General features: G+C 62.8%; 55 protein-coding genes (2 of these 55 cut by a window edge). 32 read left to right on the top strand and 23 right to left on the bottom strand.

Features of this window, described 5'->3' with window-relative positions; translation table 11 throughout:
• Positions 1 to 932: the 3' portion of a D-2-hydroxyacid dehydrogenase gene (locus tag AB5Y89_RS16685; protein ID WP_039041095.1), read on the top strand. The gene continues 25 nt to the left of window position 1, outside the view; the window shows 932 of its 957 coding nt (coding positions 26-957); its start codon lies off the left edge, out of view; the stop codon is at positions 930 to 932.
• Positions 933 to 1020: 88 nt separating this feature from the next.
• On the opposite strand, the gene AB5Y89_RS16680 is transcribed toward AB5Y89_RS16685, so the two are convergent.
• Positions 1021 to 1494: a YMGG-like glycine zipper-containing protein gene (locus tag AB5Y89_RS16680; protein WP_039041096.1), complete on the bottom strand. Its 474-nt coding sequence runs from the start codon at positions 1492 to 1494 to the stop codon at positions 1021 to 1023.
• A 241-nt stretch (positions 1495 to 1735) separates the two neighbouring features.
• Positions 1736 to 3280 carry a diguanylate cyclase gene (locus AB5Y89_RS16675; protein WP_368224184.1) on the bottom strand — a complete coding sequence of 515 codons (1545 nt, stop codon included), beginning with the start codon at positions 3278 to 3280 and terminating at the stop codon, positions 1736 to 1738.
• A 290-nt stretch (positions 3281 to 3570) separates the two neighbouring features.
• Here AB5Y89_RS16675 and AB5Y89_RS16670 point away from each other — a divergent pair, with 290 nt between their 5' ends.
• Both AB5Y89_RS16670 and AB5Y89_RS16665 read left to right on the top strand, forming a co-directional pair.
• Positions 3571 to 4173: a nitroreductase family protein gene (locus tag AB5Y89_RS16670; RefSeq protein ID WP_010673779.1), complete on the top strand. Its 603-nt coding sequence runs from the start codon at positions 3571 to 3573 to the stop codon at positions 4171 to 4173.
• Positions 4174 to 4280: 107 nt separating this feature from the next.
• Entirely contained in the window at positions 4281 to 5741 is a 1461-nt protein-coding gene (locus AB5Y89_RS16665) for a GGDEF domain-containing protein (RefSeq protein ID WP_045525610.1), read from the top strand.
• 21 nt (positions 5742 to 5762) lie between these two features.
• Here AB5Y89_RS16665 and AB5Y89_RS16660 read toward each other — a convergent pair whose 3' ends face one another.
• Positions 5763 to 6434, bottom strand: coding sequence for an HAD-IA family hydrolase (locus AB5Y89_RS16660; RefSeq protein WP_270806838.1), 672 nt, complete (start codon positions 6432 to 6434; stop codon positions 5763 to 5765).
• Entirely contained in the window at positions 6431 to 6655 is a 225-nt protein-coding gene (locus AB5Y89_RS16655; RefSeq protein ID WP_010673776.1) for a hypothetical protein, read from the bottom strand. The genes AB5Y89_RS16660 and AB5Y89_RS16655 overlap by 4 nt, the downstream gene beginning before the upstream one ends.
• Before the next feature lie 114 nt (positions 6656 to 6769).
• On the opposite strand from AB5Y89_RS16655, the gene AB5Y89_RS16650 reads away from it, so the two are divergent.
• Positions 6770 to 7651 (top strand): LysR family transcriptional regulator, encoded by an 882-nt coding sequence (locus tag AB5Y89_RS16650; protein ID WP_039041099.1) that lies wholly within the window; start codon positions 6770 to 6772, stop codon positions 7649 to 7651.
• Between the two features lie 36 nt (positions 7652 to 7687).
• On the opposite strand, the gene AB5Y89_RS16645 is transcribed toward AB5Y89_RS16650, so the two are convergent.
• Together AB5Y89_RS16645 and AB5Y89_RS16640 are read right to left on the bottom strand one after the other, a co-directional pair.
• Complete coding sequence (locus tag AB5Y89_RS16645; protein WP_368224183.1) at positions 7688 to 8263, bottom strand: cysteine hydrolase family protein; 576 nt, start codon at positions 8261 to 8263, stop codon at positions 7688 to 7690.
• Between the two features lie 140 nt (positions 8264 to 8403).
• Entirely contained in the window at positions 8404 to 9567 is a 1164-nt protein-coding gene (locus AB5Y89_RS16640; protein WP_223931916.1) for an FAD-dependent monooxygenase, read from the bottom strand.
• Between the two features lie 224 nt (positions 9568 to 9791).
• On the opposite strand from AB5Y89_RS16640, the gene miaB reads away from it, so the two are divergent.
• From miaB to lnt, 5 genes are all read left to right on the top strand, one after another.
• Positions 9792 to 11225 carry a tRNA (N6-isopentenyl adenosine(37)-C2)-methylthiotransferase MiaB gene (gene miaB / locus AB5Y89_RS16635; RefSeq protein WP_010673772.1) on the top strand — a complete coding sequence of 478 codons (1434 nt, stop codon included), beginning with the start codon at positions 9792 to 9794 and terminating at the stop codon, positions 11223 to 11225.
• A gap of 50 nt (positions 11226 to 11275) precedes the next feature.
• Positions 11276 to 12334 carry a PhoH family protein gene (locus tag AB5Y89_RS16630; RefSeq protein ID WP_042865110.1) on the top strand — a complete coding sequence of 353 codons (1059 nt, stop codon included), beginning with the start codon at positions 11276 to 11278 and terminating at the stop codon, positions 12332 to 12334.
• Complete coding sequence (ybeY, locus tag AB5Y89_RS16625; RefSeq protein ID WP_042865109.1) at positions 12331 to 12795, top strand: rRNA maturation RNase YbeY; 465 nt, start codon at positions 12331 to 12333, stop codon at positions 12793 to 12795. Before AB5Y89_RS16630 ends, ybeY begins: the two co-directional genes overlap by 4 nt.
• 95 nt (positions 12796 to 12890) lie before the next feature.
• The gene (gene corC, locus AB5Y89_RS16620; protein ID WP_010673769.1) at positions 12891 to 13772 is read left to right on the top strand and encodes a CNNM family magnesium/cobalt transport protein CorC; all 882 of its coding nucleotides are present in this window, start codon (positions 12891 to 12893) and stop codon (positions 13770 to 13772) included.
• 180 nt (positions 13773 to 13952) lie between these two features.
• A complete protein-coding gene (gene lnt, locus AB5Y89_RS16615) occupies positions 13953 to 15482 on the top strand; it encodes an apolipoprotein N-acyltransferase (protein WP_160837071.1) in 1530 nt (509 codons plus the stop codon).
• Positions 15483 to 15567: 85 nt separating this feature from the next.
• Here lnt and AB5Y89_RS16610 read toward each other — a convergent pair whose 3' ends face one another.
• Complete coding sequence (locus AB5Y89_RS16610; protein ID WP_041215952.1) at positions 15568 to 16056, bottom strand: zinc ribbon-containing protein; 489 nt, start codon at positions 16054 to 16056, stop codon at positions 15568 to 15570.
• A 251-nt stretch (positions 16057 to 16307) separates the two neighbouring features.
• Here AB5Y89_RS16610 and leuS point away from each other — a divergent pair, with 251 nt between their 5' ends.
• From leuS to AB5Y89_RS16535, 15 genes are all read left to right on the top strand, one after another.
• Entirely contained in the window at positions 16308 to 18884 is a 2577-nt protein-coding gene (gene leuS / locus AB5Y89_RS16605; protein ID WP_368224182.1) for a leucine--tRNA ligase, read from the top strand.
• Between the two features lie 112 nt (positions 18885 to 18996).
• Positions 18997 to 19479: an LPS assembly lipoprotein LptE gene (gene lptE, locus AB5Y89_RS16600; protein ID WP_043153202.1), complete on the top strand. Its 483-nt coding sequence runs from the start codon at positions 18997 to 18999 to the stop codon at positions 19477 to 19479.
• Between the two features lie 27 nt (positions 19480 to 19506).
• Complete coding sequence (gene holA / locus AB5Y89_RS16595; protein WP_368224181.1) at positions 19507 to 20541, top strand: DNA polymerase III subunit delta; 1035 nt, start codon at positions 19507 to 19509, stop codon at positions 20539 to 20541.
• The gene (gene nadD, locus AB5Y89_RS16590; RefSeq protein ID WP_151027999.1) at positions 20535 to 21188 is read left to right on the top strand and encodes a nicotinate-nucleotide adenylyltransferase; all 654 of its coding nucleotides are present in this window, start codon (positions 20535 to 20537) and stop codon (positions 21186 to 21188) included. The genes holA and nadD overlap by 7 nt, the downstream gene beginning before the upstream one ends.
• 212 nt (positions 21189 to 21400) lie before the next feature.
• Positions 21401 to 21742 carry a ribosome silencing factor gene (gene rsfS / locus AB5Y89_RS16585; protein ID WP_010673762.1) on the top strand — a complete coding sequence of 114 codons (342 nt, stop codon included), beginning with the start codon at positions 21401 to 21403 and terminating at the stop codon, positions 21740 to 21742.
• Positions 21743 to 21763: 21 nt separating this feature from the next.
• Positions 21764 to 22231 carry a 23S rRNA (pseudouridine(1915)-N(3))-methyltransferase RlmH gene (rlmH, locus tag AB5Y89_RS16580; protein ID WP_261999826.1) on the top strand — a complete coding sequence of 156 codons (468 nt, stop codon included), beginning with the start codon at positions 21764 to 21766 and terminating at the stop codon, positions 22229 to 22231.
• Positions 22232 to 22295: 64 nt separating this feature from the next.
• Positions 22296 to 24209, top strand: a complete 1914-nt coding sequence (gene mrdA, locus AB5Y89_RS16575; protein WP_010673761.1) for a penicillin-binding protein 2 — start codon at positions 22296 to 22298, stop codon at positions 24207 to 24209.
• Positions 24206 to 25309 (top strand): rod shape-determining protein RodA, encoded by a 1104-nt coding sequence (rodA, locus tag AB5Y89_RS16570; protein WP_010673760.1) that lies wholly within the window; start codon positions 24206 to 24208, stop codon positions 25307 to 25309. Before mrdA ends, rodA begins: the two co-directional genes overlap by 4 nt.
• Positions 25309 to 26307 carry a lytic murein transglycosylase B gene (gene mltB / locus AB5Y89_RS16565; RefSeq protein ID WP_368224180.1) on the top strand — a complete coding sequence of 333 codons (999 nt, stop codon included), beginning with the start codon at positions 25309 to 25311 and terminating at the stop codon, positions 26305 to 26307. Before rodA ends, mltB begins: the two co-directional genes overlap by 1 nt.
• Entirely contained in the window at positions 26249 to 27172 is a 924-nt protein-coding gene (locus AB5Y89_RS16560) for a septal ring lytic transglycosylase RlpA family protein (protein ID WP_201887863.1), read from the top strand. Before mltB ends, AB5Y89_RS16560 begins: the two co-directional genes overlap by 59 nt.
• Positions 27173 to 27337: 165 nt before the next feature.
• Entirely contained in the window at positions 27338 to 28567 is a 1230-nt protein-coding gene (locus AB5Y89_RS16555; RefSeq protein ID WP_039041110.1) for a D-alanyl-D-alanine carboxypeptidase family protein, read from the top strand.
• Positions 28568 to 28846: 279 nt separating this feature from the next.
• Positions 28847 to 29110, top strand: coding sequence for a DUF493 family protein YbeD (gene ybeD / locus AB5Y89_RS16550; protein WP_010673756.1), 264 nt, complete (start codon positions 28847 to 28849; stop codon positions 29108 to 29110).
• A 93-nt stretch (positions 29111 to 29203) separates the two neighbouring features.
• A complete protein-coding gene (gene lipB / locus AB5Y89_RS16545; RefSeq protein WP_010673755.1) occupies positions 29204 to 29896 on the top strand; it encodes a lipoyl(octanoyl) transferase LipB in 693 nt (230 codons plus the stop codon).
• A gap of 85 nt (positions 29897 to 29981) precedes the next feature.
• Positions 29982 to 30947: a lipoyl synthase gene (gene lipA, locus AB5Y89_RS16540; protein ID WP_010673754.1), complete on the top strand. Its 966-nt coding sequence runs from the start codon at positions 29982 to 29984 to the stop codon at positions 30945 to 30947.
• A 145-nt stretch (positions 30948 to 31092) separates the two neighbouring features.
• Positions 31093 to 31581, top strand: coding sequence for a GNAT family N-acetyltransferase (locus tag AB5Y89_RS16535; RefSeq protein ID WP_010673753.1), 489 nt, complete (start codon positions 31093 to 31095; stop codon positions 31579 to 31581).
• Positions 31582 to 31614: 33 nt separating this feature from the next.
• On the opposite strand, the gene nqrE is transcribed toward AB5Y89_RS16535, so the two are convergent.
• The 6 genes from nqrE to AB5Y89_RS16505 all read right to left on the bottom strand — a co-directional run bounded on the left by nqrE (position 31615) and on the right by AB5Y89_RS16505 (position 37288).
• The gene (gene nqrE, locus AB5Y89_RS16530; RefSeq protein ID WP_151028002.1) at positions 31615 to 32214 is read right to left on the bottom strand and encodes an NADH:ubiquinone reductase (Na(+)-transporting) subunit E; all 600 of its coding nucleotides are present in this window, start codon (positions 32212 to 32214) and stop codon (positions 31615 to 31617) included.
• A 203-nt stretch (positions 32215 to 32417) separates the two neighbouring features.
• A complete protein-coding gene (locus AB5Y89_RS16525) occupies positions 32418 to 32711 on the bottom strand; it encodes a hypothetical protein (RefSeq protein WP_128297586.1) in 294 nt (97 codons plus the stop codon).
• A 300-nt stretch (positions 32712 to 33011) separates the two neighbouring features.
• Complete coding sequence (locus AB5Y89_RS16520; protein WP_151028003.1) at positions 33012 to 33515, bottom strand: GNAT family N-acetyltransferase; 504 nt, start codon at positions 33513 to 33515, stop codon at positions 33012 to 33014.
• A 39-nt stretch (positions 33516 to 33554) separates the two neighbouring features.
• Positions 33555 to 34736 carry a MerR family transcriptional regulator gene (locus tag AB5Y89_RS16515; protein WP_128296429.1) on the bottom strand — a complete coding sequence of 394 codons (1182 nt, stop codon included), beginning with the start codon at positions 34734 to 34736 and terminating at the stop codon, positions 33555 to 33557.
• A gap of 151 nt (positions 34737 to 34887) precedes the next feature.
• Positions 34888 to 36618, bottom strand: coding sequence for a single-stranded-DNA-specific exonuclease RecJ (recJ, locus tag AB5Y89_RS16510; RefSeq protein ID WP_368224179.1), 1731 nt, complete (start codon positions 36616 to 36618; stop codon positions 34888 to 34890).
• Entirely contained in the window at positions 36584 to 37288 is a 705-nt protein-coding gene (locus AB5Y89_RS16505; protein ID WP_039041117.1) for a disulfide isomerase DsbC N-terminal domain-containing protein, read from the bottom strand. Before AB5Y89_RS16505 ends, recJ begins: the two co-directional genes overlap by 35 nt.
• A 259-nt stretch (positions 37289 to 37547) precedes the next feature.
• Here AB5Y89_RS16505 and mscL point away from each other — a divergent pair, with 259 nt between their 5' ends.
• Positions 37548 to 37958, top strand: a complete 411-nt coding sequence (gene mscL / locus AB5Y89_RS16500) for a large-conductance mechanosensitive channel protein MscL (protein ID WP_010673746.1) — start codon at positions 37548 to 37550, stop codon at positions 37956 to 37958.
• 72 nt (positions 37959 to 38030) lie between these two features.
• Here mscL and xerD read toward each other — a convergent pair whose 3' ends face one another.
• Positions 38031 to 38930, bottom strand: a complete 900-nt coding sequence (gene xerD, locus AB5Y89_RS16495) for a site-specific tyrosine recombinase XerD (protein ID WP_042014490.1) — start codon at positions 38928 to 38930, stop codon at positions 38031 to 38033.
• A gap of 184 nt (positions 38931 to 39114) precedes the next feature.
• On the opposite strand from xerD, the gene fldB reads away from it, so the two are divergent.
• The 4 genes from fldB (at position 39115) to AB5Y89_RS16475 (ending at position 43296) form a co-directional block, all read left to right on the top strand.
• Positions 39115 to 39633 (top strand): flavodoxin FldB, encoded by a 519-nt coding sequence (gene fldB, locus AB5Y89_RS16490; RefSeq protein WP_041212516.1) that lies wholly within the window; start codon positions 39115 to 39117, stop codon positions 39631 to 39633.
• A gap of 402 nt (positions 39634 to 40035) precedes the next feature.
• A complete protein-coding gene (locus AB5Y89_RS16485) occupies positions 40036 to 41436 on the top strand; it encodes a TldD/PmbA family protein (RefSeq protein WP_041212515.1) in 1401 nt (466 codons plus the stop codon).
• Positions 41436 to 42776 carry a TldD/PmbA family protein gene (locus tag AB5Y89_RS16480; RefSeq protein WP_128296432.1) on the top strand — a complete coding sequence of 447 codons (1341 nt, stop codon included), beginning with the start codon at positions 41436 to 41438 and terminating at the stop codon, positions 42774 to 42776. Before AB5Y89_RS16485 ends, AB5Y89_RS16480 begins: the two co-directional genes overlap by 1 nt.
• 142 nt (positions 42777 to 42918) lie before the next feature.
• A complete protein-coding gene (locus AB5Y89_RS16475) occupies positions 42919 to 43296 on the top strand; it encodes a VOC family protein (protein WP_010673739.1) in 378 nt (125 codons plus the stop codon).
• A gap of 71 nt (positions 43297 to 43367) precedes the next feature.
• Here AB5Y89_RS16475 and AB5Y89_RS16470 read toward each other — a convergent pair whose 3' ends face one another.
• Positions 43368 to 44294 (bottom strand): L,D-transpeptidase family protein, encoded by a 927-nt coding sequence (locus AB5Y89_RS16470; protein ID WP_041212511.1) that lies wholly within the window; start codon positions 44292 to 44294, stop codon positions 43368 to 43370.
• 443 nt (positions 44295 to 44737) lie between these two features.
• On the opposite strand from AB5Y89_RS16470, the gene yegQ reads away from it, so the two are divergent.
• A complete protein-coding gene (gene yegQ / locus AB5Y89_RS16465; RefSeq protein WP_010675357.1) occupies positions 44738 to 46102 on the top strand; it encodes a tRNA 5-hydroxyuridine modification protein YegQ in 1365 nt (454 codons plus the stop codon).
• Between the two features lies 1 nt (position 46103).
• Entirely contained in the window at positions 46104 to 46352 is a 249-nt protein-coding gene (locus tag AB5Y89_RS16460) for a YfhL family 4Fe-4S dicluster ferredoxin (RefSeq protein WP_010675358.1), read from the top strand.
• A 104-nt stretch (positions 46353 to 46456) separates the two neighbouring features.
• Here the strand turns inward: AB5Y89_RS16460 and AB5Y89_RS16455 are convergent, their stop codons facing one another.
• Complete coding sequence (locus AB5Y89_RS16455) at positions 46457 to 46849, bottom strand: DUF1090 domain-containing protein (RefSeq protein WP_039041125.1); 393 nt, start codon at positions 46847 to 46849, stop codon at positions 46457 to 46459.
• A 160-nt stretch (positions 46850 to 47009) separates the two neighbouring features.
• Between AB5Y89_RS16455 and AB5Y89_RS16450 the strand changes: the two genes are divergently transcribed.
• Positions 47010 to 47363, top strand: a complete 354-nt coding sequence (locus AB5Y89_RS16450) for a DsrE/DsrF/TusD sulfur relay family protein (protein WP_010675361.1) — start codon at positions 47010 to 47012, stop codon at positions 47361 to 47363.
• Positions 47364 to 47366: 3 nt separating this feature from the next.
• On the opposite strand, the gene AB5Y89_RS16445 is transcribed toward AB5Y89_RS16450, so the two are convergent.
• The 7 genes from AB5Y89_RS16445 to nusA all read right to left on the bottom strand — a co-directional run.
• A complete protein-coding gene (locus AB5Y89_RS16445) occupies positions 47367 to 48578 on the bottom strand; it encodes an MDR family MFS transporter (RefSeq protein ID WP_368224178.1) in 1212 nt (403 codons plus the stop codon).
• 142 nt (positions 48579 to 48720) lie between these two features.
• Positions 48721 to 50859 (bottom strand): polyribonucleotide nucleotidyltransferase, encoded by a 2139-nt coding sequence (pnp, locus tag AB5Y89_RS16440; RefSeq protein WP_029314766.1) that lies wholly within the window; start codon positions 50857 to 50859, stop codon positions 48721 to 48723.
• 180 nt (positions 50860 to 51039) lie between these two features.
• Positions 51040 to 51309 carry a 30S ribosomal protein S15 gene (gene rpsO / locus AB5Y89_RS16435; RefSeq protein WP_010675364.1) on the bottom strand — a complete coding sequence of 90 codons (270 nt, stop codon included), beginning with the start codon at positions 51307 to 51309 and terminating at the stop codon, positions 51040 to 51042.
• 135 nt (positions 51310 to 51444) lie between these two features.
• The gene (truB, locus tag AB5Y89_RS16430; protein WP_041215670.1) at positions 51445 to 52395 is read right to left on the bottom strand and encodes a tRNA pseudouridine(55) synthase TruB; all 951 of its coding nucleotides are present in this window, start codon (positions 52393 to 52395) and stop codon (positions 51445 to 51447) included.
• A gap of 1 nt (position 52396) precedes the next feature.
• The gene (gene rbfA / locus AB5Y89_RS16425; RefSeq protein WP_010675366.1) at positions 52397 to 52831 is read right to left on the bottom strand and encodes a 30S ribosome-binding factor RbfA; all 435 of its coding nucleotides are present in this window, start codon (positions 52829 to 52831) and stop codon (positions 52397 to 52399) included.
• A gap of 55 nt (positions 52832 to 52886) precedes the next feature.
• The gene (infB, locus tag AB5Y89_RS16420) at positions 52887 to 55589 is read right to left on the bottom strand and encodes a translation initiation factor IF-2 (protein WP_043153231.1); all 2703 of its coding nucleotides are present in this window, start codon (positions 55587 to 55589) and stop codon (positions 52887 to 52889) included.
• Between the two features lie 20 nt (positions 55590 to 55609).
• A protein-coding gene (nusA, locus tag AB5Y89_RS16415) for a transcription termination factor NusA (protein ID WP_039040286.1) crosses the window boundary here: on the bottom strand, positions 55610 to 55820 show its final stretch. The gene runs 1292 nt beyond the window's last position; only the last 211 of its 1503 coding nucleotides appear in the window; the start codon falls outside the window, past its right edge — the gene reads right to left on this strand; its stop codon occupies positions 55610 to 55612.

Below are 55820 nucleotides of genomic sequence, written 5' to 3'. Positions count from 1 at the left end.
GCGACACCCTGGACACCGGCATCAATCTGCGCCGCCCCGATTTTCCCCATCACTGGCAAAGCTACCCGACCACGGCGCCGGATCAGGTGGTGGAGCGGCTCAAATGCGCCAGCATCGCCATCATCAACAAGGTGCGCATCGGGGCCGATGAACTGGCCCAGCTGCCCGAACTGCGCCTGATCGCCCTGGCCGCCACCGGCAGCGACAACCTGGATCTGGAGGCGTGCCGCGCCGCCAATGTCGCCGTGTGCAATATCCGCAACTACTCGGGCCCTTCCGTCCCCGAGCACGCCATGGCCCTGATGCTCGCCCTGTCGCGCAACCTGTTCGCCTGGCGCCAGTCCCTGCTGGAGGGGCGCTGGCAGCAAAGCGGACAGTTCTGCTTCTTCGACCACCCCATCACGGATCTGCATGGCAAGCGCCTCGGGATCATCGGCAAGGGCACCCTGGGACAGGCACTGGGACAGCGGGCCAGCGCCATCGGGATGGAGGTTTACTATGCCCAGAGCCAGGTCGGCTCCCCGGGGGATGACGACAGACTGCCCCTGGATGCCCTGCTGCAAAGTTCGGATGTGATCAGCCTGCACTGCCCGCTCACCCCCTACACCCGCCATCTCATCGGGGAGCGGGAGCTGGCCCTGATGAAACCGGGCGCCCTGCTCATCAACGTGGGCCGTGGCGGCCTGGTGGACGAGCAGGCGCTGCTCGAAGCCCTCGGCAACGGCCGTCTGGGGGGCGCCGGCTTCGATGTGGCGAGCGTCGAGCCGCCGCCTCCGGATCACCCCCTGATGCAGGCCCTGCGTTACCCCAATTTCATCCTGACTCCCCACGTGGCCTGGGCCAGCGAAGAGTCGATGCAGCGCCTCGCTGATCAGCTCATCGACAACATCAACGCCTTCTCCCTTGGCAGGCGCCAGCACCGGCTGGTGTAAGAGGCCGCTCGCCGCCCTCGCACGGGCCGGCAGCGGGATCAAAAAAAGGGGCCAAAGGCCCCTTTTTGTCGGTCAGCTTGCCGCGGCATCAGTCGTCATGCCATCTGTGCTTGCGGTGCTTTTTGTGTTTCTTGTGGTGCTTGTGATAGCGCCTGTCATCGTAATAGCGATCGCCGCGGCTCTCGTGACCATCCCCGGTCCTGGCTCCGATGGCAGAGCCACCGGCACCACCGATACCGGCGCCGATCAGCTGGCCCGTGCTGCCACCGACGCTCTTGCCGATGGCTGCCCCGCCCAGGGCACCGACGGCGCCGCCGAGCGCAGCTTCGTTCTTGTTGCCCCTATTGGCCGTGGCCGCACCACCGGCCGCGCCCCCCAGGGCGGCCCCCACCAGGGCGCCGGTGTCGCCACCCAGCTCCTTGCCGATCATGGTGCCCGCCACCCCGCCGGCTCCGCCGCCGAGAATGGTATTGAGGGTCTCGGATGCCTGCACCTGTCCTGTGCCCAACAGCAACGCCCCCAGCAGCGCCAGTGCGCTCATGCCAAACGGTTTCATTTTCATGGGGTACTCCTGTCAAACCTGATGATTGATTATTTTTCCCTGCACTATACAAAGCCCCCTGACCTGCGCCACTGCCGCAAGGGGCACCTCACGGCCAGCCCTCCCTGTCTCCGGTTCGCGACACGATGCAAGAAAGCAGGCTAACCACCTGAAACCACATCAAAAAAAAAGGTCACACGAGAAATCATCCCCGTCATGACCCTTTTCCCGGCCCAAAGGCCCTTTTTTGCAGCGATCACCGTCAGACAGATACTGTCACAACCTCCCCGTCAACGGGCGACGACGCCGCCAGATGCCAGCAATCCCGCCCCTGGTGCTTGCTCTCGTACAGGCAGGCATCCGCCCGCTCGAGCAGCGTCAGGGCATCATCCGGATAGCGCGCTCCGCCGGCGCTCAGGGTGATGGCGTCGGCGAACTCCCGCCATTTCAGGGCCTTCACCCGACCGAGCAGGTGGGTCAGGCGGCATTCCACCTCCGCCTGCTCCCAGGGCAGCAAGGCCGCAAATTCATCGCCCCCGATGCGGTAGACCTGCTCATCCCCCAGGGTTCTCGCCATGATGGTGGCTACCCGAAACAGCACCGCATCCCCCACACCGTGTCCCCAGCTGTCGTTGACGCGCTTGAAGTTGTCCACATCGAACAGCACCAGCCAGTAGGGCCTCCCCGCCTGCTCCAGCCCCGCCCGCTGCTGATCGAAGGCTCGCCGGTTCAGGATGCCGGTGAGAGGGTCGTGGAGCAGGGCATCCTGCCCTTGCAGCAGGCTGTTTCGCACCTGTTCTATCTCCCCCAGGCTGCCGTGCACGAACCAGGTTCGCTGACGCCGCTGGATCTCCTTTCTCGCCTCATCCCGGATGAGGCCGCTGAGCGAGCCCTGCACCAGCGACTGCTCCTGGCGAAAGATCCGCACCAGAAACCACAGGCTGCACAGCCAGATGCAGAGCAATGCCAGGGCGGGCAGCACCACCATCAGCAGGGTGTCTTGCAGGTTTTCATGAAAATGGGAGGGGGGGAGATAGACGTTGAGATCCCACTCCATCCCCTCCAGAGCGTGTTGCAGGTGGCGACCGGCCCAGACCCCGTCCAGGCCGGCCGCCTGCGTCTCCCGCTCTAGGCGGGGCGGCAACAGCGACAAATTGTGCCCCACCACCAGCTTGCCGCCCTTGCGATCGGTGATGTAAAGAGCCACCGGATCCTCACCCACCGCCCGGTGCAACGCCCCCTGCAAGGCGCTGAACGACATGTCCACCATCAGCAGCCCAAGCAGTTGCCCCTCATGATCCTTGACCCGCTTGATGAGGGTCAGTACCTGCCGGACCGAATCGAACTCCGGGTAGGGACCGAACCAGACGAGATCATCGCCCTCACCGGACAGGGTCTGGTACCAGGGCCGCGCCTGTGCCAGGTAGCCCTCCGGTTGCTGCCAGTCGGGATAGCTGTCGAGCCGATGGGTGCGCGCGTTGTAGAAATAGAGGAAGTGGGCGTCGTACTTGAACTGATGGGCAATGGCCCAGATGGGATTGATGGCCGATGCCCCGGCAGCGATGGCCTGCTTGTCCAGGGACGCCTCCAGTACGCCAAGCTGGCGGCGGTTGTCCTGCGCCATGTCCTGGAGCAGGGTGGCGTCGAGGGCGGCCAGCATGTGACCGTAACCCGCCACCGTCTTGTCGATGCTGCTCAGGTAGCTGGCTGCCGCCAGCAACAGGGTGGCGATCAGCACCAGCCCTCCCAGGAGAAACGACAGCGGAGTCAGTATGTAATAGCGTTCCTTGATCAGCGCCGCCGTCATGTCAATCTCTATAAAATGTCATATTGGATGAATTTTATAGATTAAAAATCTGCAAAAGATATTGATTGAAGTCATTAACATCCACTGCTAATGATAAAAAAGATATCAAGGTGTCTCACGGCCATATTCACATCCGTCATGTGAATATCCATAAAAAGTAGAAACAGTCATTACTCGTCGTTGACGGTTTATTGCCCGCAAGGTGATATAGTCGATGACTCGAGAAATCGGAGCCAGATGACCTTTGTCGGCAACGCTGGCGGTGATGATTCATCAACCAAGGAGATGTTATGAGCAGTCCGTTTATCGAACAGATCAAAGCACGTCGTACCATCTATGCCCTGGGCAACCGGGTGACCCACTCCGAGGCCCAGCTGACCGCCCTCATCAAGGATGCCGTCAAGCACAGCCCCTCTTCGTTCAACTCCCAGAGTTCCCGCGCCGTCATCCTGTTCGGCGAGCAGCACCACAAGCTGTGGGACATCGTCAAGGCGGAGCTCAAGAAGATAGTGCCGCCGGAGGCCTATCCCCAGAGTGAAGCCAAGATCAACGGCAGCTTCCGCGCCGGGGCTGGCACCGTGCTCTTCTTCGAAGACACCGCCGTCATCGAGGATCTTCAGCAGAAATTCGCTCTCTATGCCGACAACTTCCCCATCTGGTCCGAACATGCCACCGGGATAGCCCAGTTCGCGGTCTGGACCACCCTGGCCCAGGAGGGCATCGGCGCCTCCCTGCAACACTACAACCCGCTCATCGACGATGCGGTGCGCAAGGAGTGGGACCTGCCCGCCAGCTGGCTGCTTCGTGCCCAGATGCCTTTTGGCAGCATAGAGCAACCTGCCGGCGACAAGACCTTCATCGACGACGACGTGCGTTTCCGGGTCTTCAAGTAAGCCTTCACGCCCCCTCCACCAGGGGGCGTTTTCTTCTCTCCCCCTCGTTCACCCTTGTCACGTGCCAGCCATACTCTGAACAAACGCTCTCTTGTCAGGAGGTCCCCATGGGGGACATCGCACGCCAACGTACCTCATGCACATTGACGCCCTTGTCCGCTCTGTTGTGTGTCGCCGCCCTGGTACTGCTGTTCTCGCTGATCGGCATCTTCACCCGCCCCCCCAACCTGCTGGCGGCCTTCTGGCCTGCCAATGCGGTCCTGCTCGGCTGCATGGTGCGCTATCCACGCCTAGCCACCCCGGCGGGCTGGGCCGGCGGCATACTGGGCTTTTTTCTCGCCGCCCTCTTCACCGGCGAGCCCCTGTTCAAAACCATCCTGCTGACCTGCGGCAACCTGGCCGGCATCGGCGTCGGGTATCTGCTGATGCATCGGCTCGCGCCTGCCGACAAGCTCCTCAGGCGCCCCACCTCCCTCGTGCTCCTGCTGCGAAACACCCTGGCCGCCTCCCTCGCCGCCGGCGTGGTCGGCGCCATCATCAATCCCATCCTGTCTCTGGGCCCCCCGCTCTACGGGCTGGGCTTCTGGTTTGCCAGCGAGCTGGTGAACTACATGACCATACTGCCGGTGCTCCTGACACTGCCTCCCCATGACAGCGTGCCCCCCTGGCGCACCCTTCTCTACCGCACCGAGTTCTCCTGGACCAGATTGATGCCGCTGCTGAGCCTGGTGGCCTCCCTGCTGCTCACCCTGCTCGTCGAGGGGCCGGGATCCATCGCCTTCCCGGTACCGGCGCTGCTCTGGTGCGCAGTCACCTACTCCGTCTTCGCCACCAGCCTGCTGACCCTGAGTTACAGCACCCTGATCCTGATCGCCCTCTCAAACGGCCACCTCGTCATCAATCACGATGTCCAGACCCAGTACTGGATGTTTTCCGTCCGGATAGGGGTCATGTTGATCGCTCTCACCCCCCTGACCGCCGCCAGCATCATGGCGGCCCGCAACAGCCTGCTGCGGGAGATGAAACACCTGGCCCACCACGATCACCTGACCGGTGCGCTGAACCGGGCCGGCTTCTGGTCGGCCGCCAATGAACTGCTCCAGCACCTCACGGTGCAGCGCTACCCTGTGGCGATCTGCATGCTGGACATCGATCATTTCAAACGCATCAATGATCGTCACGGCCACGAAGAGGGTGACAACCAGTTGAGCAGCTTCGCGGCCCGGGTGCGCGACCAGCTTCGACCGGGGGATCTCTTCTGTCGCCTGGGGGGAGAGGAGTTCGTGGCCATCTGGCCCGGCCTCAGCGAGGAGCAGGCCATGGCGGTAGCCGAGCGGCTGCGAAAAATCGTCGCGCAGCCAGGGGAAGAAAAGGGAGCCGAGCCCGCCGTCTGCATCACGGTCAGCATCGGTATCGCCTCCCAGAGAGAGGGCCCCTTCAATCTGGACGAGCTGCTCTCTCGCGCCGATCAGGCGCTCTATCTGGCCAAGCACAATGGCCGCAACCGGGTGGAACGCTATTCGGCTGAGCAGGCTTCCCCCAGCATCGGGCAATCTTGCGGCGCCTGAATGGCGTGCCCCTTGTCGTCATCATCCTGCCTCTGCCGGCAGCGGGGCGGGCAGATGAAGATGGAGCCCGTCCGGTGCCACCTCGATCTCGATCCCGCGCCAGTCCCGCAGCCAGCCCTTGAGCCTGTCGTCATACCGCCTTGTTCCCCCCATCTGCACCACCTGGCAACCCGCCTGTAGGGCGCTGGCGATGCCCGCTGGTGCATCCTCGAACACCAGGCAATCGGCCGGAGCCAGTCCCAACCGGCTGGCAGCCAGCAAATAAGGCTCGGGATCCGGCTTGCCCCGTACCACATCTCCGGCACACACCAGGAGTCGGGGCAGCGGCAATCCGGCGTGCAGCAGCCGGTGCTCTGCCACTCTCCGGCTTGCGGAAGTCACCAGCGCCCAACGCGTCGACGGCAGCTGTTCGAGCCGTCGCCGGGCACCGTCCAGGGGCATCGGCGCCGCAGCGTATGCCATCTCCAGATCGTCGAGCAGGGCCACCTCCACCGCCATGTCCAGCTGGGGAGCCAGGGCCCCTATCACCTCCCGTGAGCGCACGCCGTGACACATGGCGAGCACGGGAGCGGGATCCAGCCCATGATGCTGACACCAGCGCCGCCACACGACTTCCACGTCGCCGGTGGAGTGGACCAGGGTCCCGTCCATGTCCAGCAGCAGGGCCGCGGCCTTCACGCGCACCGCGCTCACAGGGCTCTCCCCGCCAGCGCATCGGCGAAGACCTGCCGCTGGGCAGCGGCCTCGTAACAGGCGAGCGCCTGCTCCGCATTGCTGGCCCACACCGGCAAGGGGGCGACGACGAACCCCTGCTGCAACAGACTGGTCAGCAGCTCCCCGGTCTCCGGTGCGGCCAGCGGCTGAGCCATCACCAGGCTCCCCTTGATCAAAAACAGATAGCGTTCGCTCGACATGACATGACTCCTTGTGGCTGAACAGCGGGCAAGCAGGCCCGTTTCGAGACCATTAGAACAAGGAGATTAGATAATTTATAATCAATAAATCGCCACATTGGATAACCAAATGGAATGAGATTCGACCTGAGACAATTGCAGGCCTTCGTCATGCTGGCCGAGAGTGCCAACTACCGGGAGGCGGCCAGCCGGCTTTTTGTGACGCAACCGGCCCTGACCAAGCAGATCCAGGGGCTGGAGCAGGCCCTCGGCAGCACCCTGTTCAACCGGGGCCGCCACGGGGCCGAGCTGACCGCCATCGGCCTCCAGTTGCTGCCCCAGGCCAGGGCTCTGGTGGATCACGGCAAGGGATTCGAGCGGCATGCCCTGGCGCTGGCAAGCGGTGCCGCCGGACGCCTCAACATCGGGTTCGGGCTCTCCAGCTTCGCACTGGCCCCCTCCCTGGTGGCCCGTTTCAAACAGCAGGCCCCCGACGTGCTGGTCCACCTGCGGGACACCACCTCCGCCATCCAGCAGGAGCACTTGCTGGCGGGTCGGCTGCAACTGGGCTTCATGCGACGGCCTGATGCGCCGCAGCTGAGGGAACACAGGTTGCTGACGGACAGGCTGGTGCTGGCCGTCCCCACCCAGGTGGCAGGGCCGGACTTCGACCTGGAGCGGGCGCTGATCCGCGATCCCTTGCTGCAGATGGTGGGCCATCGCTGTCCGGGTCTCAGCCAGCAGATCGCCCGCTTTCTCGGCGCCAACCGGCTGACCGGTCTCATCCAGGAGGCGGAAGACATCCAGACCCTGGTGGCCCTGGTGGCCGCCGGTATCGGCAACGCCATCCTGCCGCGCAGCGTGGGGTTCATCGCGGGCAAGGAGGTGACCCTCTACCCTCTCTCCGGCCCCTGGTCGGAATGGGAAATCAGCCTGGTGTGGAACCCGGAATTTGCCGATCCCATTCGGGATCGCTTCCTCGCCATGGTGAGAGAGACGCACCCCGAGCCCGCATGAGGTGCATGAGATGCCTGCAGGAGAGGATGGCCGGGCTCAGTCCCGTGCCGCCAGCTCCGCGACCTTGATGATCTCGGCAATGCGACCGAGCATGCGCAGGGAAGCCTGATGTTCTGCGGCATCCGCCGCCGCACAGGCATCCTCCAGGATGGTGATGGCGTAGTCCCGATCGTGACCATCTCGCACCGCCCCCTGAATGGCCCAGCTGGTACTCACGCCGCACACATAGAGATGCTCGATGCGATTGGCCCGTAGCGCCGGCTCCAGCGCCGTGCCGTAGAAGGGGCTGACCCTGGGTTTGGTCAGCACCAGATCCCCGGGTTGCACATCGAGCTCCGGGTGAAAGTCGGTGCCGCTGTCCGCCAGGGAGAGGGCCCCGAACTGCCGGGCACGGCCAAACATGGGGGAACCCCTGGGTTGCAGCAGATAGCCCTCGTCAAACCCCACCTTGATGAGCACCACCAGCCAGCCGTGAGCGCGGGCATGGGCCAGCGCCTGGTTGGCGTGCACAATGGCGTCCTGCTCGAGCACCTGGGCCGCCGAGGCGGCAATGCGCCCGTCCGGGTGGGCGATGTCGTTGATGAAATCGATCACCAGCAATGCCTTGTTCATGGTGTACTCCCCCCTTGCCTGAGGCCGTTTTGCCCCTGCGCCGCCAGGATCACTCCTCGCGGCCATATAAAAAACCGGCTGGCACCATCACACGGATTGATATGCCACCCGATTGGCACCTGGCAGTGCCACGCACTGCCTCATACCAGCCCAAGCGCATAGCGTAGCGCCATCTCCTTGAGGGGGCCCGCCTTGTCCGCCAGATTCAGCGCCAGGTTGCGGGCAAGCCTGAGGGGGCCTATCTCGTTGCTGAAGACTCCGTAGAAGAGATCCATCCCCGATTGCATCAGCAGGTTGTCAGGGCGGCGTCGTCTCTCGTAACGCCCGGCCAGCGCCAGCTCGTGCCACTGTGCCCCCGCCTTGCCGAGCAACCCGGCCCAGCAGGCCACGTCCTTGAAACCGAGGTTCACCCCCTGCCCCGCCAGCGGATTGATGGTGTGGGCCGCATCCCCGAGCAGCACCACTCGTCCGGCGTGATAGTCGTTGGCGTGGCGGCGCACCAGGGGGAAGCTCCCCTTGGCCGTCACGGTGAAACCGCCAAGGCGGCTGGGGAAGTGGCGGCGCACCTCGACGGCCAGGGCCTCGTTGCTCATGGCGGCCAGCGCCCGGATGCGGGCCGGGCTGTCATACCAGACCAGGGAGCCATGGCGGCCCGGCAGCGGCAGGAAGGCGCGCGGGCCGCTCGGGGTGAACTGCTGCCAGGTGATGTCTTCCTGAGCAAAATCGGTGTCGATGTTGATCAGCATGCAGTGCTGGCGGTACTCGAAACGCGACACCCCGATGCCGGCCAGTCGCCGGGTGTGGGATTCGGCACCATCGCAGGCCAGCACCCAGCGCGCCTGCAGCTCGGTGCCGTCATCCAGGGTCAGCACGGCGTCATCCGCACTCTGGCGCAGACTCGTCACCGCCGCCGGGGTATGGGTCTGGATGGTCGGGAAATCCTCCATCCTTTTCAGGAGCGCGAGCTGGATCAGCCGGTTCTCGATGATGTAGCCGAGCTGGGGCAGCCCGAGATCCACCGCGTCGAAGCGGGTAGCGAAGCCGTCCAGCTCCCAGGTCTCCAGCCGGCGATAGGGGCACAGCCGCATCTGCTGCAGATATTGCCAGGCACCGGCCCGGGTCAGCAGCGCCACCGAGGCCTGACTGATGGCGGAAACCCGCAGATCCAGCGACTGCTCGGGGGCATAGGGCTCGGGCAACCGGGTCTCGATGACCCGAACCGAGAGCCCCTCTGCCGCCAGCAGGCAGGCGGTGGCGGCGCCCACCATGCCGGCGCCGACGATGGCGATATCACACTGTTCCATAACTTGATTCCTGCAAGGAGTCCCCGCGATAAGGGGCAAGGGCCGAACCGAATGGGGCATGATAACGCAAGGAGGCGGCAGAAACAGTGAGAGGGATGCGCAATTGCCGACGACAAGCCGGCCCTGATGGCGATGGGCGGCCCCAGACTGGTCAGCACCGGGATTGCGGAGTAAAATGGCCGGTCCTTTGACCCTGCCGATTTCAAAACCAGTCACGAGAAGCAATGAGCAAGAAACTTCATATCAAGACCTGGGGCTGCCAGATGAACGAGTACGACTCGTCCAAGATGGCGGACCTGCTGGATGCCAGCAATGGCTACACGCTTACCGAGGAGCCGGAAGAGGCAGATGTGCTGCTGCTCAACACCTGTTCCATCCGCGAGAAGGCCCAGGAGAAGGTGTTCCACCAGCTCGGTCGCTGGAAGAAGCTCAAGGCGAAAAAACCGGGGCTGGTGATCGGGGTGGGCGGCTGCGTCGCCTCCCAGGAAGGGGAGAACCTGCGCAGCCGGGCGCCCTATGTGGACATCGTCTTCGGACCCCAGACCCTGCACCGCCTGCCGACCATGATCAAGCAGGTGCAGGAGGGGCGCGGTGCCCAGGTGGACATCGCCTTCCCCGAAATCGAGAAGTTCGACAACCTGCCCGAACCCCGTGCCGAGGGGGCGACCGCCTTCGTTTCCATCATGGAAGGCTGCTCCAAGTACTGCTCCTTCTGCGTGGTGCCCTACACCCGTGGCGAGGAGGTGAGCCGACCGCTGGATGACGTGCTCTATGAAATCGCCCAGCTCGCCCAGCAAGGGGTGCGCGAAGTGAACCTGCTCGGCCAGAACGTCAACGCCTACCGGGGGCCGACCTTCGACGGGGAGGTCTGCACCTTCGCCGAGCTGCTGCGCCTGGTGGCTGCCATCGACGGCATCGACCGCATTCGCTACACCACCAGCCACCCGGTCGAGTTCACCGACGACATCATCGAGGTCTATCGTGATACCCCCGAGGTGGTCAGCTTCCTGCACTTGCCCATCCAGAGCGGCTCGGATCGCATCCTGACCATGATGAAGCGCCCGCACACCGTGCTGGAGTACAAGTCCAAGATCCGCCGCCTGCGCGCCGTGCGTCCCGACATCACCATGAGCTCCGACTTCATCGTCGGCTTCCCGAACGAGACGGACGAAGATTTCGAGGCCACCATGAAACTCATCGAGGAGATCAACTTCGACATGAGCTTCAGCTTCATCTACAGCCCGCGCCCCGGCACCCCGGCCGCGGACCTGCCCGATGACGTCGACATGGAAGTGAAGAAGGCCCGCCTGACCCGACTGCAAAACCGCATCAATCACCAGTCCATGCTCATCGGCCGCGCCATGCTGGGCTCGGTGCAGCGCATCCTGGTGGAGGGGCCCTCCAAGATGGATCCTATGCAGCTCAGTGGCCGCACCGAGAACAACCGGGTGGTCAACTTCGAGGGGCCGCACCGCCTCATCGGCGGCTTCGCCGACGTGGAGATCACCGACGTACGCCCCTACTCCCTGCGCGGCCGCTTCATCCGCGGCGAGGACGAAATGAACCTGCGCATCGCCACGGCCCCGAGCGAGATCCTCGCCCGTCGTCCTGACAACGTGCCCGATGATCTGGGCGTTGCGGCCTTCAGACCCCATTGATGACTCTCTCCCCCGCCCCGTGGCGGGGGAACAACCGATAAGAGGACACCTTGAGCCGACACATCTCCACCCTGAATCTGCATCTGGAACCTGCCGACAACCAGCGCCTCGCCAGCCTGTGCGGACCCTTTGACGACAACCTCAAGCAGCTGGAGCGACGTCTCGGCATCGAGATAAGCTACCGGGACAACCACTTCCAAGTGATCGGCAAGCAGGCCCAGGTGGAGGCGGCTGCCGTCATCCTCAAGCACCTCTATGTGGAAACCCAGCCCCTCAAGGGGAGCAAGGTGAGCGACATCACCCCCGAGATGGTGCACCTGGCGGTGCAGGAGTCCCGCGTGCTGGAGCAGGACGACGAACCCGCCCCCTCCCTGCCCTACGGCAAGGAGGTCACGGTCAAGACCAAGCGCGGTCTCATCAAGCCCCGCAGCCCGAACCAGGCCCAGTACATCGCCAATATCGTGCGCCACGACATCAGCTTCGGCATCGGGCCCGCCGGGACCGGCAAGACCTATCTCGCCGTGGCCGCCGCCGTGGATGCCCTGGAGCGCCAGGAGATCCGCCGCATCCTGCTGACCCGCCCGGCGGTGGAAGCCGGTGAGAAGCTCGGCTTCCTGCCCGGCGATCTTTCCCAGAAGGTGGACCCCTACCTGCGCCCCCTCTACGACGCCCTGTTCGAGATGCTGGGCTTCGAGCGGGTGGAGAAGCTGATGGAGCGCAACGTCATCGAGGTGGCGCCGCTTGCCTACATGCGAGGCAGAACCTTGAATGACGCCTTTATCATCCTGGACGAGGCCCAGAACACCACCACGGAACAGATGAAGATGTTCCTGACCCGCATCGGCTTCAACTCCAAGGCGGTGGTGACCGGCGACATCACCCAGGTGGACTTGCCTCGCAGCACCAAATCCGGTCTGCGCCACGCCCTGGAGGTGTTGCAGGGGGTCGATGGCCTCTCCTTCAACTTCTTCGAGTCCAAGGACGTGGTGCGCCATCCCGTGGTGGCCCGCATCGTGCAGGCCTACGAGGCATTCGATGCCCAGCAGGCGGCCGAGAAGAACGCAGCCACTCCCCGCAACGAGAACACCAGCAAAGAGAGTGCCCAATGAGCGTGACCCTGGATCTGCAACTGGCCTGCGCCAGCCCGGACGGCCTGCCGAGCGAGGCCCAACTGCAGGGCTGGCTCGACGGCACCATTCTGGGCTTCCAGCCCGAGGCCGAGGTGACGGTGCGCCTGGTGGACGAGGCGGAGAGCCGCGAGCTCAACCATACCTATCGCGGCAAGGACAAGCCCACCAACGTGCTCTCCTTCCCCTTCGAGGCGCCACCGGGTCTCGAGCTGCCCCTGCTCGGGGATCTGGTGATCTGCCGCCAGGTGGTCGAGGCCGAAGCCGTCGAACAGGGCAAGCCCCTGATGGCCCACTGGGCTCACATGGTTGTGCATGGCAGTCTGCATCTGCTAGGTTATGACCATATCGAGGACGAGGAAGCCGAGGAGATGGAGCAGCTCGAGCGCGACATCATGCAGGAACTGGGCTTCGCCGATCCTTATCTGAACGACGAAGAGTAACGAACCGGATGGTCATCGTCTTGAAACAGCCGATGCCCATCCTCATATAGCCACAACGATTTCAAGTGTGTTCATACGAGTAACCAAGAGAGAAAATGACCGACGATCACCCTAGTACCGGCTCGCCGAAGAAAACCTGGCTCGACAAACTCAGCCAACTCTTCCAGGGCGAGCCAAAAGACCGCAATGATCTGGTAGAGGTCATCGCCGATGCCGAAGAGCGGGACCTCATCGATCAGGACACCAAGGACATGATCGAGGGCGTGCTCGAAATTGCCGAGCTGCGCGTGCGTGACATCATGATCCCCCGCTCCCAGATGGTGACCATCGAGAAGTCCCAGCCGGTGGACGAGTTCCTGCCGGTCATCATCGAATCCGGCCACTCCCGCTTCCCGGTGATCAACGAAGACAAGGATCACGTGGAGGGCATCTTGCTCGCCAAGGATCTGTTGCCGTTCGGTTTTGGCGGCCAGCATGCCAGCGAGCCGCTCCAGCTGGAGAAAATCCTGCGTCCCACGGTGATCGTACCGGAGAGCAAGCGGGTCGATCGCCTGCTCAAGGAGTTCCGGGAAGAGCGCTACCACATGGCCATCGTGGTGGACGAATTTGGCGGTGTCTCTGGCCTCGTGACCATCGAGGACATTCTGGAGCTCATCGTCGGCGAGATTGACGACGAGTTCGACGACATCGAGGACGAGCCGGAAGAGATCCGCCGCATCAGCAAGCGGGTCTTCTCGGTGAGCGCGCTGACCGAGATCGAGGATTTCAACGACTTCTTCGGCACTCAGTTCAGCGATGAAGAGGTGGATACCGTCGGCGGTCTGGTGATGCACGCCTTCAGCCACCTGCCCAAGAAGGGTGAAGAGATCGAACTCGACGGCTACCTGTTCAAGGTGATGCACGCCGATCGCCGTCGCCTGCAACAGTTGCAGGTGAAGATCCCCGAGCATCATGCGGCGGCGCAGCCGGAGTCCTGATCCCGCCCAGCCCCACGCACATCCCGCGCCCCTCTCGTCAGGGGCGCTTTTTTTGCCTCTCTCCCGCCGCGCGACCGCCCCTGGGCCCACGCCGACCGCGAGGCTCGCCGTTGACCCGGTTTGCGGTTAAGATGTCGGCCATTGTGTTTCCATTCAGTCCAATTCGAGCCCCGATCCCCCGTGAAATCGAAACTCCTGACCAGCCTGTTTGCCATTGCCAGCGGCGCCATCGCCGTGCTGGCCTTCTCCCCTTTCGGCTACTGGCCCCTGGTGATCCCCTCCCTGCTCGGCCTTTACGCCCTGCTGGACAAGGCCACCCCCAAACAGGCAGCCTGGCGCGGCTTCGGCTACGCCATGGGTCTGTTCCTGCCCGGGCAGTGGTGGATCCACGTCAGCATGACGGAGTTTGGCGGCATTCCGCTGCCGGCCGCCTTCGTGCTGCTGGCCGGGCTCTGCGCCTATCTCTCCCTCTACCCGACCCTGGCCTGCTGGCTCTTCGCCCGCTTCTTTGTCGGCCGCCACTGGAGCCGCTGGCTGCTCGCCTTCCCGGCGCTCTGGCTGATGGCCGACTGGCTGCGGGGCTGGGTGATGACAGGCTACCCCTGGCTCTGGTTCGGCTACACCCAGATAGACGGCCCCCTCAAGGGCTTCGCTCCCCTTCTCGGGGTGCAGGGCATCACCCTCGCCCTGCTGCTCACCGCCTCCGCCCTCTGGCTGGTATGGCAGCACCGCAAGCCGGCCTGGCTGCTGCTCCCCGTCGCCCTGGTGGGCGCCGCCCAGGGGCTGATGCAGCTCAACTGGGTGACCCGGGGTGAGCCGGTCAAGGTCGCGCTGGTGCAGGGCAACATCGAGCAGTCCCTCAAGTGGGATCCGGAGGCCCTGGTGCCGACGGTGCGCAAGTATCAGGATCTCAGCCGCGAGAACCAGGATGCCGACATCATCGTCTGGCCGGAGTCCGCCATCCCGGCCATCGAGAAGGAGATGGGTACCTATCTGGAGAGCCTGGACAAGGCGATGAAGGTGAACGACACCGGCCTGCTGGCGGGGATCATCCATTACGATCTGAAACAGCAGCGCTTCTTCAATACCGTGCTCGGCATGGGGGTACAGGATGCTGAGGGCAAGGAGTCCTACTACTACGAGCACAAGAACCGCTACTACAAGTACCACCTGCTGCCCATCGGCGAGTTCGTGCCCTTTGAAGATCTGCTGCGTCCCATCGCCCCCTTCTTCAACCTGCCCATGTCCTCCTTCAGCCGGGGTGACGAGGTGCAGCCGAACCTGATCGCCAAGGGGCTCAAGTTTGCCGCCGCCATCTGTTACGAGATCATCTTCCCGGACGAGGTGCGCCGCAACGTGCAGCCGGATACCGACTTTCTGCTGACCGTCTCCAACGACGCCTGGTTCGGCACCAGCATCGGCCCCTGGCAGCACATGGAGATCGCCCGCATGCGCGCCCTCGAGCTGGCCCGCCCGCTGCTGCGCGACACCAACACCGGCATCACCATCGTCACCGAGATAGACGGCAGCATCATCGCCCAGATCCCGCAGTTCGAGGCTGGAGTATTGCGTGCCGAGGTACGCCCCGCCCACGGCCAGACCCCCTATCTGCGTTTTGGCAGCTGGCCCATGTATGGCCTGGCCGCCGCCCTGCTGGGGCTGGCCCTGTGGCTGCGCCCCCGTGCCCACCCCTGGGCACGCAAGGGCTAAGACCACACAACGCCGATAAACAAGAGAGGCGCCCTTGGGCGCCTCTTTTTATGGTTTGGCTTATGGCTTGGCACAGTCTGGCGGCTCAAGGAGACAGCGGCTCACGGTGATACTCATCGGCCCCGCACTCGGGGCAGGTGCCAAGCTGCTCCGGGTGCAGCACGGTATGGCGCCACTCGCAGTGATCGCACACCAGCACCCCGAGTCCCACCCAGTCCCCCGCCCGGTAGACCCCCTTGTGTTCCAGCTCGTCCGCCAACTCCTGCCACTCCACCTGGGTGCGGTCGGTCACGTCCGCCAGCCAGGACCAGGCGGTGTCCTTGAGCGCCAGCATGAAAGCGGACTCCTCCACCTGCTCATCCTTGCGCCCTTCGTCATAGTTGCCCAGATCCCGCTTCACATACTCGGCGATCAGCGCCAGCTCGTCCTGGGTCAGATCCCCGGCCGCCTCCAGATAGGCCTGCACCTTGGCGATCATCCGGTTGAGGCGCTCACCCTGAAACGCTTCCGTCTCTTCCCACTGCTTCTTGAGCTGGGCGATAAAGGCTTCATACCCTTGTCGACGTTTGTCCATGGCCATCACTCCTCTGCTGAATCCCGATCGAGCCAGACCCTGACCTCGGGCTCGGCGGATACGGGCGGCGGTTGCCATTCTCACTTCGTTGCGACTCTCGCGGCTCTTGCGGCTTTGCAAATCCTCGCGGGTACCGGACCTGGCCCGAGACCGTGCGGATGCTGGCGGTTGTTGCCGCCGCAGGATATGGGTATTCTATCGGGATTTCCCAGCCGTTTTATCTATTCATTTCACAGATCCGGATGTCACCAATGCAAGAGCAATACGTTCCCCAATCCATAGAACCAGCAGTGCAGAAGCACTGGGATGCCAAGAAAACCTTCAAGGCGGTGGAGAAAGTAGACAAGGAAAAGTTCTACTGCCTCTCCATGTTCCCCTATCCGTCTGGTCGTCTACACATGGGGCACGTTCGCAACTACACCATAGGTGATGTGATCTCCCGTTATCAACGGCTCAATGGCAAGAACGTGCTGCAACCCATCGGTTGGGACGCCTTCGGCCTGCCGGCAGAAAACGCCGCCATCAAGAACAACACGGCGCCGGCCCCCTGGACCTACGAAAACATCGAATACATGAAGAACCAGCTGAAGATGCTGGGTCTGGGCTATGACTGGGATCGGGAGCTGGCCACCTGCAAGCCGGACTACTACCGCTGGGAGCAATGGTTCTTCACCAAGCTCTACGAGAAGGGCCTGGTCTACAAGAAGACCTCCTCCGTCAACTGGTGCCCGAACGACATGACGGTGCTCGCCAACGAGCAGGTAGTGGACAACTGCTGCTGGCGCTGTGATACCCCGGTGGAACAGAAAGAGATCCCCCAGTGGTTCATCAAGATCACCGACTACGCCGAAGAGCTGTTGAACGACATCGACAATCTGGAAGGCTGGCCGGAAATGGTCAAGACCATGCAGCGCAACTGGATTGGCCGCTCCGAAGGGGTCAACATCAGCTTCAATATCGACGGTCAGACCGAGCACCTCGAGGTCTACACCACCCGTCCGGACACCTTCATGGGCGTCACCTATGTCGGTATCGCTGCCGGTCACCCGCTGGCGCTGCAAGCAGCCCAGAACAATCCGGAGCTGGCCGCCTTCATCGAAGAGTGCAAGAACACCAAGGTAGCCGAAGCTGAACTGGCCACCATGGAGAAGAAGGGCATGGCCACCGGCCTCTACGCCATTCACCCGCTGGATGGCCGCAAGGTGCCGGTCTGGGTCGCCAACTTCGTGCTGATGAACTACGGCACCGGCGCCGTGATGGCAGTACCGGGTCACGACCTGCGTGACCACGAATTCGCCACCAAGTACGGCCTCGAGATCAAGGCGGTGATCAAGCCGGTTGATGGCGACGTCGACGTGAGCGAAGCGGCTTATACCGAGAAGGGCGTGCTGTTCAACTCCGGCGAATTCGACGGTCTCGACTTCCAGGGTGCCTTCGATGCCATCGCCAACAAGCTGGAAGGGCTCGGCAAGGGCAAGCGCACCGTCAACTACCGTCTGCGCGACTGGGGTGTCTCCCGTCAGCGCTACTGGGGCGCACCCATCCCCATGCTGACCCTGGCGGACGGTACCGTGGTGCCGACCCCGGAAGATCAACTGCCGGTACTGCTGCCGGAAGACGTGGTGATGGACGGCATCCAGAGCCCCATCAAGGCCGACCCCGAGTGGGCCAAGACCACCTACAACGGCCAGGAAGCGTTCCGCGAGACCGATACCTTCGACACCTTCATGGAGTCCTCCTGGTACTACGCCCGCTACTGCTCCCCGGACTACGACAAGGGCATGCTGGATCCGGCGGCTGCCAACCACTGGCTGCCGGTGGATCAATACATCGGCGGCATCGAGCACGCCTGTATGCACCTGCTCTATGCCCGCTTCTTCCACAAGCTGCTGCGTGATGCGGGCCTCGTGAACAGCGACGAGCCGTTCAAGCGCCTGCTCTGCCAGGGCATGGTGCTGGCCGACGCCTTCTACTACAAGGATGAGAAGGGCGGCAACGTCTGGGTCAGCCCCCTCGACGTCAAGGTGGAACGTGACGACAAGGGCCGCATCACCAAGGCTGTCGACCTTGAGGGTCGTGAAGTGATGCACTCCGGCATGACCAAGATGTCCAAGTCCAAGAACAACGGCATCGACCCGCAGCTGATGGTGGAGCGTTACGGCGCCGATACCGTCCGTCTGTTCATGATGTTCGCCTCTCCGGCCGAGATGACCCTGGAGTGGTCCGACTCCGGCGTGGAAGGTGCCCAGCGCTTCCTGCGTCGCCTGTGGCGCATCACCTTCGAGCACGTATCCGGTGGCGCCGTTGCCGCACTGGACGTCGCAGCCCTCACCAGCGACCAGAAAGCCGTGCGCCGCGAGCTGCACAAGACCATCGCCAAGGTGAGCGACGACGTGGGTCGCCGTCAGACCTTCAACACCGCCATCGCAGCCATCATGGAGCTGATGAACAACCTGGCAAAACTGGGCAGCGACGCTCAGGATCGCGCCCTGATGCAGGAAGCGCTGGAAGCGGTCGTGGTCATGCTCTACCCCATCACCCCGCACATCGGCTTCGAGCTGTGGAAGATGCTGGGCAAGGAAGGGGACATCGATGTCGCGGCCTGGCCGGTGGCTGACGAAGCGGCCATGGTCGAGACCGAGAAGCTGGTGGTGGTACAGATCAACGGCAAGATGCGCGGCAAACTGACCGTACCGGCCGAGATAAGCCAGGCCGACGTCGAGAAGCTGGCCATGGCCGATGCGTCCGTACAGAAGTTCACTGACGGTCTGACCGTGCGCAAAGTCGTGTACGTGCCGGGCAAGCTGCTCAACATCGTGGCCAACTGATGACGCCTCCCCTGGCGGCGGCCGACGGTCCGGGCCAGGGGCTGACGACACACGGATGATGACGGCGGGCCCTGCGCCCGCCGCTCTTCCCTTCATGCAAAGAGGATTTTTTATGGGCACCATCTTCACGCGCTGGATGGCCATCGTGCTGGCAGGACTGCTGCTGCAGGCCTGCGGTTTTCAGATGCGGGGCACCGCCATTCCCCCAGAGCTGATGACCATGAAAGTGGTCGGTGACAACAAGAGCGACTTCTACCGACTGGTCACCACCCGTCTCAAGGCCGCTGGCGTCGAACTCGCCGACAAGGAGGGCATCCCGGTGCTGACCCTGGCCGGGGTACGTAGCCGCAGCCAGGTCGCCTCCGTCGACTCCATCGGCCAGGACCGCGAATACCTGCTCAGTTACAGCACCCAGTTCACCGTGGTCATGCCGGGCAAACCGACCCAGGTCTTCCCCATCACCTTCAACCGCAGCTTCCTGAACAAGCCGGATGCGGCACTCGCCTCCTCCCGCGAGCAGGAGCAGCTGGGCAAGGAGATGCAGGAGCAGGCCGCCAACCTGGTTATTCGCCAGCTCAGTCAGGTCAAGTTCTGATGCGCGTATCTTGATGAGAGGGTGTTGATGAGAGTCTATCCCGAGCAGTTTGCGGACCATCTCAAGGCAGGGCTCAAGCCCTGCTATCTCATTTTTGGGGACGAGCCCCTGCTCAAGCTGGAAGCCATCGACGCCGTGCGTCAGGTGGCACGCAAACAGGGCTTTGATGAACGCCACAGCTTCGTGGTGGAACAGGGGCTGGACTGGAACCAGGTCTACGATGCCTGCCAGGCCATGAGCCTGTTCTCGGCCCGCCAGATCATCGAGCTGGAGCTGCCCGCCAAGATCGACAAGGATCTCGCCGCCCGCATCAGCGACATTGGCAAGCAGCTCCACCCCGACCTGCTGCTGGTCCTGAGTGGTAATCGCCTAAACCAGACCCAGATGAAGGCAGCCTGGTTCGACAAGCTGAGCCAGAACGGCACCTATGTGCCGGTCAACCACCCCGAGCCCCGTTTCTTCCCGCGCTGGATGAGCGCCCGCTTTCAGCGCTTCGGCCTCAAGGCACTGCCGGATGCGGTCAATTTCATGTGCCACGCCTACGAGGGCAACCTGCTGGCCGCGAGCCAGGAGATCGAGAAGCTGACCCTGCTCTCGCCGCCCCAGCCCATCAGCGTCGCCTATCTGCAGGAGACCATCATCCGCCACGCCCACTTCACTCCCTTCCAGCTCGTCGATACCCTGCTGGAAGGAAAGGTGAACCGGGCCCAGCGCATCCTGCTGGCCCTGCGCGCCGAGGGCACCGAACCCGGCATGCTGGCCTGGACCCTGTGCCGCGAGCTGGAGCAGCTCACCGAGCTGGCGCTGGCCGCCCGCGCCGGACAGCCCCTGGTGGAGCATTTCAGCCGCCTGCGCATCTGGCAGAGCCGCCAGCAGCTCATCCAGCAGGCGCTGACCCGGCTTCCCTTCCCCAAGATCCGGCAGCTCTGGCAACTGATGGCCCAGCTGGACCATGCCCAGCGCCATTTCGACACCGAGCAGGCCTGGCTGATGCTGCAAACCATCGCCCTCTGCTTTCGTGACGGTACCCCGCTCCCCCTGCTGGAGACGGAATCATGCTGACACCGCCCATCGGGATCCTCGGCGGCACCTTCGATCCCATTCACATCGGTCACCTGAGGCCCGCCATCGAGGCACGGGATGCCCTGGGTCTGGCCGAGGTGCGCCTGCTCCCGAACCATATCCCGCCCCACCGGGCCAATCCGCTCTGCTCGAGCGAGCAGCGGCTCGCCATGGTCGCGCTGGCTGCGGCGGACAACCCGGGCTTCGTGGTGGATGAGCGGGAGCTCAGGCGCGACACCCCCTCCTGGACTATCGACACCCTTGTCGAGTTGAGGAGCGAGCTGCCGGACACCCCGCTCTGCTTTTTGATGGGGATGGATTCCCTGCTCGGCCTGCCGGGCTGGCACCGCTGGCAGGAGTTGCTCGATTACGCCCATCTGGTGGTGAGCTGCCGCCCAGGCTGGCAACCGGATTATTCCGTCCAGGTGGCCGAGCTGCTGGCCCGCCATCAGACCCGGGATATTCAGGATCTCCATCGCCAGCGCCACGGTCATGTCTGGCTTTGTGACAACCTGCCCGTCGAGCTGTCGGCCACACGGCTGCGTGCCCTGCTCGCGGCAGGCCAGGATCCCAAATACCTGCTGCCCAACCCGGTCGCCGACTATATCCGGCGCCACGGGCTCTACCGCTCATCGGCAACGCAGTAAACGGCGCCACGCAGGCGGGTCAGCCGACACGTCCGGGCGCACCGGGCCCGGCCCTGACTATTGCCAGGCCGGGTTGCACACTATAGTGATCGTCAAGGGGCCCCTCCCCCACGGGACGGCTCCCCGGGCGATGCTCCCTTTGCCAGGCTGGGAAACGGGAGTGACCATGATATAATCCGCCGCCCTCTGGCGCCGGAAGATAGGAGAAGACATTGCAAGGCCAAGAATTGCTCGCCTTTATCGTCGACAAGATCGATGACATGAAAGGCCGCGACATCATCACCCTCGATGTGCGCGGCAAATCCAGCATCACGGACACCATGATCATCTGCTCCGGCAACTCCAATCGTCACGTCAGTGCCATCGCCCACAACCTCGCCAGCGAGGCCCGTCATGCTGGGCTCGACCTGCTGAGCGTGGAGGGGGAACTCACCGGTGAGTGGGTGCTGGTGGACATGGGGTCGGTCATCGTGCACGTGATGCAGGATGAGTACCGCGACTTCTACCAGCTGGAAAAACTCTGGAGCGGCGCCGCCCAGGTCAATTCGCAATAAAGGGCGACAGCGTAACCAAAGATGAAGATCCAGTTGATTGCCGTGGGCACCAAGATGCCTGCCTGGGTAGAGCATGGCTTCGAAGAGTACCGTCGCCGCTTCCCCAAAGACATGCCGTTCGAGCTGGTCGAGATCGGCGCAGGCAAGCGCGGCAAGAATGCCGACATTCCCCGCATCCTGCAAAAGGAAGGGGAAGCCATGCTGGCCGCCGCCGGCCGCTCCCGCATCGTGACCCTGGACATTCCGGGCAAGCCCTGGACCACGGAGCAGCTCGCCGTGCAACTGGAAGCCTGGAAGCTGGATGGCCGGGACGTGGCGCTGCTGGTGGGTGGCCCGGAGGGGCTCTCCCCCGAGTGCAAGGCTGCCGCGGAACAGAGCTGGTCGCTCTCGCCCCTGACCCTGCCCCATCCCCTGGTGCGGGTACTGGTGTCCGAGAGCCTCTACCGCGCCTGGAGCATCACCACCAATCACCCTTATCACAGAGAGTGACCCATGCCGACCCTGAGCATGCATTTCTCCTCTCTCACCCGCACGTCAGCCACAAGGTAACGGCATGCTGAAGAATCGCATTGAAATGCGCGATCACAGTGCCGAGGGACGTCTGTTCTTCCGGCGCACCCTGGTCGCCTACATCGGCATGGTCACCCTCATGCTGGTGCTGCTGGCTAACCTCTACTATCTGCAAGTAGAGTCTTACGAAACCTATCAGACCCGATCCAACGACAACCGCATCCGTGTGGTGCCGGTGGCGCCGCCCCGTGGTCTCATCTACGACGCCAACGGTGTCCTGCTGGCGGAAAACCGCCCGGTCTACAGCCTGGAGATCGTGCCCGAAGAGACCGAGAACCTGGAGAAGACCGCAGACGACCTCATCACCCTGCTGGCCCTGCCGGAGGGGACCAAGGAGAAGTTCCTGGCCGAGGTCAAGCGTCAGCGCCGCTTCAAGCCCGTGCCCCTGTTCGAGAAGCTGACCGAATACCAGGTCGCACTCTTCTCGGTCAACCAGCATAACTACCCGGGGGCCAGCATCGAGGCCTACCTCAAGCGCTACTACCCGTTCGGCGACACCCTCACCCATGCTCTGGGCTACGTGGCCAAGATCAACACCCGTGACGTGGAGCGCCTCGAGAAGGAGGAGAAGCTCGCCAACTATGCCGCCACCAAGGACATCGGCAAACAGGGGGTAGAGAAGTACTACGAGGATCAGCTGCACGGCGTGGCGGGTTATCAGGAGGTCGAGGTGAACAACCGCGGCCGGGTGGTGCGCACCCTGAAATTCCAGCCCCCCGAGCCCGGCAAGGACATCTACCTCAACATCGACATCCGCCTGCAGTTGAAAGCCCAGGAGCTGCTGGCCGGCCGCCGGGGCGCCATCGTGATGATGGAGCCCAACACCGGCGCCATCCTGGCCATGGAGTCGAGCCCGAGCTACGACCCCAACCTGTTCGTGACCGGCATCTCCAGCGCCAACTACTCGGCGCTGCTCAACGATCCCGCCCGGCCGCTGGTGAACCGAACCACCCAGGGCATCTATGCCCCCGCCTCCACCGTCAAGCCCATGATGGCGGTGATGGGGCTCAACGAGGGGGCGATCACCCCCAATTACCGCTACTTCGGCGGGCCCAGCTTCTCCATCCCGGGCACCACCAAGAAGTTCCGGGACTGGCGCCGCTGGGGCCACGGCTGGCTCGACGTCTATCGCGCCATCGAGGTCTCGGCGGATACCTATTTCTACGATCTCGCCTACCGGGTCGGCATCGACAAGATCAACAGCTACATGACCAAGTTCGGCTTCGGCCAGTACAGCGGCGTGGACCTCTATGAAGAGACCCGGGGCGTCATGCCCTCCCGGGACTGGAAGATGGCCCGCTGGCGTCAACCCTGGTACCAGGGGGACACCATCTCCATCGGCATCGGCCAGGGCTACTGGAGCGCCACCCCGATCCAGCTCGCCAAGGCCATCAGCATCCTGACCCAGAACGGTCACGACGTGACGCCGCACCTGCTCAAGAGCACCGCCTCCTCTGATGGCGTGGTCAACGCCCCCATCAACCCGAACGTGGCCATCGCCGCCAAGAGCGATACCTACTGGCAGGTGGCCAAGGACGGCATGTGGCGCGTCATCAACGGCCACGAAGGGACGGGGCGCCGCGCCTTCGCCAATACCCCCTACAAGGCGGCGGGCAAGTCCGGCACCGCCCAGGTGGTGGGCCTCAAGGAGAACCAGGTCTACAACGCGGCCACCACCAAGGTGGAGCACCGCGACAACGCCCTGTTCGTCGCCTTCGCCCCCTTCGAGGCACCCAAGGCGGTCGTCGCCCTGGTGCTGGAGAACGCCGGGGGCGGCAGCGCCATGGCGGCACCGGTCGCCCGCCACATGCTGGATGCCTATCTGCTCCCGCCGGAACCCCAGTTGCCACCGGCACCGGAAAAGCCGTCCCAACCGAGTGAGGTCGTTTCCCAATGAGTAATTCTGCCCGCCAGCAGAGCATCTGGTACAAGCTGCACATCGACCTGCCGCTGCTGCTCGGCCTGCTGACCCTGATGGCCCTCTCCATGGTGGTGCTCTACTCCGCCTCGGGCCAGGATCTCGACTCCATCGTGCGCCAGCTGGTGCGCGGCGCCCTGGCCTTCGGTCTGATGATCGGCATGGCCCAGCTGCCGCCCTCCCTCTATGCCCGCTGGTCGGTGCCCCTGTTTGCGGTGGTGGTGCTGCTGCTCATCGCGGTGGACGTGTTCGGCCATATCGGCAAGGGGGCCCAGCGCTGGCTCGATCTCGGCTTCATGAAGTTCCAGCCCTCCGAGGTGATGAAACTCTCCATGCCCATCATGGTGGCCGCCTGGCTCAGCCGGCACTCCCTGCCGCCAAAGTTCAGCCATGTGATGATCGCCCTGGTGATGGTGCTGCTGCCCACCCTGCTGATCGCGGCCCAACCCGATCTCGGCACCTCCATCCTGGTGGCCGCTTCCGGCTTCTTCGTCATCTTCCTGGCGGGGATCAGCTGGTGGCTCATCGGGCTCGCGGTCTTGCTCATCTGCGCCTTCATGCCGGTGCTCTGGTTCTTCCTGATGCACGACTACCAGCGCCAGCGGGTGCTGATGCTGCTGGACCCGGAGAAGGACCCGCTCGGTCGCGGCTATCACATCATCCAGTCCAAGATTGCGATCGGCTCCGGCGGCGTATTCGGCAAGGGGTGGCTGCAAGGCACCCAGTCACAGCTCGAATTCCTGCCAGAGCGCCACACCGACTTCATCTTCGCCGTATTCAGCGAGGAGTTCGGTCTGGTGGGCGTGGCCCTCTTGCTGGTCATCTACCTCTACATCATCAGCCGCTGCCTGTTTATCTCCATGCAGGCCCAGAACAGCTTCGAACGCCTGCTGGGGGGCGCCCTGACCCTGACCTTCTTCGTCTATGTGTTCGTCAACATGGGCATGGTAAGCGGCATCCTGCCGGTGGTAGGGGTTCCCCTGCCACTGGTGAGCTACGGCGGCACCTCCATGGTGACCCTGATGGCGGGCTTCGGCGTTCTGATGTCCATCCAGACCCACAGGCGGCTGCTCGCCTGATGCGGCTCGGCTGGCTGGCTCTATCTCTGTGCACCCTGACGGCGGGTGCTGCCGTCTCGCCAGCCCGGCTCAGCCTGCTGGCCGAGCAGCAGCAGGTGCCGCTGGCAGAATTGCAGGCCGCCGCCGCCCAGGCCAGCCTGCGCCAGGAGGTGCTAGACACCATCCGCCGCCCCTGGGAGGCCAAGCCCTGGCACCGCTACAGGCCGCTGTTCGTCACCCCGGAGCGCATCCGGGACGGAGTGGGATTCTGGCAGCGCCATGCCGCCACCCTGGCACGGGCCGAGCAGACCTACCAGGTCCCCGCCTCCCTCATCGTCGCCATCATCGGCATCGAGACCTTTTACGGTCGACAGATGGGCCGCCATCCGGTGCTCGACAGCCTCTACACCCTGGGATTCCACTATCCCGAACGGGCGGATTTCTTCGCCAAGGAGTTTGCCCAGCTGGTGCTGCTTGCCCGGGAAGAGAAGTGGCCGCTCACCACCCTCAAGGGCTCCTATGCCGGCGCCATGGGCATGGGCCAGTTCATGCCCTCCAGCTACCGCCACTACGCGGTCGACTTCGACGGAGACGGCAAGCGGGATCTCTTCGCCAACCCGGCAGATGCCATCGGCAGCGTGGCCAACTACTTCGCCCTGCACCACTGGCGCTGGGGCGAGCCGGTGGTGGAGCCCGCCTTGATCGGATTGGCGCCAGTAGGTACCCTGCTTGCACCCGAGCCCGAGCTAAGACACCACTGGGCAGAGCTGGCCGCTGCGGGCATTGAAGTCGCCACGCCGCCGTCACCCGAGACGCCGGTAAAACTGCTGGCGATGGAGCAGGCCGAAGGACCGGAATACTGGGTCGCGCGCCACAATTTTTACGTGATCACCCGCTACAATCGCAGCCCTCTCTATGCGATGGCGGTGCATCAACTCAGTCAAGCAATCCAGGACGCTTATGCATTACAGCCACAAACTTCTTCCCCTCAGCCTGACCTTGTTGCTGGCCGCCTGTAGCAGCCAACCCGAACCCCAGCCGCTGCCCCCGGAGCCCGTCCCCCAGGAGAAGCCCCAGGTTATCGAGATCCCCCAGGCGACCGGCGCCATTCCCCGCCCCGAACCCATGAGCGAGAGCGGCAACCGGGACTACTGGATCGGCAAGCAGAAGTTTGAGGTGTGGCGCGACATCAAGCACTACAGCGAGGAAGGCACTGCCAGCTGGCTCTCCCGGGATCTGGACGGCAACAAGACTGCCAACGGCGACGTGCAGGACAGCACCCTGTTCAGCGCCGCCCACCGCAACCTGCCCCTGCCAAGCTACGTGCGGGTCACCAATCTGGACAACGGTCTGGAGACCATAGTACGCGTCAATGATCGCGGCCCCTTCGGCAGCGATCGCCTCATCGATCTCTCTCACGCCGCCGCCGCGCAACTGGAGATGGTGGAAGGGGGTGAGGCCCGGGTGCGCCTCGAACTCATCACCGATCAGCCGGATCAGATGGTGGAGATGGTGCCCATGACCCCGATGACGCCCATGGAGCCAGCGGCGCCAGCAGCCAATTCCTTCGTGAACGAGACGCCGGCCCCCACTGCACCGGCCAAGGCCGAGCCTGCTCCTGCCGCCACGGCAACCACCACCGTCTCCCCCCCCAAGGCCGGTGCGACCCAGGGCAAGATGATCCAGGTGCTCGCCAGCGGCTCGCAGGCGCGGGCCGAGGCCATGGGCAAGGTGATGACCCAGCGCTATGGCGTGCCGTACCAGGTGGTGGCACATGGCGCCGTCTTCCGCGTCCTGCTCGGACCCGTGGCCAGCGACAAGCAGGCCCCTCTGCTCGAGCAGATCCGCCAGGGTGGGTTGGAGCAGGCCTTCATCGTGCCCTGATACCCGCCCCGACCTCGCGCCGGGATACGACGCGAGGTCGGGGACCATCCCATAAAATCCCGTCCAGGTCGCATCTCGGACTATGACCGACACGCACATCTGGTATAGTGGGGCCCGCTTTTTTTCAACTTGGGTACATCCCATCCAGGCACCAGGAATTTCAAGATGTCCAAATTTGCCCGCTCCGTTATTCTGGCCTCCCTGTTAAGCGCCACCGCTCAGGCCAACCAGCCTGTTCCGACCCCGGATTCGGCCCTGCCGAGTGCCCAGCCGGTCCCCACTTTGAACAGCGCCCCCATGGTGGTGCCTGCCGCGCCCGAAATCTCCGCCAAGGCCCACATCCTGATCGACTACTTCTCCGGACAGGTGCTGGCCGAGCAGAATGCCGACGAGCGTCTGCCCCCCGCCAGCCTGACCAAGATGATGACCTCCTACATCGTCGGCGACGAGTTGCACAAGGGGAACATCAAGGGCACCGACATGGTGACCATCAGCCAGAACGCCTGGTCCAAGAACTACTCCGACTCCTCCAAGATGTTCATCGAGGTGGGCAAGCAGGTCTCCGTCGATGATCTCAACAAGGGCATCATCATCCAGTCCGGCAACGACGCCTGCGTCGCCATGGCCGAGCACCTGGCAGGCAGCACCGACTCCTTCGCCAGCCTGATGAACGCCTGGGCCGCCAAGCTCGGCATGAAGGACTCCCAGTTCAAGAACCCCCACGGCCTGGATGAAGAGGGCCACTACAGTACCGCCCGCGACATGGCCCGCCTGGGTCAGGCCCTGATCCACGATCAGCCGGAGGAGTACAAGATCTACTCCCAGAAGTCCTTCGTGTTCAACGGCATCACCCAGCACAACCGCAACCGCCTGCTGTGGGACCAATCCCTGCAGGTTGACGGCATCAAGACAGGTCACGTCAGCCAGGTCGGCTACAACCTGGTCTCTTCCGCCACCAACAACGAAGGCATGCGCCTGATCGCCGTGGTCATGGGGGCCAATAGCGAGGCTTCCCGCGCCGCCGAGAGCAAGAAGCTGCTCACCTACGGCTTCCGCTTCTTCCAGAGCCTGACCCCCTACAAGGCGGGCACCGAACTGGTCACCCAGAAGATCTGGATGGGCGACAAGTCTGAAGTGAAGCTGGGGGTCGATAAGGACGTCTCCGTGCTGGTCACCCGTGGCCAGGGCAACAACCTCAAGGCAGACTTCCAGCTGGAAAGCGAGCTGAAGGCGCCCCTGGCCAAGGGCCAGCGCGTCGGTACCGTGTACCTCAAGCAAGGGGACAAGGAGATCAAGCAGGTTCCCCTGGTTGCCCTGGAAGAGGTGCAGGAAGGTGGCCTGATGAGCCGCCTGTGGGATTACCTGGTGATGCTGGTCTCCAGCTGGTTCAAGTAACAGACACTTCCTCAAGCAGCGGCGCCAACAGGCGCCGCTGCTGTCTTTTGCGGTCTGTCCAGTCAATAACCCTGTAATCTGCAGGTTCCGCCGACTGACGATTTGTGGTAAAAAGCAGCATTTCCACGTCTTGCCGCACCGCCGGGTCTTGATCCCGAGGCGGCTCATGCCCATATAGACTGGGAACTGTCCCCTGGGGGCAGATGAGGGGACCGTTTCGGCGGCCCTCAAAGACGTAAAGATGACGTCGCGTCCCGGCGACCCAGAAAGGTGAAGTAGATGAATACCAAGTTTGATGAACTGCTGGAGTTCCCCTGCAAGTTCCCGTTCAAGGTGCTTGGCGTGGCCGATCCCGCCCTGCCCGACATGGTGGTGGAAGTGCTGCAGCAACATGCTCCCGGCACCTACAGCCCGACCGTTCAACCTAGCTCCAAGGGCAACTATCACTCGGTACGGGTGACGGTCACCGCCCAGAGCAAGGAACACATCGAGGCCATGTATACCGCCCTTGGCAAGATCGAGCTGGTTCGTTACGTCCTGTAAGTTGCCTCTCTCGCCCCGCCACCGGGGCGACTGATTATTTGCCGCCCGGTCGCAGCGGCGACCGTACCGACACCGCGCCGCCAGTGAGGAAAGATGTCACTCGAAACGCCCGCCGAGCCACAACCGTCAGCCGGCCAACTGCTCGTCAGACAGCTGGGCCGTCGCCCCTACCAGCCGGTGTGGGACGCCATGAAGGCGTTCACCGACAATCGCACCCCCGACACCCCGGACGAGTTCTGGGTGGTGGAGCATGACCCCGTCTACACCCAGGGTCAGGCCGGCAAGGCCGAACACCTGCTCGCCCCCGGCAACATCCCGGTGGTGCAGAGTGATCGCGGCGGCCAGGTGACCTATCACGGCCCGGGCCAGCTGGTGCTCTACGTGCTGGTGGATGTGCGCCGCAGCAAGCTCTCTGTACGGGAGCTGGTGACCTGCCTCGAAACCGCCATCATCAACACGCTCGCCAAAAGCAATATCGAGGCCTACGCCAAGGCCGATGCCCCGGGCGTCTACGTGAAGAGCGATCTGGGCATGGAGGCCAAGCTGGCGTCCCTGGGCTTGCGCATTCGCAAGGGGTGCTCGTTCCACGGGTTGGCTCTCAACGTCAACATGGACATGACCCCCTTCCTACGCATCAATCCGTGCGGCTATGCGGGCATGGCCATGACCCAGACCAGCGCCCTGGGCGGCCCGCAGAGCGTCGCCGAGGCACAGTCCCTGCTGGTGACGGAGCTGGCCCGCCTGATTGGCTACCAAGAGATCACGAATACCGAAGAGGCGGCATGAGCAAGCCCATGCTGCCTGGCCATGAGGGCACAGAGATGACCCTGGTGGCTATCAACCAGACAATAACAAACACCGAGAGTGAATCATGAGCAAACCCGTTCGTATGGAGCCGGGCGTCAAGCTGCGCGATGGCGACAAGATGGCCCTGATCCCGGTGAAATTCATGCCGGATCCCAACGAGGAAGTGCTGCGCAAGCCGGAGTGGATGCGGATCAAGCTGCCGCCGTCGAGCCAGAAGATCGAGCACATCAAGAGCACCCTGCGCAAAAACAAGCTGCACTCTGTGTGTGAAGAGGCTTCCTGCCCCAACCTGGCGGAGTGCTTCAACCACGGCACCGCGACCTTCATGATCATGGGCGCCATCTGTACCCGCCGCTGCCCCTTCTGCGACGTGGCCCACGGCCGTCCGTTGCCGCTGGATCCGGAGGAGCCGAAGAAGCTGGCGCTGACCATCAAGGAGATGGGGCTCAAATACGTGGTGATCACCTCGGTGGACCGCGACGATCTGCGGGACGGCGGTGCCCAGCACTTCGCCGACTGCATCAAACAGATCCGCGAGCACAGCCCGCAGACCCGCATCGAGATCCTGACCCCGGACTTCCGCGGCCGGATGGAGCAGGCGCTGGAAGTGTTCCGCGAGACCCCGCCTGACGTGTTCAACCACAACCTGGAAACCGCCCCGCGCATGTACCGGGTCGCCCGGCCGGGTGCCGACTACAAGTGGTCGCTGGAGCTGCTGCGCCGCATCAAGGAGATGCACCCCCATGTGCCGACCAAGTCCGGCGTCATGATGGGTCTAGGCGAAACCAACGAAGAGATCGTGCAGGTACTCAAGGACTTGCGCGAGCACGGCGTCAACATGCTGACCCTGGGCCAGTATCTGCAGCCGAGCCGCCACCACCTGCCGGTGAAGCGTTATGTGCCGCCCGCAGAGTTCGACGAACTCAAGGATGTGGCCATGGATCTCGGCTTCAGCCACGCCGCCTGCGGTCCCTTCGTGCGTTCCTCCTACCACGCAGACCTGCAAGCCAAGGGGGAAGAGGTCAAATAAGCCTCTTTTCCTGCTGGCAGAAAAAAGAGCGCCCCTGGGCGCTCTTTTTTTATCGCCGTCACCTCGCAGGCAGCGGTTGTCCCTTTGTGATTGATGCCGTTCTGGCGTACCGTGGCCACTCCCCTTCTCTGGAGTGCTGTGCCGGATGCCGACTCTCACCGTTCGCCTGATCCCCCTGCGTGACGCAGACTTTCCCGCCTATCGCGACTACTTCATCGAGGATTACGCCCAGGATCTTGCCAGCAACCACGGGATGGCGCTGCCTGACGCCCACCGTCAGGCCGACGCCTCGTTGCAGCAGCTCCTGCCACTGGGTGTCGCCACCCCGGGTCATCACCTGCTCGCCATGGTACCTGAAGCCTCGAACGCGCCGGGCGAGCCTCTGGGCTATCTCTGGCACGCCATCGACGGCGCCGCCGGCACCACCTTCATCTACGACTTCTATGTGACACCGCCCCATCGTGGTCGCGGCCTCGGCAAGGCAGCCATGGCCGCCCTGGAAGCGCAGCTCGCCCCCCTAGGCATCCACCAGATCAAGCTGAGGGTGGCCCATGACAACCCGAGGGCACTGGCGCTCTATCAGGCGCTGGGCTTCACCATCACCGGCTACAACATGGCAAAGCGTCTGGATTGAGCACCTTCATTGGGCCACCACCCGGCCCATGGCTCAGAGCGAGATGCCGGAAAAGGACATGAAGCCGAGGGACATCAGCCCGGCCACGATGAAGGTAATGCCGATACCCCGCAGCCCCTCGGGCACATCCGAATACTTCATCTTCTGGCGCAATCCCGCAATGGCGACGATGGCCAGCAGCCAGCCCAACCCTGAGCCCACCCCGTAGACCACGGATTCGATGAAGTCGTAATCCCGCTGGGCCATGAACATTACCCCGCCGAAGATGGCGCAATGCACCGTCAGCAGCGGCAGATAGATGCCGAGCGCGTGATAGAGCGCCGGGAAATGTTTGTCCAGCACCATCTCCATCACCTGCACCAGCGCCGCCAGCACCCCGATATAGACGATGAAATCGAGAAAGCCCAGATCAAACTCCCCGAGGAAGGTACTCTCGGGACGCAGGATATGGCGGTAGATCAGGTTGTTGAGGGGGATGGCGATCACCATGACCGCCAGCACCGTCATGCCCAAACCGAAGGCGGTGTTGATGTTTTTCGAGACGGCCAGAAAGGTGCACATGCCAAGGAAGAAGGCCAGCGCCAGGTTTTCCACAAAGATCGACTGGATGAAGAGATTGACGTAATAGTCCATGAATGAGTTCACCACTTGGTTGCAATAAGAGCACGTCCGCGCCCGGCCAACGGCCAGTCGCGAAGATGACGTCACGGATGACGTTTACAGAGAGAGCTGGCGCAGCACCCGGTAATGACCACGGCAGCCGCCAGACTGCCGAGCAGCCCGGTCAGCGGTACTCAATGACGGGGATCAAACGGGCGGGCGCCCGGCTGGTGAACCTAGTCGCCCTGGCAGAAGCGATATTGCAGGTGGTGGCAGCGAAGCCGCCGTGTGTGCAGAGCACCGAAGTAGTCGGGCCGCTGCCTGAGATAGATGAGAGGCAGGAAAAACAGCAGGCCGCAGAGCAGGCCGAGGATATCGTGCTGAAACCAGGCCAGCAGCATCTGGTAGAGCTCGGCATGAGCAGCCCCTTCCAGTCGCCGTCCCTGCTCGAAACCGAGCCGCCACTGGGAGGCGGGCGGCAGGCTGACGTTGTCGGCAAGCCCCGGGTTCGCTGGCTCATGGAACAGCATCGGCCGCTCCTGCCCTTGCGTCTCCATTCCCTTAGTTGCAACGACCCCTGCCGCCGCGGCAAGCCAGAGAAGGCAGGCGATGGCAAGCACCATCGGCCATGACGAGGGGCGGCGAGAGGATGACAAGGGGGCTGTCCGTCAAGAAAAATTACAGGTGGAATATATCACAATACCGTCACTTATTGCATTTTCCACCATGAGATATCAGAAAGGTTGATATTAAACACCGCCTCATTCCCTAAAACCGGCAAGGTTGCACCACCTTGAGAAAGCGACTTGCATCTTCCTCAAGGTGAGGGCTTAGCCCTGCTCGAAGGCCGGGTGATAGCGCACTTCACCACTGGGCATGGCAGCGCCGAACGAGCGGGCCATGAAGTACTCGGGCGGCACGCCGGGCAGCGTCAACCCCGGCTCGGACACGAAACCAAAACGGCCGTAGAAACCGGGATCCCCCAGCACCACGCAGCCGGCCGCCCCCATCCCCTTGAGCTCGGCCAGACCCGCGTCCATCAGCCGTGACCCCAGCCCCCTGCCCTGAAGCGCAGGGGAGACGGAAATGGGGCCAAGGCCATACCAGTGCGGGCTGCCATCGCTGATGGTGACCGGCGAGAAGCAGAGGTGGCCGACCACCCGCCCCGCCTGCTCCGCCACCAGCGACAGGCTGAGTGCCCCGGCCTGGCGCAGGTCACGCACGATCAGCTGCTCGTTGTGATCGGTATGGGGGGCATTGAGGAACGCGGCCACGGTCAGCGCTTCAATGGCGTCGTGATCGGCGCCTGTTTCGGGCCGAATGATGATGTTCATAGGTTTTCTCCGTTTGTTATCTTGCAATGGATGGCCTGATCAGACTGTCTGCAGGCAGCAGATCACATAGCCATAGCTGCCCAGGTATTGGCGGTGGATGGCCACTTCCCGGCTCAGATCCTGCCAGGCTGGGCTATCCCCCAGCTCGGCACGGTGGCGCGCCAGATTGCGCTCGATGGGATCCAGATAGTTGTCCCAGGCCCTTTGCGGCAACGGGGTATGCCACAGACAGCGATAACCCGCCTCCTGCACCGTTTTGAGCAGGCCCGCCAGGGTCTGCATGGCGGGATAATCTCGCTGCCAGAACGCCAGCGCCTCCTCTGGGGGCGTGTCAGTCAGCCACACCAGGTCGCTCAGCACCAGGCAGGCAGCAGGGCCGGCAAGGTACGGCCGCCATGCCTGCAAGGCGTTGGCCACCCCGATGGTGTAGGCACTCCCCTCGGCCCAGATGAGATCGGCGGGGGCAAGGTCTGCCGGCAGCGCCGCCATGTTGGCGCACAGGGTAGTGACCTGCTCAAAGCCAGCCGCGCTGGCCGATCTCGCCACGGCGGCCAGCGCCTCCTCGTCCAGATCGATGGCCACTATGGTGGCGTCCGTCACCTGTGCCAGCGCCAAGGTGGCGGCGCCGCGCCCGCAGCCCATGTCGAGGATCCGGCGAGGCTGGCTGGGCAGCGAGGCAAATTGCTGCTGGGTGAAGAGGCTATCGCCCGGCCCCCAATAGCTCATGCCATCCAGCAGCAGCTTGAAATCCCGGATGTAGCGCTCATGTTCATTCATGTCTTTGCTGAGCCACTGCAGGTGGTAACGCGCTTTTTCACTGAATCCCTGCTTCATCACCCAGGCAAAGTAGGCCTGCGGGGCTTGATGCTGCAGTTGCCGCTGCCAGGCCTTGAACTCGTCGCCGGAGTGCGCACGCAAACCGGCGAGATCCGCCAGCAGATCCCGGGCGCGTTGCATCCGCGCCAGCTCTTCATCCAGCTCCCTGACCCGGGCTGCCAGCGTTGCCTGCTCCAGCTCGCCCGCCAGGCAGGCGAGGCACTGCTTGAGGCTGAGCCCGCCGGCCTGCAGGGCCTGTACCATCCGCAGCCGCTGCAGATCGTCATCGTCGTAGTGGCGATAGCCGTTGGCGCCCCTCGTGCCCGCAATCACCCCCAGCTTCTCGTAATAGAGCAGGGTGGAGCGGGCCAGGCCGCAGCGCCGGGCCAGTTCGGATATTTTCATGACAGCGACTCGCAGTGGGGTCCGTGACCCGATGAAGGGAAGCTTAAACTGTGAAGCAATAGACGGGTCAACGACAACATCCGGGTTAACACCATAAAAAAACGGCCACCCTGAGGTGGCCGTCATAGGCAGCAAAAGAAACTCACGAACGTCAGAGGCCGGCGGCCTCCAGATGCTCCACCAGCAACTGCACGCTGCGGTTGCCGCGCCACTCGTTGACGTCGAGCCGGTAGACCAGCCGCACCCGCTTCACCGAGGCATCGGGCCAGCGCTGCAAGTCGACGCCAAAGGCGATGGCATCCACCGCGTGGCCGGAATCCGTGGTCAGCATCATCTTGAGGTGCTTCTCCCCCACCAGCCGCTGCTGCACCAGCACGAATTCCCCGTCAAACAGCGGCTCGGGGAAGGCCTGACCCCAGGGGCCGGAGGCGCGAATAAGCTCCGCCAGCTCCAGACTCAGCTCATCGGGCAGCAGCTCGCCATCGGTGAGCAGCACTCCGGTCAAGAGCTCAGGGGTCACCAGCTCGCCGATGACCGCCTCGAAGGCCCGACCGAAGGCCTCGATATTGGCCTTGGGCAGGGTCAGCCCGGCCGCCATGGCGTGGCCGCCAAACTTGCCCATCAAGCAGGGGTGGCGGGTGTCGAGCAGCTCCAGCGCATCGCGCAGATGCACCCCCGGGATGGAGCGCCCGGAGCCCTTGAGCTCGGTCTCGCTGCTCTCGGCAAACGCGATGACCGGGCGATAGTACTTCTCCTTCACCTTGGAGGCCACCAGCCCCACCACCCCCTGATGCCACTCGTTTCGGTGCAGCACGATGCCGGAGGGCACCTCGCCGTCGCGAAAACGGATCTGCTCCAGGGTGGCGAGCGCTTCCTGCTGCATCCCCTGCTCGATCTCCTTGCGCTCCTGGTTGAGGCTGTCCATTTCGGAAGCGAGCTGGCGCGCCAGGTTGATGTCGTCACAGAGCAGACAAGCGACCCCGAGGGACATGTCATCGAGCCGGCCCACCGCGTTGAGGCGCGGCCCCAGCGCAAAGCCGAGATCGGCAGCGCACAGGCGACGACCGTCGCGGCCCGACACATCCACCAGCGCCTGGATGCCGGGGCGACAACGGCCAGCCCGGATCCGCTGCAAACCCTGATGAACCAGGATGCGGTTGTTGCCATCCAGCGCTACCACGTCGGCCACGGTGCCGAGGGCCACCAGATCCAGGTAATCTGCCACGTTGGGGACGCGCAGCCCCTGGCGCTCATACCAGCCGCTCTGGCGCAGATGGGTGTTGAGGGCCGCCATCAGATAGAAGGCGACCCCGACCCCGGCCAGCGACTTGGAGGGGAAGTTGCAGCCATGCTGGTTGGGGTTCACTATCGCATCGGCGTCAGGCAGCTCCTGACCCGGCAAATGGTGATCGGTAACCAGTACCTGCATGCCGGCCGCCTTGGCCGCCGCCACCCCGGCGATGCTGGAGATCCCGTTGTCCACCGTGATCAGGAACTCGGCGCCGCGGGCCACCGCCAGCTCGACGATCTCCGGGGTGAGGCCATAGCCGAACTCGAAGCGGTTGGGCACCAGAAAATCGATGTGGTGCCCCCCCATAGCGCGCAAGGCCAGCACGCACAGCGCCGAGCTGGTGGCGCCGTCGCAGTCAAAGTCACCGACGATGAGAATGCGTTTTTGCGCCGTCAGCGCCTCGGCCAGCAGCGGCACCGCCTGCGCCATGCCGAACAGACGCTGGGGCGGCAGCAGCTGGTTGGCGCTGCGCTCCAGCAGGGCAGGGTCTTCTACCCCGCGGCTGGCGAAGATCTGGCGAAGCAGCGGGTGCAGGGTGGCGGGCAGATGGGAATCATCAACTCGCGGACGACGACGGATTTGCAGGGGCATTGATGTGATCCAGTATCTTGAGCAGTTGTTCGGGGCTCTGGTAACCGCGCACCAGGTCGCCATTGGGCAGGACCCAGCTCGGTGACGCCTTGATCCCGAGCCATTGGCTCAGGCCGATATGATGGGCAAGGATCGCATTACAACCGCTCTCAGGCAAACGATCGCTGAAGTTGAGTTCGCGCAGCAGCCCGGGATCGCACCAGCTAGCCTGATCCGATGCGGCGACAGGCGCAGGCAGCAGTTGCACGCTCACGCCCCTCGCCTGCAAGCGGGGCAACTCCTCCAGCGCGATGCGGCAAGGACCGCAGGCGAGATCGGTAAACAGGGTGAGGCGGTGGCGTTCAGGGGTGGCCTTGAGCCAGAGCCGGGCCTCCCCTATCTGGGAGAGCGCCAGCCTGCGTTGCTGCTGCTGGCTGAGCCGGGTGAGGTTTCTCATGTCGTGGGCCAGATCCAGCATGGAGCCCTGCAGCACATAGTCTCCCCTGGCATCGCTGTAGAGCAGTCCCTGGGCCGTGCCCAGCAGATAGAGGCCCGGCATGGGGGTCTCGTCCACCAGGTAGACCTGCACACCGAGGCGCTGCTCTATGGTCTGTTTCAACACATGGGGGTCCATCCCCGCGCTGGCCGCAAAAGCGCACAGCAGCATCATTCCCAGCAGTAAATATCGCATCAGCTCATTCACTTGGCATGATTGAAGGGTCTCATAAGGTAACCCAGACAATTCCCTCTCCCAAAGACCTTAATTAGTGATCGATTAATAACGTCCGCAAGAAAAAATCACGGGATGACAGGTTGCCAATCGGGCTTGAGCCCCGCAAGCTAATCAGGACGACGGGAGACATCTTTAGTCATCCCTCTGTTTTGCTGATGTTTTATTATTCAAATCGACGTGCGCTCAGGTGGCACGTCGTCCATTTCTAGGGGGAAAAATGAGTCTGATTCAAGAGTTCAAGGCCTTTGCATCCAGGGGCAATGTGATCGACATGGCTGTCGGTATCATCATAGGTGCCGCCTTTGGCAAGATTGTCTCCTCCTTCGTGGGAGACGTGATCATGCCCCCCATCGGGCTGATCCTGGGGGGCGTGGATTTCAGCGATCTCGCCGTGACCCTGAAGGCCGCCGAAGGGGATGCCCCTGCCGTGGTCATCGCCTACGGCAAGTTCATCCAGACCTGTATCGACTTCCTGATCATCTCCTTCGCCATCTTCATGGGGCTCAAGGCCATCAACACCCTGAAGAAGAAGCAGGAAGAGGAAGCCGCTGCCCCGGCCGGCCCCACCAAGGATCAGGAGCTGCTGACCGAGATCCGCGACTTGCTGAAATCCCAGCAGGGGAAATAACCGTTTCCTCCCTGTCGTGTGCTGAAAAAAACCGCCTTCGGGCGGTTTTTTGTTGCAAGGCCGGTGAGGCGATCAGGCTCTGGGGTGGTGCTGGCCGTGCAGTGCCTTGAGCCGCTCGTTGGCCACGTGGGTATAGATCTGGGTGGTGGAGAGATCCGCGTGGCCCAGCAGCATCTGCACCACTCGCAGATCGGCGCCGTGATTGAGCAGGTGGGTGGCGAAGGCGTGACGCAGGGTGTGGGGGGAGAGTTCCCCCCTGATGCCGGCTCTCAGGGCATAGAGCTTGATGCGGTGCCAGAAGGTCTGGCGGGTCATCATCCGGGCCCGCTTGGAGGGGAACACCACGTCCGAGCTGGTGCCACCCAGCAGCAGGGTGCGCCCCTCCCGGTAGTAGCGCTCCAGCCAGTGCACCGCCTCCTCCCCCATGGGCACCAGGCGCTCCTTGTTGCCCTTGCCCACCACCCGCACCAGCCCCTGGCGCAGGCTGACGTGTTCGGCGGTCAGCCCCACCAGCTCGGACACCCGCAGCCCGGTGGCGTAGAGCAGCTCGAGCATTGCCTTGTCCCGCAGCTCCAGCGGATCGTCCACCAGGGGGGCTTGCAGCAGCGCCTCCACCTCGGCTTCGCTCAGATCCGATGGCAGCTTTTTGGGGAGCTTTGGCCCCTCCAGCAGTACGGTGGGATCGTCGCTGCGCAGCTTCTCGCGATTGAGGTACTGGTAGAAGCGGCGCAGGGCCGAGAGGAAACGGGCCGTGCTGCTGGCCGCGAACTGATGGTCCACCCGCCAGGCGAGGTAGTGCTGGATGTCATCCAGCCCCGCCAGCAGCAGGGAACCGCCTTGTTCATCGAGCCAGAGGGCAAATTTTTCCAGGTCGGTGCGATAGGAGCTGACCGTGTTGTCGGAGAGCCCCCGCTCAAGCCAGAGGGCGTCGAGAAACGGCTCGATCAGGGGATGGGATTCTGCTTTGCTCATGGTGCGCCGCGCTCAGGGAAACAGGTCGCCATTGTAACGTGCCGACCCACCCGGGCCGCAAGGCAAGGCTGCACATCCCCTCAGGCGGTGAAGAGCCCGGCGCAATCTGCTAGACTGGCGCCCTCCCCCCCGGGCGCCGCTGTGCCGGTCACGCCCCTTGCCGACTGCGATCAAGAGAAGAGCGATGAAGATAGGTTTGTTTTATGGCTCCACCACCTGCTACACCGAGATGGCCGCCGAGAAGATCCGCGCCCTCATCGGCCCCGAGCTGGTCGATCTCCACAACATCAAGGATGTGCCCCTCGCCCGCATGCAGGAGTACGACATCCTGATCCTGGGCATCTCCACCTGGGACTTCGGCGAGCTGCAGGAGGACTGGGAATCCCGCTGGGAAGACATCGCCGACCTGCATCTGGAGGGACGCATCATCGCCCTGTTTGGCATGGGCGATCAGCTGGGCTATGGGGAGTGGTATCAGGATGCCCTCGGCCTGCTGCACGATCAGCTGGTCCCCAAGGGGGTCAAGCTGGTGGGCTACTGGCCCAACGAGGGGTACGAGTTTGACGCCTCCAAGGCACTCATCGACGATGGCCGTCACTTCGTCGGGCTGGCCCTCGATGACGCCAATCAGTACGACCAGACCGAATCCCGCATCGAGCAGTGGGTCGACCAAATCCTGAGCGAGATCCACGAACTGCTCTGATCCTGGCCGCCTGGATGTTCAACGACGCCGGCCAATGGGCGACCAGATCGACCTCGTATCGAGCAGTGGGTCGACCAGATCCTGAGCGAGATCCACGAACTGCTCTGACCCTGATCGCCTGGATGTTCGACGACGCCAGCCAATGGACGACCAGACCAACTCCGTATCGAGCAGTGGGTCGACCTCATATCAAGGGAGCGCCATGAGCGGCGCCAACCTCCCCTGCCGGTAGCCTGCGCTCGGGCTGCCGGGCGCATAAATCGCACCGATTTTCTCGTTTGGTATCATCGGCTGACGCTATAGCGACTTTTTGCTTCTGGTCTGCAACAATGAGGTCGACACCCCATAACAACACAACGCCGGGTGTCGGAAGCAAACGGACAGACCAGAAAAGGATATTCTATGACTTCATTCTCCCTGTTGGCCCCCGCCATCGCCCGCGACGTGCTCGATCACGCGCTGGCGCTGGGTGCCGACTTCGCCGAGCTGTTTGTGGAGCGCAAGCGCCGCAGCCAGCTCAGCCTGCTCTCCAGCCAGATAGAGAACATCAGCGGTGGTCTCGACTTCGGTATCGGCGTTCGCCTGTGCTACGGCCACAAGGTGCTCTACGGCTACACCAACCTGGCCGATCGCAACGAGCTCTTGCGCATCGTTACCCTGCTGGCGGCCAAGGACAGGCGTGACCCCGTGGTCACCGCCACCGCCTTTGACTTCACCCGCCTGACCGACCGTAACCCGATCGCTCTGCCGCTGTCGGCCGACAAGCTGCTGGAGCAGAAGATCGCCTACCTGCATGCCATGGACGCTGCGGCCCGCGCCGAGAGCGACAAGGTGAGCCAGTTCTCGGGCAACGTGCTCGGCTGGGAGCAGGAGGTGGAGATCTTCAACAGCGAAGGGGTGCAGGTGAGCGATCGCCGCCACTACAACCGCATCATGGCCCAGACCATCGCCCTGGACGGGGGCGAGCAGAGCGTAGGTTATGAAGCCCCCGGTGCCATGAAGGGATGGGAACATGCCGAGAGCATCGATCCCCGCGAACTGGCTCTCACCGCCACCCGCCAGGCACTGGTGAAGCTGGGAGCCGCCCCCTGCCCGAGCGGCAAGCTGCCGGTCATCATGGAGAGCGGCTTTGGCGGCGTCATCTTCCACGAGGCGTGCGGTCACCTGCTGGAGACCACCTCGGTGGCCAAAAAGGCATCCGTGTTCCACGACAAGATGGGTCAGCTCATCGCCAACCCGGCGGTCAGCGCGGTGGACGAGGGCTTGCAGGGCAACGCCTGGGGCTCCATCAACGTCGATGACGAGGGGATGGCGACCCAGCACACCCAGCTCATCAAGGACGGCGTGCTGACCGGCTTCCTGGTGGACAGAATGGGGGCCCTTCGCACCGGCTACGCCCGCACCGGTTCCGGGCGCCGGGAATCCTACAAGTTCGCCCCCGCCTCCCGCATGCGCAACACCTATATCGAACCGGGCAACTACAGCCTCGACGACATGCTGGCAACCGTGGAACACGGCATCTATGCCAAGCGGATGGGGGGTGGCTCTGTGCAGCCCGGTACCGGCGAGTTCAACTTCAACGTGCAGGAGGCCTACCTCATCGAGGGGGGCAGGATCACCCGGCCCCTCAAGTCGGCCACCCTGATCGGCACCGGCCCGCAGGTATTGAAGGAGATCTCCATGGTGGGGCGCGATCTGGCCCTCTCCGCCGGCATGTGCGGCTCGGTCTCGGGATCCATTCCCGCCTCGGTCGGCCAGCCGCCGCTCAAGGTTGACAATATCCTGGTCGGAGGGAACGCCTGATGAGCCAGCTCGACATGAACCAACTGCTTGCCCGTCTGCTGGACCAGGTCGCCGATCTGGGTGCCGAGGCGGACGTCATCGCCAATCAGGAGAAGGCCTTCTCCCTCAAGGCCGACAAGGGCGAACTCAGTGAATACAAGGTCACCAGCAGCCAGCAGATCGGCATTCGCCTCATCAAGGAAGGCCGGGTCGGCATCGCCTATTCCGAGTCCCTCGACGCGTCGGCCCTGGACGCCATGGTGCAGGATGCGCTCGATGCGAGCCGCTTCGCCAAGGTGGACCCGGATCAGCGCATCACAGTGCAGCAGAGCAGGCTCATCACCGACTGCGCCGAGATACATCAGGCCGACACCACGGCGGTGGAAGAGAAGATTGCCCTGACCCTGCGCCTCGAGTCCGACATGCTGGCCCTGCCGGACGTGACCGGCGCCCCCTACAACGGCTTCTTCGAGGGGGAGAGCCGCCTCTGGCTTGCCAACAGCCAAGGCAGCCTCTGCGAACATCAGGAGTTCAGCGTCGGCTGCCACAGCTCCGCTCTCATCGAGCGGGAGGGCCGCCAGTCCATGCACTACCAGGGACAGTACGCACGGCGCTTCGACGAGTTGGAGAGCCAGCCTCTCATCCGCCAGATCCACGCCGTGGCCGATGGCCTGCTGATGGGTGAGGCGGTGCCGAGCGGTCGCTACAGCGTCATCTTCAGCACCCACTGCTTTGCCAGCCTGTTTGGCTGCTTCCAGTCCGCCCTGTCTGGCAAGTGGGCCCAGCAGGGGATCAACCCCTGGCGCGACAAGCTGGGCCAAAGCGTGGCTTCTCGCTGGCTCACCCTGGAGAGTCGTGCCTATATGCCGGGGGGCATGAAGATCAAGGCGTTTGACGGCGAAGGGGCCGCCACTTCGGATCTCCTGCTCATCGGCGAGGGGGAGCTCAAGACCCTGCTGCACAACAGCGCCACCGCCCGTCACTTCGGCGTGACGAGCAACGGTGCAGCCGCCCGCAGTGCCCGCAGTGCCCTGGACGTGGCCCCTCGTCACCTGGTGTTCGGGCTCGGCCCCCACGGCGAGGCCGAGGTACAAAGCGGTGAGTACCTGGAGCTGGTCAAGCTGGACGGCCTGCACTCCGGGGCCGATGCGGTGAGCGGCGACTTCTCGTTCGGCGCCTCCGGCTTCCTCTGCCGAAATGGCGAGCGCGTGGCGCCGGTACGCGGCATCACGGTGGCGGGCAACTTCTATCGCCTGCTCGGGGAGCTGGAAGCGATCGGCAACCAGCTGCAGCACGACGATGGCAAGGACTTCTATGCCCCGCTGATCCGCTTTGGCGGGCTCAGCATTGCCGGCAAATAAGAGGGGGAGCCTTACTCGGCTCTTCCCCCCTTAAAGCGGCACCATTAGGCGCCGCTTTTTTATCCATGGCGCCCCCCGACCGCCACTTCTAACCTCAAAGAGCCACCGACCGCGTTGGCCGGGAACTCTGGAGAATACGACGATGGACAACACCCTGGTCTGGGCCGACATTCCGACACGGGATCTGGATCGCGCCATGGACTTTTACTCGGCCCTGCTCGATGTGCAGGTCACCCCCATCCAGGAAGAGACCATGCGCTTTGCCATGCTGCGCCACGACGGCAGCAACGCGGCGGCCTGTCTCGGCCCCATGGACAAATATCACCAGCCCGGCGGTGCCGGTCCCCTCATCTATCTCTCCCTCGGTGACAGGCTGCAGGAGGCGGAGCTGCTGGTCCCCCGGCTCGGCGGGCGGGTGCTGGAGCCTCTGCACAGCATCGGCAGCGGTCATGGCTCCCGGGTCATCATCGAAGATACCGAAGGCAACTGGCTGGCCCTCTATGCCCCACCAGCCAGCTGACGTCCGGATATGCAGAAACAACAACGGCGACCATCAGGTCGCCGTTGTTGTTTAACTGCACTTGCCGGCCATTACGCCTCTGGATTGAGGCGGGTCGGGATGCCGGTACGCTGTTCCAGCACCTGCTTGACCACGTTGGAATCGCTGTCAGCGTGGGCGATGAAGCGGGTGGTCGCCGGGGTCATGGGCAGCGGCACGGAGGCGGTGGAGTTGAACTCTTCCTCGGTGCGCGACAGCGGCTCGTGCACTTCCATGTAGCGACCGCCATCCGGCTCGACCGTGGTCTTGACCGGCTGGTTGACGAACTGGACGCGGGTGCCGACCGGCACGTGATCGAACAGGTACTTGATGTCGTCAGCGCGCAGGCGAACGCAGCCGCTGCTCACCCGCAAACCGATACCGAAGGTGGCGTTGGTGCCGTGGATGGCGTACAGGTTGCCGATGTAGAGCGCGTGCAGGCCCATGGGGTTGTCCGGGCCGGCCGGCCAGACCGCGGGCAGGGTCTTGCCCTGGGCGGCGTAGCGGCGACGGATGTTCTCGGTCGGGGTCCAAGTCGGGTTGGCACGCTTGCGTTCAACCTTGGTGATCCAGTTCTCCGGGGTGTTGACCCCGAGCTGGCCGATGCCGATGGGCAGCACATGCACCACGTTCTTGCCCTTCGGGTAGTAGTAGAGACGCATCTCCGCCACGTTGATGACGATCCCTTCGCGGGGAGCGTTGGGCAGGATCAGCTGATGGGGAATGATCAGCGTGCTGCCCGCCTTGGGCAAGTAGGGGTCGACGCCGGGGTTGGCTTCCATGATGTTGGTCAGACCCAGCTGGAAGTCGGAGGCGATCTGCTCCAGCGGACGGTTGTCTGCGGGCACCACGTATTCCTGGTTCTCACCGATCAGGCGGCTGTTGGCTGCAGGCAGCTGGTATTCAACGGCGGCGGCCTGCTGGCTGACCAGCGCCAGCGTACATAAAAGAGCCGAAGCGGCAATGCGAAGGGGATTCATAAAATTCCTGTATGGTTTCCTGTTCCTGTGGGCCTTTGCCCTGCTCATCATCGGTCTCTTGTGGGCCCGTCACCGGGGACCAACAACCGAGCGCGCATTCTTTCCCGAGCAGGGCAAAATTTCAACTTGGAGATGGTCTTTTTCGCCGAAAAGATCCATTTCACAGCCAACTCAGGGGCATCTTTCACCCCTTGCACTCTAGCAACCCCAGTCTGAGCGTAAAATGAACATGGCGCAGGCATGCCAAGGCCGTCCCAAATTGCATGACGAGGCGGTCACGAGTACAATCTCGCACCCCGTATATCCGGAGTATCGAGTCACCTCCTGCTCCGATGTACCCCCATCGGATGGCCGTGCGTCGAAGACGGTCGCGCCACCGATGAACCCACACGACGCCATCAGGTGGCGCCGTCCTGATTTGCAATCAGATAAAAGAGTCCAACATGTTCAGACCAGAATTGCTCTCCCCTGCCGGGACCCTCAAGAACATGCGCTACGCCTATGCCTATGGCGCAGACGCCGTCTATGCGGGCCAGCCGCGCTACAGCCTGCGGGTGCGCAACAACGAATTCGATCACGAGAATCTGCAGCTCGGCATCAACGAGGCCCATGCCCTCGGCAAGCAGTTCTATGTGGTGGCCAACATCCAGCCCCACAACTCCAAGCTCAAGACCTTCATCCGCGACATGCGCCCCGTGGTGGATATGAAGCCGGATGCACTCATCATGTCCGACCCCGGCCTCATCATGATGATGCGCGAAGCCTTCCCCGACATGCCTATCCACCTCTCGGTGCAGGCCAACGCGGTCAACTGGGCCACGGTGAAGTTCTGGCATCAGATGGGACTGACCCGTGCCATCCTCTCCCGCGAGCTGTCTCTCGACGAGATCGAGGAGATCCGCATGCAGGTGCCGGAGATGGAGCTGGAAGTCTTCGTCCACGGGGCGCTGTGCATGGCCTACTCCGGCCGCTGCCTGCTCTCCGGCTACATCAACAAGCGTGACCCCAACCAGGGTACCTGCACCAACTCCTGCCGCTGGGAGTACAAGGTGCACGAGGGCAAGGAAGATGACGTGGGCCAGATCGTCCACCGCCAGGAGCCCATCGCCGTGCAAAAGGTGGATCCGACCCTGGGCGCAGGCAAGCCGACCGATGCCCTGGTGCTGCTGGAGGAGTCCAACCGCCCGGGCGAGTTCATGACCGCGTTTGAAGACGAGCACGGCACCTACATCATGAACTCCAAGGATCTGCGCGCTGTCGAGCACGTCGAGCGTCTGACCAAAATGGGCGTTCATTCCCTGAAAATCGAAGGCCGTACCAAGTCCTTCTACTATTGCGCCCGTACCGCCCAGGTCTATCGCAAGGCCATCGACGATGCGGTGGCTGGCCGTCCGTTCGATCCGACCCTGATGGGCACCCTCGAGAACCTGGCCCACCGCGGCTACACCGAGGGCTTCCTGCGCCGTCACAACCACAGCGAATACCAGAACTACGACTACGGTTACTCCGTTTCCGACACCCAGCAGTTCGTCGGCGAGATCACCGGTCGCAACGGTGACATGGTCGAGGTCGAGGTGAAGAACAAGTTCCTGCTGGGCAACAGCCTGGAGCTGATGACCCCCCAGGGCAACCTCAGCTTCAATCTGGAGCAGATGCAGAACCGCAAGGGCGAACTCATCGACACCGCACCGGGCAACGGCCACGTGGTCTACGTGCCGGTACCCAAGGAGATCGACGTGAATTACGGCATCCTGCTGCGCAACCTCGGCGAGCGCGAGGATACCCGTCAACCTCACTCGGCGGCCTGAGATGGCACTGCTCATCACCGACAAGTGCATCAACTGTGACATGTGCGATCCGGAGTGTCCGAACCAGGCCATCACCCTGGGGAGCAAGATCTACGAGATAGACCCGGATCGCTGCACCGAATGCGTCGGCCACTATGAGAAGCCGACCTGCATCAGCGTCTGCCCTATCGACTGCATCATCTGGGATCCCGCCCATGTGGAAACCGAAGATCAGCTGATGGAAAAGTTTGTGCGGATGCACAGGCAGTAGCAGTAGCAGTAACACCTGCATCAGCGTCTGACACTCGCGGGTGCATTATCCAGAAATAGAAAAAGCCGGGCATGCCCGGCTTTTTCTATTGCGCTGCCCTTCCCTCAGGGTTTGACCAGTTTTTGCAGCGCCTCGAGTTCGCGCTGGGCTTCCAGCAACTCGGCCTGGGACTCCTCCAGCTTGGACTGCTTCTTGGCAATCTTGTCCGGCTTGCCCGATACCCGTGCGCTCTGCAACTCGGCCAGCCGCTCTTCCACTTCTTCCCTCTGCTTGACCACCTTGCGTTGCTGCTCCTCAAGGAGCCCGGCATCGGTACAATGGGCCTCCAGGTTGCGCAGTGCCCGCTCAAGGCCGGCTACCTGCTCCTGGTTGTTGTGCGCCCTGGCGAACGCAAGCTGATCCGTCACGGCCTGCTGTCTGGCCTTGCAGCCGATGTTTTCACTACCATAGGCTTGTCCGGCCAACAACAATAAGCCTATTCCGGCGATCTTCCACATAACAACCTCTTTGTTCTGTCATACTGGATGGCCGTCCATGAGACCTGACTCCCTGTGTGAGGTCAAGACACACGGGGCCGGGCTACGACAGAGTGTGCTCTGCATCATGCCGGGCCGCTTTCGCCGAGGCTACAATGGCCCTTTCAATCAGGAGAGCCACATGACCCAACACATTCTCATCATTGCCAACGGCGCCCCCTATGGCAGCGAGTCCCTGTTCAATGCCCTGCGCCTCGGCATCGCCCTCAAAGAGGAGGGAAAGGTAGACCTCAACCTCTTCCTGATGTCGGATGCCGTCACTGCTGCTCTGGCCGGGCAGGCTCCGGCCGAGGGCTACAACCTGCGCCAGATGCTGGAGATACTGCTGGCTCAGGGCACCCGGATCCGGCTTTGTAAGAGTTGCACCGATGCGCGCGGCATCACCCCGCTACCCCTTGTCGAGGGCATAGAGATAGGCACCCTCCCCTTGCTGGCCCAATGGACTCTGGCCGCCGACAAGGTGCTGACCTTCTAGCCGTCAGGGCCCAGCCCGGACCAGCGCAGTGCGCGAGGTCCGGGTACTCAGACCATAGAGCATCAGGATCACCAGGCAGAGCAGCGCCATCAGGGCGTAAAGCCAGCTCCCGCCCCAGTGGGCCAGCACCCAGCCTCCCAGCAAGGCCCCCATGGCCACCCCGAGTCCGGAGATGGAGGCCGCCCCGAAATAGCTCCCCTTCAAATGACCAGGCGCCATCTGATCGATCAGCACATTGAGCAAGGGGAAGAGGATGCACTCCCCGACGCTCAAGAGGATCACCGCCACTATCCAGTGCCACCAGATGGCGGTATCCCCCAGCGCAAACTGCAACTGGGCGCCGAGAAAGAGCGCCACCCCGAGTTGCAGCTTGCGCCGCGTGGACCAGCGGGCAGTCAGGTGCAGCAGGGGGAACTGCAGCATCACTATGGTCAGCGCATTGGTCGTCACCAGCCAGCCGACGAGCCGCTCCACCTCCGGCGTCCCCGCGCGGGTCAGATACTGGATGAGGGGCGACTCGAACTGGGCGTAGACCAGCATCAGCAGCAGATTGGCCATGATCAGCAGCAGAAACCCCCTGTCCTGCCAGAGCACCCGCAGCACAGCCCGCATGCCGGGCCCGGCCGCCTGGCTGGTGTGGCAACCCGCCAGCCTGAACCCGATGACAAAGACCATGCCAAGCAGCAGATAGCTGGCACTGAGCAACAGGAAGGTCTCCTGACGCGCGCTCAGGCCATAGGTGACGCCGAGCAGAGGACCGATGGCCGCCCCCAGGTTGAGCAGGAAATAACGCAGGTGCAGCGCCAGCTCACGGGCTTTGGGCTCGGCCAGATTGTCGGCCATCAGTGCCTTGCCCGGTGCGTCGATGAGCCCGTAGGAGAGTCCGCTGCCGATCACCCCGAGTGCCAGCCAGCCCACCTGGTGGGAGAGGCCGAGCAGGGCCACGCTGGCGGCGGAAACCAGGCAGCCGAACAGCAGGATGTTGCGCCGCCCCCATTTGTCCGAGAGCCAGCCGCCATAGAAGCTGACGAGAGTGGAAAGCGCCGCCGTGGCCCCCAGGATGGCGCCTATCAGGGTCGCCGAAAGTCCGTAGTCACGGTAGAGCAGGATGGAGAGAAAGGGCCAGACCATGAAGAAGGTGGTACGCACCATGAAAGTGCCCAGGATGACGATCCAGACCAGGGAAGGAAACTGCCTGAGGTAGGCCCATGACATGCTGCAATTCCTTTTGCCAACGAAGCGGGGTCGTCCCTTATATCAAGGGGCGCCAAAAGGAACAAGGAGACAATCTGCACCATGCCGGGCGGCAGGCACAAAAAAGCCGACCCAAGGGTCGGCTCTTTCACATACGGCAGCCTTATTCGGCAGCCGGCTCTTCGACGGCAACGGCAGCAGGAGCAGCAGCCGCTTCGGTCGGTGCGTTCGCTTCCTTGATGGAGAGACGCACACGGCCCTGACGGTCCACTTCCAGTACCTTCACCTTCACCACGTCACCGATTTTCAGGAAGTCGGCCACGTTCTGTACGCGGGCATCGGTGATCTGGGAGATGTGCACCAGACCGTCTTTACCCGGCAGGATGTTGACGAAGGCGCCGAAGTCAGCCAGGCGCACGACCTTGCCTTCGTAGATGCGGTTCACTTCGATCTCGGCGGTGATGGCCTCGATGCGGCGGATCGCTTCCATGGCGGCTTCGTTGGCCACGGCGGAGATGCGAACGGTACCGTCATCATCCAGCTCGATGTTGGTGCCGGTCTCTTCGGTCAGTGCACGGATCACGGAACCACCCTTGCCGATCACGTCCTTGATCTTCTCAGGATTGATCTTGATGGTGTGGATGCGCGGTGCGAAATCGGAAATCTGGGCACGGGGAGCCTGGATAGCTTCGTCCATCACTTTCAGGATGTGCAGACGAGCGCCACGAGCTTGCTTCAGGGCAATCTCCATGATCTCTTTGGTGATGCCTTCGATCTTGATGTCCATCTGCAGCGCGGTCACACCTTCGCTGGTACCGGCTACCTTGAAGTCCATGTCGCCCAGGTGATCTTCGTCACCCAGGATGTCGGACAGCACGACGAAACCTTCTTCTTCCTTCACCAGACCCATGGCGATACCGGCAACGGAGGCCTTGATCGGCACACCGGCATCCATCAGCGCCAGGGAGGAACCACAGACAGACGCCATGGAGGAGGAACCGTTGGATTCGGTGATTTCAGAGACTACGCGCACCACGTACGGGAACTCGGCGGCGCTCGGCATCACGGCAGCAACGCCGCGCTTGGCCAGACGACCGTGACCGATTTCACGACGCTTCGGGCTGCCCATCATGCCGGTCTCGCCGACACAGTAGGGCGGGAAGTTGTAGTGCAGCATGAAGCGATCGGCGCGGTTGCCGGTCAGCTCGTCGATGTTCTGGGCGTCACGCTCGGTACCCAGCGTGGCCACCACGATGGCCTGGGTTTCACCACGGGTGAACAGGGCAGAACCGTGGGCACGGGGCAGGATGCCGGTACCGACAGAGAGGGCACGGATCATTTCCGGATCGCGACCGTCGATACGCGGCTCACCACGTACGACGCGACCACGGACGATGCGGCTCTCCAGGCTGTGGAACTCTTCGCCGATCTTCTTGGCATCTTCTTCCACGCCGGATGCGATGACTTGCTCGACCACGCGGCCCTTGATGGCAGCGATGGTTTCGTAACGAACAGCCTTCTCGGTGATACGGTAGGCTTCACCCAGTTCAGCTGTGGCCAGTTCGGCAACTTTGGCTTTCAGCGCTTCGTTGACGGCAGGCGGGGTCCAGTCCCAGGGCTTGGTACCGACGTCGGCAGCGAATTCATTGATGGCGTTGATCACGGTCTGCATCTGCTCGTGACCGTAGACCACGGCGCCCAGCATCACCTCTTCGGAGAGGATGGCCGCTTCGGATTCCACCATCAGCACCGCATTGGCAGTACCGGCAACCACCAGATCCAGATCGCTCTGGGGCAGTTCGGTGGTGGTCGGGTTCAGCACGTACTGGCCGTTCATGTAACCCACGCGGGCTGCACCGATCGGGCCGCCGAACGGGATGCCGGAGATGGCCAGGGCCGCGGAGGCACCGATCATGGCAACGATGTCGGGAGAAACGGCCGGGTTCACGGACATGACGGTGGCAACCACCTGAACCTCATTGAGGAAGCCTTCCGGGAACAGCGGACGGATGGGACGGTCGATCAGACGGGAGATGAGGGTCTCACCCTCGCTCGGACGGCCTTCACGACGGAAGAAACCACCCGGGATACGACCAGCAGCATAGGTACGCTCCTGATAGTTGACGGTCAGCGGGAAGAAATCACGGCCGTGATCGGCCTCTTTCTTGCCAACGACAGTCACGAAGACACAGGTATCGTCCATGCTGACCATGACGGCCGCAGTGGCTTGACGGGCCATCACACCGGTTTCCAGTGTGACGGTGTGTTGACCGTACTGGAATGACTTTACAATAGGATTCACGTGAATTTCCTTTTAACAATTTGGCGCTTTAAATTCGCGTGCAAGTATACTTGATTCGCATCAAAAGGTAAGCGCGGACGTCAATTCTGTGAGGCAGGCAACGGCCTGCATCCTGTTTGAAACTGGCAATAAAAAAGGGGAACCTCGCGGTTCCCCTTTTTTGCGAAATCTGATGGTCGATTAACGACGCAGACCCAGCTTGGCGATCAGAGCAGCGTAACGCTGAACGTCTTTACGCTTCAGGTAGTCCAGCAGCTTACGACGCTGGGAAACCATGCGCAGCAGACCGCGACGACCGTGGTGATCCTTGGCGTGCTCCTTGAAGTGACCTTGCAGATGGTTGATCTGGGCAGTCAGCAGGGCAACTTGCACTTCGGGGGAACCGGTGTCGTTGGCGCCACGAGCGTTGTCGGCAACGATTTGAGCTTTGATCTCAGCATTTAGAGACATGGTATTACTCCAGTAGAGTGTTTAAAGGTTCACAGCCAATCTCTAATTCAGCCGTGAAATGAGGGCGGTATCATAATCGTCCCCGCCCCTTTTCGCAACGGGAAAGACGCGTGACAGACCGATACCGCCTGAGGATCACTCCTCGTCGTGGTAGCGAACAAGACGCTTGGGCGCCACGCGCCCCTCGTCATCGATCTCGCCAACCCCGATGAATTCGCGCTCCGGGCCAACCGTCATGCGGACCTGGCCGCTTTGGGGGCTACCTGCCACCTGCACGGCCTGACCCTGGTTCACATAGGCGGCCACGGCGACCAGCATGTTTACCTCGGGCAGGGAGGCCACGGCGGTGTCCATCGGCAGCAGCAGGGGATCCAGCTGCTCCCGTGGCGGAATGCTTTCGGCCTTGGCCTGCTCGAAGATGCACTCGAGCTGCTCCAGGGTCAGCATCCGCTCGTAGGGGTAGCTCGCCACCTGGGTGCGACGCAGCTGGGTGACGTGAGCGCCACAGCCCAGCACTTCCCCCAGATCGTCCACCAGGGAGCGGATATAGGTGCCCTTGCTGCAATGCACTTCCAGCTTCACCTCGTTCCCCTCGAAGCCGAGCAGCTTGAGTTCGAAGATGGTGATGGGACGGGCTTCCCGCTCGATCTCGATCCCTTCACGGGCATATTCGTAGAGCGGGCGGCCGTTGTGCTTGAGGGCGGAGTACATGGACGGCACCTGCATGATGGGGCCGCGGAACTGGTCCAGCGCCTCGATCAGGGTACCCACGGCCACGTTCACCGGGCGGGTGGAGACCACCTCGCCGTCGGAGTCGCTGGTATTGGTGCGCTCGCCCAGCTTGGCGGTCACCTCATAGCGCTTGTCCGCTTCCAGCAGATACTGGGAGAACTTGGTGGCCTCCCCGAGGCAGATCGGCAACATGCCGGTGGCCAGGGGGTCCAGGGCGCCGGTATGGCCAGCCTTGGCGGCGTTGTAGATCCGCTTGACCTTCTGCAACACATCGTTGGAAGTCAGGCCGGTCGGTTTGTCCAGCAGCAGGATGCCGTGTACGTCACGGCCTTTGAAACGACGTCTACGAGACATCTCAGGCGTTATCCTCAGTCGTGTCATCCGGTGCGGATTGCTCTTCGTCACGACCGGCTTCAGTCATGCGACGCTTGTCTTCACGCACAGTGTTGGTCACCAGGTTGGAGAGGCGCATCCCCTCGACCAGGGTCTGGTCGTAGTAGAAACGCAGCTCGGGCACCACCCGCAGACGCATGGCGCTGCCCAGCAGGCTGCGGATGTAACCGGCAGCCTCGGTCAGGCCCTTGAGCCCTTCCTTGATGCGCTCGGCGTCATTCTCCAGTTGCAAGAAGGTGACATAAACCTTGGCATAGTTGAGGTCCTTGGAGACCTCCACGTCGGAGACGGTCACCATGCCGATGCGCGGATCCTTGACCTCGCGCTGCAGAATGAGCGCGATTTCACGCTGGATCTGCTGTCCGACCCGACGGGTCCGGCTGAATTCTCTGGCCATATTCTATCCTGCGATAAAAGGGGGCCGCGGCCCCCTATTTTGTCTAACTCTCGGCTTACAGAGTCCGTTGGATTTCAACGGTCTCGTACACCTCGATCTGGTCGCCTTCGCGCACGTCGTTGTAGTTCTTGACCGCGATACCACACTCGTAGCCGTTGCGAACTTCGTTGACGTCATCCTTGAAGCGGCGCAGGGATTCCAGCTCGCCTTCATAGATAACCACGTTGTCACGCAGAACGCGAATGCGGTTGGAACGCTTGACCACACCTTCGGTGACCATACAGCCAGCAACGGCGCCGAACTTCGGCGACTTGAAGACGCTACGCACTTCAGCCAGACCGATGATCTCCTGACGATACTCAGGAGCCAGCTTGCCGCTCATGGCCTGCTTCACTTCGTCGATCAGGTCATAGATGACGGAGTAGTAACGCAGATCCAGGCTCTCGGATTCGATGACCTTGCGCGCAGAAGCGTCGGCACGGACGTTGAAGCCCACCAGGATGGCGCTGGAAGCCGCGGCCAGGGTCGCGTCGGTTTCGGTGATGCCACCTACGCCGGAACCCACGATCTTCACCTTCACTTCGTCGGTGGAGAGTTTGACCAGGGCATCGCAGATCGCTTCCACAGAGCCTTGTACATCGGCCTTGATCACCACGTTCACTTCGGACACTTCGCCCTCGGTCATGTTGGCAAACATGTTTTCCAGCTTGGCCTTCTGCTGGCGGGCCAGCTTGACTTCGCGGAACTTGCCCTGACGGTAGAGCGCCACTTCACGGGCTTTCTTCTCGTCACGCACGACCGTGGCTTCGTCACCGGCAGAGGGAACGCCGGACAGACCCAGAATTTCCACTGGCAGAGAGGGACCTGCTTCCTTGATCTCGCGACCCAGTTCGTCACGCATGGCGCGAACCCGGCCGTACTCAAGACCACACAGAACGATGTCGCCCTGACGCAGAGTACCTTCCTGTACCAGCACGGTGGCAACCGGACCACGACCTTTATCCAGGAAGGATTCGATCACGACGCCGTTGGCCATGCCGTCAACCACCGCTTTCAGCTCCAGGACTTCGGCCTGGATCAGGATGGCTTCCAGCAGGTCGTCGATGCCTTCGCCAGACTTGGCGGAGACGTGCACGAACTGGCAATCGCCACCCCAGTCTTCGGACATGACGTTGTAACGGGCCAGCTCGGTCTTGACGCGATCCGGATCCGCTTCAGGCTTGTCGATCTTGTTCACCGCAACAACCAGCGGCACACCGGCCGCCTTGGCGTGCTGGATGGCTTCGATGGTTTGCGGCATCACGCCGTCGTCAGCTGCAACAACCAGAACAACGATGTCGGTCGCCTTGGCACCACGAGCACGCATGGAGGTAAACGCCGCGTGACCCGGGGTATCCAGGAAGGTGATCATCCCGCTGTCGGTCTGGACGTGGTACGCACCGATGTGCTGGGTAATGCCACCGGCTTCGCCCGCGGCAACCTTGGCCTTACGGATATAGTCCAGCAGCGAGGTCTTGCCGTGGTCGACGTGACCCATGATGGTCACGACCGGCGCACGCGGCTTGGCTTCGGAGGTCTCGTCACGATCGCTAAGTACCGCCTCTTCCAGCTCGTTCTCACGGCGCAGCACTACCTTGTGACCCATCTCCTCGGCGACCAGCTGAGCGGTCTCCTGGTCGATCACCTGGTTGATGGTGGCCATGGCACCCATCTTCATCATCACCTTGATGACTTCAACGCCCTTGACGGCCATCTTGTTGGCGAGCTCCGCCACTGTGATGGTCTCGCCGATGACGACGTCACGGTTGACCACGGCAGCCGGCTTGTTGAAGCCGTGTTTCATGGCGTTCGGCATGGCCATCTTGCCACGCTTGCCTTTGCGGGCACGGGGATCGCGGGAGTTGCGGTCATTGCGGTCGTCTTCGCGACGGCCGACTTTCTTCGGCGCCTTGGCAGCGGCAGCCGTGCGACGGCTGGTCTCTTCCTTACGATCCAACTCATCTTCGGCCGCTTGCGCGTGCTTGTTGGTGGTCAGATGGTAATCGCTGCTCTCTTTGGCGCGAGCCGCTTCTTCTTCAGCCCAGCGGGCCGCATTCTGTTCCGCCATGATGCGAGCCTCTTCGGCTTTCTTCGCGGCGAGTTCTTCAGCTTTTTGCAAAGCTGTCTGTTCCTGTTGGCGCTTCAGTTCTTCTGCTTCGCGCTTGGCCATCTTTTCTGCCTCTTGCTGAGCTGTGCTACCGGCTGCTTTGGCGGGCTGTTGAGCCTGTCGAGCCTTCTGTTGTGCCTCGATCCGCGCCTTTTCCTCAGCTTCACGACGAGCCTGCTCAGCCTCACGGCGAGCCTTCTCTTCAGCGTCGAGGCGGGCCTTCTCTTCGGCCTCGCGACGAGCTTTTTCTTCTGCTTCCAAACGCGCTGTTTCCTCGGCTTCCGCCTGGCGCTGTTCATCTTCCAGCGCCGAGCGTCTTACATAGGTGCGAGACTTGCGCACTTCTACCTGCACTTCCTTGTTCTTGCCACCAGTCCCCTGAACACTCAGAGTGCTCTTGGTCTTGCGCTGCAAGGTCATGCGAGCAGGTGCGGTGACCTCGTCACCTCCATGCTGTTTCTTCAGATGTGCCAACAGAGTCTGTTTCTCAGACTCGCTGACCATGTCGTCGGCCTTGCTCTTCACGATGCCGGCATCGACAAACTGCTGGAGAAGACGATCAACCGGCGTGTCGATGTCAGTGGCAAGTTGCTTAACTGATACTTCTGCCATTCATTTTCCTCCGTTTGACCTTATTCAGACTGCTCTTCTCCGAACCAACAGATATTGCGAGCAGCCATAATGAGCTCACCAGCCTTCTCGGCGGTCAACTCTTCGATGTCGGCAAGGTCATCGATACCTTGCTCTGCCAAATCTTCCAGGGTGCCGACACCGCGAGCGGCCAGGGCATAGGCCATTTCACGGCCGAGGCCGGAGAGATTGAGCAGTTCTTCGGAAGGCTCG

It is taken from the genome of Aeromonas sp. s4, assembly GCF_040907855.1.
GTDB lineage: Bacteria > Pseudomonadota > Gammaproteobacteria > Enterobacterales > Aeromonadaceae > Aeromonas > Aeromonas caviae.
Note: the sequence above shows the minus strand (reverse complement) of the source record. Positions and strands in the feature narration are given on the sequence as shown.

What these genes read in the sequence shown, in the direction of transcription:
- AB5Y89_RS16680 (WP_039041096.1), bottom strand. Translation starts at nt 1,494, where the DNA reads ATGAAAATGAAACCGTTTGGCATGAGCGCACTGGCGCTGCTGGGGGCG.
- AB5Y89_RS16675 (WP_368224184.1), bottom strand. Translation starts at nt 3,280, where the DNA reads ATGACGGCGGCGCTGATCAAGGAACGCTATTACATACTGACTCCGCTG.
- AB5Y89_RS16670 (WP_010673779.1), top strand. Translation starts at nt 3,571, where the DNA reads ATGAGCAGTCCGTTTATCGAACAGATCAAAGCACGTCGTACCATCTAT.
- AB5Y89_RS16665 (WP_045525610.1), top strand. Translation starts at nt 4,281, where the DNA reads ATGGGGGACATCGCACGCCAACGTACCTCATGCACATTGACGCCCTTG.
- AB5Y89_RS16655 (WP_010673776.1), bottom strand. Translation starts at nt 6,655, where the DNA reads ATGTCGAGCGAACGCTATCTGTTTTTGATCAAGGGGAGCCTGGTGATG.
- AB5Y89_RS16650 (WP_039041099.1), top strand. Translation starts at nt 6,770, where the DNA reads ATGAGATTCGACCTGAGACAATTGCAGGCCTTCGTCATGCTGGCCGAG.
- AB5Y89_RS16645 (WP_368224183.1), bottom strand. Translation starts at nt 8,263, where the DNA reads ATGAACAAGGCATTGCTGGTGATCGATTTCATCAACGACATCGCCCAC.
- AB5Y89_RS16640 (WP_223931916.1), bottom strand. Translation starts at nt 9,567, where the DNA reads ATGGAACAGTGTGATATCGCCATCGTCGGCGCCGGCATGGTGGGCGCC.
- miaB (WP_010673772.1), top strand. Translation starts at nt 9,792, where the DNA reads ATGAGCAAGAAACTTCATATCAAGACCTGGGGCTGCCAGATGAACGAG.
- ybeY (WP_042865109.1), top strand. Translation starts at nt 12,331, where the DNA reads ATGAGCGTGACCCTGGATCTGCAACTGGCCTGCGCCAGCCCGGACGGC.
- corC (WP_010673769.1), top strand. Translation starts at nt 12,891, where the DNA reads ATGACCGACGATCACCCTAGTACCGGCTCGCCGAAGAAAACCTGGCTC.
- AB5Y89_RS16610 (WP_041215952.1), bottom strand. Translation starts at nt 16,056, where the DNA reads ATGGACAAACGTCGACAAGGGTATGAAGCCTTTATCGCCCAGCTCAAG.
- leuS (WP_368224182.1), top strand. Translation starts at nt 16,308, where the DNA reads ATGCAAGAGCAATACGTTCCCCAATCCATAGAACCAGCAGTGCAGAAG.
- lptE (WP_043153202.1), top strand. Translation starts at nt 18,997, where the DNA reads ATGGGCACCATCTTCACGCGCTGGATGGCCATCGTGCTGGCAGGACTG.
- holA (WP_368224181.1), top strand. Translation starts at nt 19,507, where the DNA reads ATGAGAGTCTATCCCGAGCAGTTTGCGGACCATCTCAAGGCAGGGCTC.
- nadD (WP_151027999.1), top strand. Translation starts at nt 20,535, where the DNA reads ATGCTGACACCGCCCATCGGGATCCTCGGCGGCACCTTCGATCCCATT.
- rlmH (WP_261999826.1), top strand. Translation starts at nt 21,764, where the DNA reads ATGAAGATCCAGTTGATTGCCGTGGGCACCAAGATGCCTGCCTGGGTA.
- mrdA (WP_010673761.1), top strand. Translation starts at nt 22,296, where the DNA reads ATGCTGAAGAATCGCATTGAAATGCGCGATCACAGTGCCGAGGGACGT.
- rodA (WP_010673760.1), top strand. Translation starts at nt 24,206, where the DNA reads ATGAGTAATTCTGCCCGCCAGCAGAGCATCTGGTACAAGCTGCACATC.
- mltB (WP_368224180.1), top strand. Translation starts at nt 25,309, where the DNA reads ATGCGGCTCGGCTGGCTGGCTCTATCTCTGTGCACCCTGACGGCGGGT.
- AB5Y89_RS16560 (WP_201887863.1), top strand. Translation starts at nt 26,249, where the DNA reads ATGCATTACAGCCACAAACTTCTTCCCCTCAGCCTGACCTTGTTGCTG.
- AB5Y89_RS16555 (WP_039041110.1), top strand. Translation starts at nt 27,338, where the DNA reads ATGTCCAAATTTGCCCGCTCCGTTATTCTGGCCTCCCTGTTAAGCGCC.
- ybeD (WP_010673756.1), top strand. Translation starts at nt 28,847, where the DNA reads ATGAATACCAAGTTTGATGAACTGCTGGAGTTCCCCTGCAAGTTCCCG.
- lipB (WP_010673755.1), top strand. Translation starts at nt 29,204, where the DNA reads ATGTCACTCGAAACGCCCGCCGAGCCACAACCGTCAGCCGGCCAACTG.
- lipA (WP_010673754.1), top strand. Translation starts at nt 29,982, where the DNA reads ATGAGCAAACCCGTTCGTATGGAGCCGGGCGTCAAGCTGCGCGATGGC.
- AB5Y89_RS16535 (WP_010673753.1), top strand. Translation starts at nt 31,093, where the DNA reads ATGCCGACTCTCACCGTTCGCCTGATCCCCCTGCGTGACGCAGACTTT.
- nqrE (WP_151028002.1), bottom strand. Translation starts at nt 32,214, where the DNA reads ATGGACTATTACGTCAATCTCTTCATCCAGTCGATCTTTGTGGAAAAC.
- AB5Y89_RS16525 (WP_128297586.1), bottom strand. Translation starts at nt 32,711, where the DNA reads ATGCTGTTCCATGAGCCAGCGAACCCGGGGCTTGCCGACAACGTCAGC.
- AB5Y89_RS16520 (WP_151028003.1), bottom strand. Translation starts at nt 33,515, where the DNA reads ATGAACATCATCATTCGGCCCGAAACAGGCGCCGATCACGACGCCATT.
- AB5Y89_RS16515 (WP_128296429.1), bottom strand. Translation starts at nt 34,736, where the DNA reads ATGAAAATATCCGAACTGGCCCGGCGCTGCGGCCTGGCCCGCTCCACC.
- recJ (WP_368224179.1), bottom strand. Translation starts at nt 36,618, where the DNA reads ATGCCCCTGCAAATCCGTCGTCGTCCGCGAGTTGATGATTCCCATCTG.
- AB5Y89_RS16505 (WP_039041117.1), bottom strand. Translation starts at nt 37,288, where the DNA reads ATGCGATATTTACTGCTGGGAATGATGCTGCTGTGCGCTTTTGCGGCC.
- mscL (WP_010673746.1), top strand. Translation starts at nt 37,548, where the DNA reads ATGAGTCTGATTCAAGAGTTCAAGGCCTTTGCATCCAGGGGCAATGTG.
- xerD (WP_042014490.1), bottom strand. Translation starts at nt 38,930, where the DNA reads ATGAGCAAAGCAGAATCCCATCCCCTGATCGAGCCGTTTCTCGACGCC.
- fldB (WP_041212516.1), top strand. Translation starts at nt 39,115, where the DNA reads ATGAAGATAGGTTTGTTTTATGGCTCCACCACCTGCTACACCGAGATG.
- AB5Y89_RS16485 (WP_041212515.1), top strand. Translation starts at nt 40,036, where the DNA reads ATGACTTCATTCTCCCTGTTGGCCCCCGCCATCGCCCGCGACGTGCTC.
- AB5Y89_RS16480 (WP_128296432.1), top strand. Translation starts at nt 41,436, where the DNA reads ATGAGCCAGCTCGACATGAACCAACTGCTTGCCCGTCTGCTGGACCAG.
- AB5Y89_RS16475 (WP_010673739.1), top strand. Translation starts at nt 42,919, where the DNA reads ATGGACAACACCCTGGTCTGGGCCGACATTCCGACACGGGATCTGGAT.
- AB5Y89_RS16470 (WP_041212511.1), bottom strand. Translation starts at nt 44,294, where the DNA reads ATGAATCCCCTTCGCATTGCCGCTTCGGCTCTTTTATGTACGCTGGCG.
- yegQ (WP_010675357.1), top strand. Translation starts at nt 44,738, where the DNA reads ATGTTCAGACCAGAATTGCTCTCCCCTGCCGGGACCCTCAAGAACATG.
- AB5Y89_RS16460 (WP_010675358.1), top strand. Translation starts at nt 46,104, where the DNA reads ATGGCACTGCTCATCACCGACAAGTGCATCAACTGTGACATGTGCGAT.
- AB5Y89_RS16455 (WP_039041125.1), bottom strand. Translation starts at nt 46,849, where the DNA reads ATGTGGAAGATCGCCGGAATAGGCTTATTGTTGTTGGCCGGACAAGCC.
- AB5Y89_RS16450 (WP_010675361.1), top strand. Translation starts at nt 47,010, where the DNA reads ATGACCCAACACATTCTCATCATTGCCAACGGCGCCCCCTATGGCAGC.
- AB5Y89_RS16445 (WP_368224178.1), bottom strand. Translation starts at nt 48,578, where the DNA reads ATGTCATGGGCCTACCTCAGGCAGTTTCCTTCCCTGGTCTGGATCGTC.
- rpsO (WP_010675364.1), bottom strand. Translation starts at nt 51,309, where the DNA reads ATGTCTCTAAATGCTGAGATCAAAGCTCAAATCGTTGCCGACAACGCT.
- truB (WP_041215670.1), bottom strand. Translation starts at nt 52,395, where the DNA reads ATGTCTCGTAGACGTCGTTTCAAAGGCCGTGACGTACACGGCATCCTG.
- rbfA (WP_010675366.1), bottom strand. Translation starts at nt 52,831, where the DNA reads ATGGCCAGAGAATTCAGCCGGACCCGTCGGGTCGGACAGCAGATCCAG.
- infB (WP_043153231.1), bottom strand. Translation starts at nt 55,589, where the DNA reads ATGGCAGAAGTATCAGTTAAGCAACTTGCCACTGACATCGACACGCCG.